Source organism: Streptomyces sp. NPDC046335 (assembly GCF_055587985.1).
The window spans coordinates 112,356-167,599 of the sequence record NZ_JBVJFF010000016.1 but is presented as its reverse complement, the minus strand read 5'-3'; the positions used below and the strand labels follow the sequence as shown (position 1 = coordinate 167,599).

Below are 55,244 nucleotides of genomic sequence, written 5' to 3'. Positions count from 1 at the left end.
GTGGCACGCATGGCGTCATTGGGTTCCACAGCGGTGACCGAGCGGAATCCCGCGGACGCCAGCATGCGCGTCCAGATGCCGGTGCCCGCGCCCACGTCCGCGGCGTCGCACTCAGCGGGCGGGCAGCGGAGCAAGCCCGTGAAGGCGTCCAGCACCGCAGGGGCGTACCCCTCGCGATAGCGCGAGTAGTCGTGGGCCAGATCCGTGAAGTCCCCGTGCTTCAGAGGTGCGGTGGTCGGCATCAGATCTCCCTGGATCGAAAGTGACTGGTTCGGGTGGGCACCAGGTCTGCGACTCGTTCTGGCCGGTGGTTCACGCCGGCGAGGAAGGTGGAGGCGGCGGCGAGGACCGCGAAGGCCGAGTGGGAAGTTTGCACGGCGAGGCGCCTGTGAGGTCACTTCTCTTCGCTTGCATATCCCTGCTCCCCTCCGAGAACGGGGCGACTCCACAGCAACCGGTCGAGTGCGTCGAGTTGCGGTCGGCCGACTTCGAGGTCGTGGCGGGAGTCGAATTCGTGCCAGGGGCCGGGAACGGCGACTGCTCGGACGGAGATTGCACCTTGCCGGACGATCTGGCGGAGCATTCCCGTCATGTCGCGCCGGGTGCGCGCAGTCTGTGCCGTAGCGAGGCAGGCACTGACGGCAGACCAGCCGGTGGGGGTGAACTTCAGCAGTCCCATGTACTGCCCTTGCACCTCGCCGATGGAGGTCGGGACCCCGCCGATGTCCGTCACCCTGGAGCCGGCTCCCACCCGGAAGGTCTCGGCATCGCTGAGCGGGTCGGTGAAGCGCCTGGACCACTGCTGCTCCCAGTGCGGGTCATAGGCCACGGCGATCTCGCCCGGGGCCGCTGCCACCGCTCGGGCGGCTTCGGGCGTGAAGACGATGTCGCCGTAGCTGATCACGCACGGGCCCTGGCTCAGCCATGTCTCCGCACAAGCCAGCGAGTCCACCATGGAGGAGTGCTCCCAGCGGTCGTTGTAGAACTGGGGTAGCCCGGGGGTCAGTTCTTCGAACCGTTCGGCCTGCCAGCCCGTCACTACGGCTGTTTCTGTCACTCCGGCCTGTCGCAGGGCAGCCAACTGCCGATCCAGCAGCCGTGCGCCTTTGTGTTCGAGAAGACACTTCGGGCGGTCATCGGTGAGGCTGCCCATGCGCGAACCACGTCCGGCGGCGAGGACAACGCCCCTCATGCCGCACCTCCCTCGCCTTGGAACAGGCGCGTGAAGAGGTCGATGTCGTAGGGGTCTGGCGGCTCGGTGCGCTCGGGGTGCCACATGATTCCCACGAGTGGCAGACGGCAGTGGCGCACGGCTTCGACGACCTCACCACTGTATGCGGTCGGCTCCAGGCCGGCAGCCACATCGAGTGCGGCCCAGCGGTGATAACTGTTGACTCGCCGACTCCCCTCCTGGCCTTCGATGGGGTGCTCGGTGGCCACGTGGCCCTCGACGGATACGAGTCGGGTGCCGAAGGGACCTGGGCCGCACACCCAATATTTCAGCGGGGTTCCAGTCCGGCATGACACCCAGTACGGTCTGGGCGCCAAGCGCCGGAGGCCGCTCCCGGTTCAGTGCGCGAAACCGCTCCTGACATGCCGCCACGGCGTTCTGATGCCGCTGCGAGGACACCGAGCGGCGTTTGGCCGCCAAGGCCCGCATCTGAAACAGGACAAGAGATCCGTCATGGGTCACGCCGAACTTGAACTCGAATGGCTGGCCCTCTCCGGGCGCTTCGTTCCCGAGTATGGATTCGAGTTCCTCGACCACAGCGGGCAAACCTCGAAGGGAAGGAGAGGGCGCGTGGCCGTGCCGGTAGGGCAGAAAGTACCAGGACTTGACACCGGCCTGGCCGGAGGTGACCACTGCGGTGTCAGGACCTTCTGACCAGTTGACCAGCCGGTAGGGCGCCTCGGTGCCAGGGTCGCAGGAAGACGCGACCCCGCTGGCCACAGCACCGGATAACAGCGGCTGAACCAACACCTGATCCTCGGGGTCAGCGGCACCGAAGGAATCGATCACCGCGTCCACGGCTCCTCGCAGCTCCGTCTCGCCGTTCACATCGAGCTGCGAATCGAACCGACCTGCCTGGGACTCTCCGTCCCGGTCCTCGCTCAAGACGCTGCTGCGGACGACCAGCGGGCCCCTCGCCCAGGGCTTGCCACGGACACGGGCCAACACACGCTGGGGCGCCTCGCGCCATAGTCCGACTGTGAAGAACTCCAAGGGCAGCACCTTGGCCGACCTCAATAGAGGCGACAGACGCGCCAGCGTCTCTGCCTTCGTGCCGAAGCGGAACTCCTGACTTCGAGACACCAACACGTGCCTCACCCCTCACATCCGTCGATCCCCGATCGACTGTCCTGGGTACCGAAGCAACCATGAGGAAAACTCCCAGGGGTGCCTGAGTGAACGATCTGGCTCAAATGACGCGGGTCAAGAAGCGGGAACCGTCAGCGCGATCCCGGACGGACGGCAGTCGGCGGTGCCAGCCTCCTCGTTCGAGCATGTACGTCACCGAGTTCTTCGCGGAGCTCAACGTGGATCGGAAGCACGACGGGTCGACGCGGCACCGCTGGGTCGCGGAGTGCTGGAACAGTTGTTGGCGGAGCCGCACGAAGTGCCTGCTCACCCGGCGGATGTCCGACCGTGTCCTACGTGGTGAGGGGACGGGTAGCGCTCGGGACGGGCCGTGGGAGGACTCCGGCAAGCCTGCGCCAGAGGTCCCCTTCTCCCGCTCCCGGAAGGCTGTCGATCACCCCGTGCCGCTTCTTCTCCGCCTCCCTCCGGCATGAGGCGGTGGTGTTCAGGCACCGGTTCGTCAGACGGCGGTGTCGTCGTGGCCGAGGGGGCCGACCACGACGTCGTCGCCCCACACCACCGGCACCAAACGCCTCCACCACCCACTGGTCGGCGACCTCACCCTCGACTACCTGGTCCTGGCCGTGGAAGGCGACCCCCGGACATTCCGCCACTCGGCTAGCGTTGGGGGCGATTCCGGAACAGCAGGGGCATGGAGGCAGCACGGTGCACGGTGAGTACAAGGTTCCCGGCGGCAAGCTCGTCGTGGTGGACCTGGACGTGGAGGACGGCGTGCTGCGGCACGTGCGCGTGGCCGGCGATTTCTTCCTGGAACCGGACGAGGCGCTCGACGCGATCAACGGCGCGCTCGACGGTGCCCCCGCCGACACGGACGCCGCGGGTCTCGCGGCCCGCGTCGAGGCGGCACTGCCGGAGGGCACCGTGATGTACGGCCTCACCTCCGAGGGCCTCGGCGTCGCGGTGCGCCGCGCGCTGGCCCAGGCGACGAACTGGACCGACTACGACTGGCAGCTCGTCCACGACGGGCCGCAGGCGCCCGCCCTGCACATGGCCCTGGACGAGGTCCTCACCCAGGAGGTCGCGGCGGGCCGGCGTCCGCCGACGCTGCGGGTGTGGGAGTGGGCGTCCCCCTCGGTGATCATCGGCAGTTTCCAGTCGCTGTCCAACGAGGTGGACGCGGAGGGCGCGGCCCGGCACGGCATCGACGTCGTGCGCCGCGTCTCCGGTGGCGGGGCGATGTTCGTGGAGCCGGGCAACACCATCACGTACTCCCTCTCCGTCCCGGACGCCCTCGTGCAGGGACTCTCCTTCCAGGACAGCTACGCCTACCTCGACGACTGGGTGCTCGGCGCCCTCGCGGACATGGGCGTCAAGGCGTGGTACCAGCCGCTCAACGACATCGCGACGGACGCGGGGAAGATCGCGGGGGCGGCGCAGAAGCGGGTGGTGGCTCCCGAGGGGGGCACGGGCGCGGTCCTGCACCACGTGACGATGTCCTACGACATCGACGCCGACAAGATGCTGGAAGTGCTCCGCATCGGCAAGGAGAAGATGTCCGACAAGGGCACGAAGAGCGCCAAGAAGCGCGTCGACCCCCTGCGCCGCCAGACGGGCCTGCCCCGCGAAACGGTGATCGACCGAATGATCGACTCCTTCCGGACGCGCTACGGCCTGACCCCCGGCGGGGTGACGGAGGCGGAGCGCGCGCGGGCGGAGGAGCTGGTGCGCACGAAGTTCACGACACCGGAGTGGACGGCGCGGGTCCCGTAGCGGGCCCGAGGGCTCAGCCCACGCCCCCGGCGGCGGACGACGACGGCGGCGGCCCCGTGGGCCGGGTCCCGCCCGGCTCCGTGTCCTGGGGGCTCCGCTGCCACGCCGTCGTGCCCAGCATGCCGGTCTCGCCGATGTCGAGGCCGCCCTCGGGCTCAATGGTCTGGCGCGCCTCGCCCTTGTCCGGACCGATGTCCACGTAGACGCCGCTTCCCTCGCGGGTGGCGGCGTTCACGGCCGAGTACCGCCAGACGAGCGAGGTGTACGCGGACTGTCCCGGCCGCAGGCGCACGCGGCTCGGCCCCGGGTCGTCCATGGTGGTCACGGGCTCCGTCCCCTTGAGCACCGTCACGGCGAACATCTGCCGGTCCAGGCCGCGGACGCGGATGTCGGGGTAGCCGTTCACCTCGCGCACGCCCTTGCCGCAGTTGGTCAGTGTCACGGACATCGCGCGCAGCCCCATGGCGGCGGTCACCATGCCGGGCGACATCCGCCAGCCGGACTCGGGGCAGACGGGGGCGGTGGAGGCGGGGGGCGTGGTGGGCCCGAGCGCGAGGCCGGAGGGTTCGGCGGACCCGGACGGGTCGGCCGCGGGCGTCGTCGCCTCCCGCGCCGGATCCAACTCCCGGTCCAGCTCCGCGGAGAGCCCGCAGCCGGCGAGCAGCAGCGGGGCCACGGCGAGGAACATGGCGCGCCTGAGCGGTCTCGACGTGACGGTCACGCGGAGATCATGCCATGGCCACGGCTGGGCCCTCCGTACTCCAGCCGAGCCCCCGTACTCCAGCCGGTCTCAGGAGAGCCGCGGGATGACCGTTGACCCGTACGCGTCGATGGCCTCCTCCCGGGCGTCGTGCATCGCGTACACCGCGAACTGGTCGACGCCAAGCTCCCGTAGCTCCTGGAGGCGTTCCACGTGGGACTCGACGGGGCCCAGGAGGCAGAAGCGGTCGACGATCTCGTCGGGGACGAAGGCGGTGTCGGGGTTCCCGGCCCGCCCGTGGTGGCTGTAGTCGTAGCCCTTGCGTGCGCTGATGTACGCGGTGAGGGCCTCCGGCACCGCCGACGAGTGCTCGCCGTACCTGGCGACCAGGTCGGCGACGTGGTTGCCGACCATGCCGCCGAACCACCGGCACTGCTCGCGGGCGTGCGCCAGGTCGTCGCCCACGTAGGCGGGCGCGGCCACGCAGATCTTCACGTCCGCCGGGTCGCGCCCCGCCTCGGCCGCCGCGTCCCGCACGGCCTTGACCATGTACTCGGTGAGGAAGGGGTCGGCGAGCTGGAGGATGAAGCCGTCGGCCCGCTGTCCGGCGAGCGCGAGCGCCTTCGGGCCGTACGCGGCCATCCACACCGGCAGCTTCCCGTCCCGCACCCACGGCAGGCGCAGCGTCTGCCCGCCGACGTCCGCCTCGCGCCCCTCGGCGAGGTCACGGATGACGTCGATCGCCTCGCCGAGCCGGGCCAGCGTGTTGGGCCTGCGGCCCGCCACCCGCATCGCGGAGTCGCCGCGCCCGATGCCGCAGACGGTGCGATTGCCGTACATGTCGTTGAGCGTGGCGAAGGTCGAGGCGGTGACCTCCCAGGTCCTGGTGCCGGGGTTGGTGACCATGGGGCCGACGGTCAGCCGCGTGGTGTGCTCCAGGATGCGGCTGTAGATGACGAACGGCTCCTGCCACAGGACCGCGGAGTCGAAGGTCCAGCCGTAGCGGAAGCCGTTGCGCTCCGCGCGCCGCATGAGTCCCACGACCGCCGAGGCGGGCGGGTCGGTCTGCAGTACGAGTCCAAAATCCACGGTGGCCTCCTAGTTCACGTACTGCGACAGGCCGCGTGGCACGAACGCGCCGTGTCCCGCGCGGCCCCGGAACTCCCGCTGCTCGATGACCGGTTCACCGCGTGAGAGCACCGTCTCCACCTGGCCGCGCACGCGCTTGCCCTCGTACGCCGAGTAGTCGACGTTCATGTGGTGCGTCGCCGCCGACATGGTCTGCTCGGCGGCCGGGTCGTAGATGACGACGTCCGCGTCGGCGCCCGGCGCGATCGTGCCCTTCTTGCCGTAGAAGCCGAACATCCGCGCAGGCGCGGCGCACGCGATCTCGATCCAGCGGCGGCGCGTGATGCGCCCCTCCACCACCGCCTGGTGCAGGAGGTCCATGCGGTTCTCCACCCCGGGGAGCCCGTTGGGGATCTTGGAGAAGTCGCCGCGGCCCAGCTCTTTCTGGCCCGTGAAGCAGAACGGGCAGTGGTCGGTGGAGACCACCTGGAGGTCGTCGGTGCGCAGGCCCCGCCAGAGCGCCGCCTGGTGTTCGCGGGGCCGCAGCGGCGTCGAGCACACGTACTTGGCGCCCTCGAAGTCCGGCTCCGCGAGGTTGTCCGTGGACAGGAACAGGTACTGCGGGCAGGTCTCGCCGAAGACCGGGAGCCCCTTGTCCCGCGCCGCCGCCAGCTCCGCCACCGCCTCCTCGGCCGAGACGTGCACGACGTACAGCGGCGCCTCGGCGACCCGGGCGAGCTGGATGACGCGGTGCGTGGCCTCCGCCTCCAGGAGCGCCCTGCGCACCTCGCCGTGGTGGCGGGGGTCGGTCTCGCCACGGGCCAGGGCCTGCTGGACCAGGACGTCGATGGCGATGCCGTTCTCCGCGTGCATCATGATCAGCGCGCCGTTCGTGGCGGCCTTCTGCATCGCGCGCAGGATCTGGCCGTCATCGCTGTAGAACACCCCGGGGTAGGCGGTGAACAGCTTGAACGAGGTCACTCCCTCGCCGACGAGGCCGTCCATCTCCTTGAGCGACGACTCGTTGACGTCGGAGACGATCATGTGGAAGGCGTAGTCGATCGCGCACTGCCCGTCCGCCTTCGCGTAATAGGCGTCCAGGCCGCCGCGGAGCGAGTGCCCGACGGACTGGACCGCGAAGTCGACGATGGTGGTCGTGCCGCCCCAGGCCGCCGCCCGGGTACCGGTCTCGAAGGTGTCCGACGAGGCGGTCCCGCCGAACGGGAACTCCATGTGCGTGTGGGCGTCGACCCCGCCCGGGATGACGTACTTGTTCGTGGCGTCGATGACGCGCTCGGCGGACCACGCGCCCGCCGCGGCGCTGCCGCTCGCGGCGAGGGCGGCGATCCTGCCGTCCTCGATCAGCACGTCGGCGTGGGTCTCCTCGGCGGCGGTGATGACGAGACCGCCGCGGATCAGGGTGCGGTTGCTCATGTGATGCGCTCCCTTCGGGTGGGCGGCACGGCTAGGCGCTGCGCAGGGCCTCTTCCAGGATGGCGGCGCCCTCTTCGGCCTCCGCGACGGTCAGGGAGAGCGGCGGGGCGACGCGCAGGACGCTGGTGTCGTGGCCGCCGCCCTTGCCGAGCAGCAGGCCGCCCTCGCGGGCCGCTTCGAGTACGGCGGCCGCCGCCCGCGGGTGGGGCCCGCCGGTGCCGGGGTCGGCCAGCTCGATGCCGATCATCAGGCCGCGCCCGCGCACCTCCCGTACGGCGGGCACCTGGGCGCAGACGGCCCGGATCCGCTCGATGAGGAGCCCTCCGACGCGCCGGGCATTGCCCTGGAGGTCGTGTTCCAGGAGGTACGTGAGGTTGGCGAGGCCTGCCGCCATGGTGACCGGGGAGCCGCCGAAGGTGGAGATGGAGTTGGCGTCGAGGCAGTTCATGACCTCGGCGCGGGCCACCACACCGCCGATCGACATGCCGTTGCCGATGCCCTTGGCGAAGGTCAGGATGTCCGGCGGCCCGCTCCGCGCGTGTGCCTGCCAGCCCCAGAAGTGCTCGCCCGTGCGGCCCCAGCCTGTCTGCACCTCGTCGGCGATCCAGAGGATGCCGTACTCGTCCAGGACCTCCTTGAAGGCCGCGTAGAGCCCGTCGGGCGGCGAGGTGAAGCCGCCGACCCCCTGGATCGGCTCGGCGATCAGCGCCGCCACTCCCCCGCGTCCCTGCCCCAGCATGTCCCGCAGGTCGGCGACGCAGGCCGCGGTGAACTCGGCGTCGCTCAGCCCGGCGTACGGTCCCCGGCTGCGGACGCCCCCGTGCACGTACAGCGTCTGGAGCGGCGAGAGGCTGGTCGGCGACCAGGAGGTGTTGCCGGTGATGCCCACGGCCGTGAAGCTGCGGCCGTGGTAGCTGTTGCGCATCGCCAGGATCTGGTTGGAGCGGCGGTGTGCGGTGGCCAGGAGCAGCGCCGCGTCGTTGGCCTCGGTGCCGGAGGTGGTGAAGAAGACGCGGGCGTCGGGGATGCCGGAGAGTGCGGCGACGCGCTCGGCCAGGTCGACCATCGGCCGGTTGAGGTAGAGCGTCGAGGAGTGGATGATCCGCCCGGCCTGCTCGGCCACGGCCTTGGTGACCTCGGGCAGGGCGTGCGCGGTCATGGTGGTGAGGATGCCGCCGAAGAAGTCGAGGTACTTCCGGCCGTCGGCGTCCCAGACGTGCCGGCCCTCGCCATGGGTGATTTCGAGGGGCCGCCGGTAGTAGAGGGCGAGCCACTCGGGCAGCACTGCCTTGTGGCGGTCGTACAGGTCCGTCACGGCTGCACCAGCCCTTCGTAGGCGTCGGGACGCCGGTCGCGGTAGAAAGCCCACTGTTGTCGCACTTCCTCGATGAGGGCGAAGTCGAGGTCCCTGACGACGAGTTCCTCGGCCTTGTCGCTTGCGGGCTCGCCGACGAACCGGCCGCGCGGGTCGACGAAGTACGACGTGCCGTAGAAGTCGTTGTCGCCGTACTCCTCCTGGCCGACGCGGTTGATCGCGGCGATGAAGTACTCGTTGGCGACGGCCGCGGCGGGCTGTTCGAGCTGCCAGAGGTGCGAGGAGAGGCCTCGGTGGGTGGCGGAGGGGTTGTAGACGATCTGGGCGCCGTTGAGGCCGAGTTGGCGCCAGCCCTCCGGGAAGTGGCGGTCGTAGCAGATGTAGACGCCGACCTTGCCGACGGCGGTGTCGAAGACGGGCCAGCCGAGGTTCCCCGGCTTGAAGTAGTACTTCTCCCAGAAGCCCTTGACCTGGGGGATGTGGTGCTTGCGGTACTTGCCGAGGTACGTGCCGTCGGCGTCGATCACGGCCGCGGTGTTGAAGTAGAACCCGGACTGCTCGATCTCGAAGACGGGGGCGACGATGACCATGCCGGTCTCGCGGGCGAGTTCCTTCATGCGCGTGACGGTGGGTCCGTCCGGCACGGGTTCCGCCCAGCGGTAGTGCTCGGGCTCCTGGACCTGGCAGAAGTAGGGGGCGTTGAACACCTCCTGGAACCCGATGATCTTCGCGCCCTGCCGGGCGGCCTCCCGGGCGTGTTCCTCATGCTTGGCGATCATGGATTCGCTGTCGCCTGTCCAGGTCGCCTGGACCAGTGCGGCGCGTACGACGTTGACCATGAGCTGCTCCTTCACCTGCCCTTGGAGGGACTGTCCTCGAGAGGACGTCAGAGAGCCTCTACGCACGTAGACCGGGTACGTAGAGAGGAAAACGTAAGCCTCCCCGGCGAGCTGAGCAAGACCATCGTCAGCAGGCGCCGGAGTCGATCATGATTCGCACCCGAGCGGGCGAGAACGGGCGCGAAGCATCGGGAGACGGATGCGAAAGCGTCGGGGGATGGGCGCGGGAGGAGCGGGGTCAGGCGCTGAACCCGGCGACGCGCAAGGCGTGCACCAGGTCCCAGTGGTGCTCCTCGGAGACCGCACGGGCCGTCTCCAGGAGCAGGGGGATGAGCCGGTAGGGGTCGGTGTGCGCGCAGCTCGCCGCGTCCTCGGCGGTGCGCACCCGGTGGTACGAGTCGAGCAGGGCGCGCGCCTCCCGCTCCCGGCCCGCGTCGAGCAGCGCGAGGATCGCCTCGGCGATCTCCGGGGCGGGGCGCGCGACGCCCTGCCGCAGCAGCTTCCGGCAGTCCTCGGCGCGGCCCGTCCCCGCGAGCGCGTCCGCGAGGGCGACCAGGCGGTCGGGCGGCAGGGACGCGGCTTCCCACAGCAGGGTCGCCCAGTCCGCGCCGAGCCCCGCGTGGTGCAGCTCCGCGGCGAGCTCGGGCAGCCGGTCCGCGGGCCACCCGGCGACCTCCACCAGGACGCCGTGCGCCTCCCCGCTGCGGCCCTCCTTGCGGAGCCTGGCGAGGAGTTCGACGGTGGCTCGGGGGTCGTCGTGGGGTGTGTGCCGCGGGTGGTCGTGTTCGTGTTGAGCGTGTGGATCGAGCACGCCGTCGAACCCGGACGGTGCGTCCACACCGTCAACGCCGTCTATACCGTCCATACCGTCAACGCCCTGCATGCCGTCCGCGGCGTCCACGCGATGCATACGGTCAATGCCGTCCATGCCATCCATGCCGTCCGGGTCGAGCAGGGCCGGCTCGAACCAGGCGCCGGGTGATGCCTCCTCCGTCGCGGGTACGTCGGCCAGGGCGCCGTAGGGGCGGGCGGGGGGCGGGACGAACGGGCCGTGCGGCTCGGGCAACCCGGGGTCATGGGCCGCCTCACGGCCATGCGCCGCCGCGGCCGGGCCGAACTCCACCCACGAGGGGCGCTTCGCCGCGTCGAGGCGGTCCATGCGCTCCCGGAGCTCCACGCACCGCGCGGAGGCCCGCTCGTGGTCGTCGCGCACCCACGCCAGGTCGAGGTTGAGGCGGTCGGCCTCGTCGGGGCCGTTCGCGGCGGCGAGCTGCCGCGCGAACTCCGCTTCCCGCTCCACGGCGATCCGCTGCTCCCTGAGCATCATGTCGAGCCGGTCGCTCAGGCGTTCGCGGGCCCCGGGCCGCGCGTCGTACGCCGTGAGCGAGGCGCGGTGCAGGGTGCGTGCCCGCTCCGTCTCCCGCTCGGCCTCCGGAATGCCGCGGTCCGCCGCGAGGTCGTGCAGCAGCGCCTGCACCACGTCCCAGGGCGGGATCTCTACGCCGTCCAGGCAGGCCCGCATGCCGTCGGGGTCGCGCTGCCAGAACACCCCGCACCAGCCGGCGGCCTGATCGAGCCGTCCCAGCAGATCACGCAGGTACTTCGCGAACTCCCCGACCTGATCCGGGAGTTGTCCGACAGTCATGCGACCAGCTCCGCCCGTGCAGACAGGAGTATTCCGGTCCGGAAGATAACATCAGATGTGTTACGGGACGACTACACGCAGTCTGACGCGAGCACGACGCCTCACCGGCGGGGCTCCGCCAGGGCTCCCGCATCGCGGAGCCCTGGCGGGTTACCGCCGGTTCAGGTCGGCGGCCCCCGGCGGGATCTCACCGCCTCGCTACTTCTCCGGCCTCACCACCATGGCCGAGCCGCCGCCCCTGCGGTCCTTCTCGGCCGCCGCGAGCCACTTGCCGCCCGGGAGGCGCTGGACGCCGGTTGCCGCGCCGATCTCTGAAGTGCGCTTGAAGGAGTGTCCGATCGCCTCCAGCGAGGCGCGCCGCGGGCTGTCCCACAGGCCCGGTTCCAGCTCGGTCTGCGCGGCGTTGCGCTGGCTCGCGCGGGGCGCCGCGATCGCTTCGACCAGCGGCAGGCCGCGGTCGACGAAGCCGGTCAGGGTCTGGAGCACGGTGGTGATGATGGTCGCGCCGCCCGGTGAGCCGAGCGCCACCACGGGCTTGCCGTCGTTCAGCACGATCGTCGGCGCCATCGAGGAGCGCGGGCGCTTGCCCGGCCCCGGCAGGTTCGGGTCGTGGACCTTCGGGTTCGCGGGCGCGAAGGAGAAGTCCGTCAGCTCGTTGTTGAGCAGGAAGCCGCGGCCGGGCACGGTGATGCCGCTGCCGCCGGTCTGCTCGATGGTGAGGGTGTAGGCGACGACGTTGCCCCACTTGTCGGCCGCCGTGAGGTGCGTGGTGCTCTCACCCTCGTACGTCGTCGGCGCCGCCTTGTCCCCCGAGGCGCAGGCCTTGGGCCGGCGCGGGTCGCCGGGCGCGAGTGGGCTCTTGAGGACGGCGTCGTCCTTGATGAGGCACGCGCGCGTGTCCGCGTACCGCTGGGAGAGCAGTTCCTTGGCCGGGACGTCCTCGAAGGCGGGGTCGCCCACCCAGCGGCCCCGGTCGGCGAAGGCGATGCGGCTGGCCTCGATGTAGCGGTGCAGGTACTTGGTCTTCGAGGCCTTGGAGAGGTCGGTGCGCTCCAGGATGTTGAGCGCCTCACCGACCGTGGTGCCGCCCGAGGAGGAGGGCGCCATGGAGTACACGTCGAGCCCGCGGTAGGAGGTCTTCGTGGGCTTCTGGCCCTTCACCGCGTACCTGTCGAGGTCCTTGAGGGAGAGGTCACCGGGGCGCACCTGGCGGCCGGAGTCCGGGTCGACGGGCGGTTTGTTGACGGTGCGCACGATGTCCTTGGCGAGCTTGCCGTGGTACAGCGCGCCGACGCCCTTGCGGCCCAGCTCCTCGTACGTACGGGCCAGGTCGGGGTTCTTGAACGTCGAGCCGACCACCGGCAGCTTCCCGCCCGGCAGGAACAGCTTCGCCGAGGCGGGGAAGTCGGCGAACCGCTTCTGGTTCGACTCGGTCTGCGAGCGGAACGTCGGATCGACGGTGAAGCCGTCACGGGCCAGGTGTTCGGCGGGCTTCAGGAGCGTGCTGAGCCGTTTGCTGCCCCACTTGTCCAGCGCGGACCGCCAGGTGGCGGGCGTGCCGGGGGTGCCCACGCTCAGCCCGCTGGTGACCGCGTCGGCGAAGGGGATCGGCTTGCCGTTCTCCAGGAAGAGCCCGGAGTCCGCGGTGCGGGGAGCCGTCTCGCGGCCGTCGATGGTGCTGACCCGGTGGGTCTTGGCGTCGTAGTGGACGAAGTAGCCGCCCCCGCCCACGCCCGCCGAGTACGGCTCGGTGACGCCGAGCGCGGCGGCGGTGGCGACCGCGGCGTCCACGGCGTTGCCGCCCTTCCTCAGGACCTCGATGCCGGCGGCCGAGGCGTCGGGGTCGACGCTGGCGACCGCTCCGCCGTGGCCGACGGCGACCGGCACCTTCTCGGCGGCCGCCCCGGCCGCCCCTTCTCTGGCCGCTCCGGCCGGTTCCGCTGAGCGCGTAGGCGAAGGGGGCGCGGCGGCACCGACCGACACCAATACCCCTCCGACCGCCAATAGCGTCAGATTGCGTACGACAGCGTGGCGCATTCGTACCTCCAGTCAACAGCCGTCCGCGCAGCGTAACTTCGCGCCCCTCCCCGCGTAAGGACCGACCCGAACCCAGTTTTGGCGTGCCGCTACCATGCGCCCCCATGACTGGAGACGTGCGCATCATCGTCCTCGGCCTGATCGCGGTCGGCATCAGTGCCGTACTCGGCTGGCTTGCCCGGAGCTCTCTGTGGAAGCGCAGGCTCCGCCGCAAGCAGGCCTTCTTCGGGCTGCCCGAGAACGCGGAGTCGCTGCTCGTCGTCAACCGTGACGCGAACGGCCCCGAGTTGAGCGTGGTCCGCCATGACGTGTCCGCGCTCCTGGAGCTCGCCGGGGTGATCAAGGAGTGCGGGGCGAACGCGCAGATCGTCGCGCACGACGCGGCCCAGCAGAGCTTCGGCGAGCGCACGGAATTCTGCGTCGGCAGCCCGGTGGCCAACCGCCGCATGGCGGCGCACATGCATTCCCTGCTGCCGGGCGTCCGGGTGAACACCGAGCCCGAGCCGATACCCGACCGCGGCGCCTTCCAGGTCGGCGCGGAGCGCTACCGCCTGGAGTCGGGCCTGACCGAGCACGTGCTCCTCGCGCGGCTCACCGCCGGCCAGGGGCAGGAGGCGAGACCGGTGTTCCTCTTCTGCGGCCAGCGCGCGGTCGCCAGCCAGGCCGCCGCCCGCTATCTCGCCCGCCACCACGAGAAGCTCGCCCGCAAGCACGGCGGCAGCGCCTTCGTGCTGCTCCTGAAGGTCGTCAACTCACAGGCGTACGGTCCCGACGTCGTGGAACTCGTCGCGGACGTGACACGGGCCGCCCAGACGCCGCTCCCCACGCCGTCGGCCCGCAGCTCCCATCGCGCCAAGTGACGGCGCGCCCACCGCGAGTCGTGATCATCCGGGTCCTACTGTGATCTAGCGGTCATTTTCGGGACATCGGGCAACCCGTCGGCGTCTGCCGCGCTCTCTCCGTGGAGTCCCCATTCGCACGGAGGTAGTTTTCTTGACCCCGCAGAGCTCTTCGAGCCGCCGCCACCCGCTTCGCACCCGCCACGTGGCGGGTGCGGGCCTCGCGGTCCTCGCCGCCGCCCTGACCGCCTGCTCGGGCGGCGGCGACGCCTCGGCCGCCACCGAGAAGCCGCAGATCTCGGTGAACCTCACGGGCCGCGAGGCCAAGGCGGGCGGCCCGGTCACGGTCGAGCTGGCCGAGGGCAGGCTGAAGCAGGTGACCGTCACCGACGGCAAGGGGGCCGAGCTGCCCGGCAGGGTCGCGGCGGACGGCGGCTCCTGGACCTCGGGGCGCAAGGCGGCGCCCGGCACCGCGTACAGGGTGCGGGCGGTCACGGACGAGGGCGGCAGTGCCAGGAGGTCGTTCGCGACGGCCGCGCCCGACGAGGTCAACAAGGTGACGCTGGCGCCGGGCAAGAACAGCACCGTCGGCGTGGCCCAGCCACTGTCGATCACCTTCGACCACCCGGTGGAGAACAAGGCGGAGGTCGAGAAGCAGCTCAAGGTGACGACCTCGAACCACACGACCGGATCCTGGGGCTGGATCAAGAACCACGACGGCAAGGACCGCGTCGACTGGCGCCCGAAGGAGTACTGGAAGTCCGGCACGAAGGCGAAACTGGACGCTCGGCTCAATGGCGTCGACTCGGGTGACGGGGGCTGGTTCGTGCGCGACTACACCACCGGCTTCACGGTCGGCAGGAGCCAGTCCGTGAAGGTGGACCTGGACAGCAGCACGGCGACGCTGGTGCGGAACGGCGCGAAGGTCAGGACGGTCCCGATGTCCGCGGGTACCCCCGGCGGCGAGAAGGCGTCCTGGGGCGGCACGTCCGTCCTGATGTCGAAGGAGGGCACGATCAACATGCGCTCCGAGACGGTCGGCCTCTCCGGCAGCGACAGCTACGACAAGATGGTCGACTACTCGATGCGTCTGACCTGGTCGGGCATGTACGCGCACGCCGCCCCGTGGAACGCCGCGTATTTCGGCAACACCAACCACAGCTCCGGCTGTATCGGCATGAGCGACGGCGACGCCGGCTGGCTCTACGGCCAGGTCCGTCCCGGCGACCCCTTCGAGGTCACCGGCAGCGGCTCGAAGGGCGCCCCCGACCCGGGCAACGGCTACGGCGAATGGAACGTGTCCTGGTCGGACTGGCAGGCCAGGAGCGCCCTGCGCTGAGGTCCACTCGTCAACAATCGTTACCGGTGCGTAACTTACCGACGGGTTACCCTCAGTAAGTCCCCCGGTTACCGTCGGGTCACTTTGCACGTCCGAGTGAGGAGTGACCCGTGGGACTGTCGCACCAGGCCTTGCGCACCACCACCGTGGGAACCGTTTCGGCGACCCTCGTCGCGGGCGCCGCCTTCGGCCTCGCGCCCGTGGCGCAGGCGGCTCCGGCCGCCGCGCCACCGGCCGCGGGTTCCGCTGACGCGGCTTCCGCCACCGCGAGATTCGTCGACATACCCGGCGACGGCGGCACGATCCTGAAGGCCAACGTCTTCACGCCGAAGGACGCGAGACAGGGCGCGAAGTACCCCTCGATCGTGCTGCCCACCAGTTGGGCCATGCCGCAGATCGAGTACGTCGCCCAGGCCCAGAAGCTCGCCGACGCCGGCTATGTCGTGGTCAGCTACAACTCCCGCGGCTTCTGGCAGTCCGGCGGCGAGATCGAGACCGCGGGCCCCGAGGACATCGCCGACGCCTCCAAGGTCATCGACTGGACGCTGGAGAACACACCCGCCGACCCCTCGAAGGTGGGCATGGCCGGCGTCTCGTACGGCGCGGGCATCAGTCTGCTCGCCGCCGGGCACGACAAGCGCGTCAAGGCCGTGGCCGCGCTCAGCGGCTGGGGCGACCTGATCGACTCGATCTACAGCGGCCGCACCCAGCACGCCCAGGCCGCCGCGCTCCTCGGTGGCCTGGGCACCCTCACCGGCCGGCCGAGCGCCGAGCTCCAGCAGACGCTGAAGGACTTCCTCGCGTCCGACCTGGACAAGGAGGACGAGATGATCGCCTGGGGCGCCAAGCGCTCCCCCGCGACCTACCTCGACGAGATCAACGACAACGGCGCGGCCATCATGCTCGGCAACGCCTGGGGCGACACCCTCTTCCCGCCCAACCAGTACGCCGAGTTCTACGAGCGCCTGACGGGACCCAAGCGCCTGGAGTTCCGCCCCGGGGACCACGCGACCGCCGAGGCCACCGGCCTGCTCGGCCTGCCCAACGACACCTGGACCTCCACCCGGCGGTGGTTCGACCACCACCTCAAGGGCGAGGCCAACGGCATCGACAAGGAGCAGCCGGTCCAGCTCAAGTCCCGGTCCACGGGCGGCTACGAGGGCTACCCGGACTGGAAGTCGGTCGGCCCCACCCGCAAGAAGATCGCCATGGCGGGCTCCACCACGATCCGCACCAACGTCGACTCCGGCGCCAACGGCGGCATCGCGATCCTCTCCAACGCCCTCGACCAGTTCCTCAAGATCCCGCCGATGGCCTCGGTGCCGCTGCTCCCGCGCCGCTACACCGGCGTCTGGCAGTCCGAGCGGTACACCACCACGCAGCGGGTGCGCGGCACGGCGAAGCTGCACACCACGCTCACCGGCACCAAGGAGAGCGGCACCCTCGTCGCATACCTCTACGACGTGGGCCCGCTCGGCCTCGGCAAGCTGGTCAGCAACGCGCCGTACACCTTCCACGGCAAGACACCCGGCAAGCCGTTCGGCGTGGACCTGGAGTTGTTCTCCACGGCCTACGACGTACCGGCAGGCCACAAGCTCGCCCTGGTCGTCGACACGGTCGACCCGCTCTACATCGAGCACAACCCGTCCGGCGCGCAGCTGACCTTCTCCTCACCGGCGGCGGACCCGTCATACGTGTCCGTCCCCCTGCGCGAGCAGTGATCTCCGGCTGCTGCCGGTCGGGCATGGCCCTACTGGCTACTGCTCCCCCGGGATCTCAGCGATCCGGGGGTACCCCCTTCGGCAGCAGCGTTCCTGGTTCGGCCGGTGCTACTTCCGCGGCCTCGGTCTTGGGATTGCGCCGCTGACGCCTGGACACCCACTGGGCGAACCACGAGAGCAACATGCACATCCCGATGTAGATCGGTGAGATCACCATGACCACGGGGATGAAGGGCAAATCGTAGTCGAGATTCGACGCGATCAGCTTCCCGGCGTGGAGGAACTCCTCGTAGGTGATCAGAAAACCGAGTGAGGTGTCCTTGAGGGCGACCACCAACTGGCTGATGATTGCGGGCAGCATGGCGCGCACGGCCTGGGGCACGAGCACATGGCTCATGACCTGGGACTTGCGCATGCCCAGCGCGTAGGCGGCCTCCTTCTGTCCGTGCTCCACGGAGTTGACGCCGGAGCGGAAGACCTCGGCGAGCACCGAGCCGTTGTAGAGCGTGAGTCCGGCCACGAGCGCGGGCAGCGGCTGCACCTTCAGCGCCACGAAGACGAAGAAGATCATCACCAGGACCGGCATCGCGCGGAAGAACTCAACGATGAGCGTGGCCACCCAGCGCACCGGACGGTGGTCCGAGAGCCGCCCCATGGCGAGCAGTCCGCCGAGGGCGAGCGCGAGGACGGCGGAGATGGCGAACGCCTTGAGCGTGTTGCCGAGGCCCCGCAGGAGCAGCTCCTGGATGCCCTCGTACTCGAAGGGCGTCCACTTGGTGGAGGTGAACTGGTCGGTGTCGAAGAGGAGGTAGAGCACCCAGGCGAGGAGAGCGAGCAGGAGGAGGGTGGAGATCACCCCGTAGAGCCGGTGCCTGCGCACGGTCTTCGGGCCCGGGAAGTCGTACAGGGCGGTGGAATCGTGGGAGATGGCTTTCATCGTGCGACTCCCCAGCGATTTTCCAGGAGGTTGAAGACCGCGCTGATGGCCAGGGTGACGATGAGGTAGCCGAGGGCGATCCAGACGAAGGTCCAGACGATGTCGTAGCCCAGCTCGTTGAGCGTCTTGTACGTGCCGAGCAGCTCGGTGACGCTGAACGCGCCGGCGATCGCGGAGTTCTTGGCCAGCGCGATCAGGTTGGAGCCGACCGGCGCGATGACCGCGCGGAAGGCCTGCGGGAGCACCACCGTCGACAGGGTCTGCCCGAAGGTCATGCCGAGGCTGCGGGCCGCCTCGCCCTGTCCCTTGGGCACGGTGTTGATGCCGGACCTGAGGGCCTCGCAGATGAAGGCGGAGGTGTAGCAGCCGAGGGCGAGCACCGCGAACACCTTGAACGGCAGCACGAGTCCGAAGCGCGGCAGGCCGAGCAGCACGGCGAAGAAGAGCAGCGTGAGCGGGGTGTTGCGCAGGACGGTCACCCAGGCCGTGCCGAAGGCCCGGAAGGACCCGACGGGCGCGACCCGGAAGGAGGCCATGAGGAAGCCGAGCACGAGCGCCAGGACCGAGGCGAAGACGGTGAGCTCGACCGTGCCGAGGAACCCCTCACCGAACGTGGAGAAATTGTCCGTCAGTACGTCCACGACGCCTCCTCAGCTCGCCGGGTAGCGGTCGATGGCGGGCGGCTTCGGCGCGGGCACTCCGGACAGGCCGAGCGTGGCTTCATAGGCCTTCTTCCAGTCGCCGTTCTTCTCGCCGGCGGCGAGGGCGTCGTCGATGGCCAGGCGCAGCGCGTTGTCGTTCCTGGGCACCCCGATCCCGTACGGCTCCCGCGAGAACGGCTTGCCGACGACCTTCAGCTCGTCGGGCACCTTGGCCGCGTAGCCGATCAGGATCGCGTCATCGGTGGTGACCGCGTCGACCTGGTAGGTCAGCAGGTTGTCGACGCAGATCGAGTAGGTGTCGTACGCGACAAGGTCGGCCTTCGGGTAGTCCTTCTGGATGCGCTGGTACGGGGTGGATCCGGCCGCCGAGCAGACGCGTTTGCCCGCCAGGTCTTGCGGGCCCTTGATGCTCTTCTCGTCGGAGCGGACGAGCAGGCCCTGGCCCGCCATGTAGTAGGGGCCCGCGAAGCCGACGAGCTTCTTGCGGTTGTCGTTGATGGTGTAGGTGCCCACGTAGTAGTCGATCTGCCCGTTCTGCAGGGCGGTCTCGCGGTTGGCCGACGCGATGGTCTTGAACTCGATGCCCTTGGGATCGATGCCGAGCGACGCCGAGACCATCTTGGCGATCTCGATGTCGAAGCCGGAGTAGGTGCCCGACGCCGGGTCCTTCTCGCCGAGGTAGGGCTGGTCCTCCTTGGCCCCCACGACGAAGCGGCCCCTGCTTTTGGCCTTCTTCCAGGTCCCCGACTGCGGGAGCCGGAAGTCCTTCGCCACGGCGTACTCGGGGAGCTTGTCGCGTGCCGGGCCCTTGGTGGGCGGGCTGCCCTCCTTGCCGCAGGCGGCGCAGGCGAGCGCGGACAGGACGAGCACCGCGAGCAGCCGGGTCGTACGCATGGTGTGTCGCTTCGGAAGCACGTCGCCCCCCGTCAGTGCTTGAGGATCTTGGAGAGGAAGTCCCTGGCGCGCTCGCTCTCCGGGTGGGTGAAGAACTCCTCGGGCGCCCGGTCCTCGACGATGCGGCCGTCGGCCATGAAGACCACGCGGTTGGCGGCGGAGCGGGCGAAGCCCATCTCGTGGGTGACGACGACCATCGTCATGCCCTCGCGGGCGAGCTGCCGCATGACTTCCAGAACCTCGTTGATCATCTCCGGGTCGAGGGCCGAGGTCGGCTCGTCGAAGAGCAGCGCCTTGGGGTCCATGGCCAGGGCGCGGGCGATGGCCACGCGCTGCTGCTGCCCGCCGGAGAGCTGGGCCGGGTACTTCCCGGCGTGCGTGGCGAGGCCCACCCGCTCCAGGAGCTCGCGGGAGCGCTCGTCCGCCTCTTCCTTCTTGCGGCCGCGCACCTTGATCTGCGCCAAGGACACGTTCTGGAGCACCGTCTTGTGGGCGAAGAGGTTGAAGGACTGGAAGACCATGCCCACTTCGGTCCTGAGCCTGGCGAGCGCCTTGCCCTCCGCCGGCAGCGGCTGCCCGTCCAGTCTGATCTCACCGGACTGCACGGTCTCCAGCCGGTTGATCGTCCTGCACAGCGTCGATTTGCCCGACCCCGAAGGGCCGATGACCACGACCACCTCCCCCTTGCCGACGGTGAGGTCGATGTCCTGGAGGACATGCAGCTCGCCGTAGTACTTGTTCACATCACGCAGCTCGATCAACGGATCGACGGCCATGGAAAGACCTGCCCACTTTCTGCTGTGTACGTCCGGGCAAACTATCCGCGTGAAAACGGGACTTACTGGACGACACGCATGTAGGGGCATTAACCGTATTTGAGGCAATTAGGGCATGACCGTGTCCATGGCCTGCGGCCCGGGGTCAGGCTTCGGAGGCCTCGGCGTAGACCTGGGACAGCTCGGGCGCCCCGTGGACCGCCCAGTCGAGCCCCGCCTCGACGACCGCGATCTCCCGCCCGGAGGCGAGCCGCACGACGGGGCTTCCGCCGGGCCACACGTGCCAGGTGGCGCCCTCGACCGTTCGCACCACGACTGAGCCGAGGTACAGGCCGGCGTCGTTGCCGAGCCAGGGCAGCAGCTCCGGGTCGTCGCGCCAGCGCGGCAGGAGCTGGTCGAGGGCCGCCAGCGACGCGGGGGTGTCGTCGAGCTCAAGGCCGGCCACCGCGGCCTGGGAACGCAGCAGTTCACACTCGGACAGGAGCGCGGCCACGCCTTCGGGGTTGGCCTCGAACGCACCGGCGAGCCCCTCGCCCGCCGGCTCCGCCCCGGTGTGCCGCCTGCGCCACTTGTCGAGGAACGGGATGTTCATGGTCGGCCTCTCCGTCGATGACACCCGCCGGGTGCGCGGCCGAGCGCGCACCACCGCCTGTCCGCCAGCCCGTCCGTCGTCCGTCCGCCAATCCGAATGTCCGTCTGTCCGCCTGTCCGTCTTCTCGCCAGTCCGGCCATGCGTATGTCCAAGAATGTACCTGGCATCAGTCGATCACGGAATCGGGCGGATCACCTGCCCTGGTGGGCGACCCGGGGGCCCTGGGGGGGGTGGGTCCTGGACGTCACAGGTCGCGGCGGTCCACGGTCCACACGGTCAGGACCGCCGCGGCGAGCGACCAGAGGGCCAGGGCCGTCCACGCCCCCGCGGCCGTCCAGGGATAGCGGGCGGTCACCTCACCGGCCTCGGCCAGCCGCAGCCAGGCCTGGTACGGCGTGGCGTGGCCGACGACGGCCGTCCAGCGGCGGTCGTCGCCGAGCGCCCCCGGCAGCAGGAGCAGCAGCACGAAGACGGCGGCCATGGTGGTGCCCACGTGCCGCAGGAGGGCACCGAGCGCCATGCCGGTCAGCGCCGAGACCGGCGCGAGCAGCGCGGAGGCGACGACGAGCCGCCACGCACCCGGGTGGCCGATCGGGACGCCGACGCCCCGCCCGTCCAGGATCGCCTGGGTCAGCCAGAAGGAGAGGCCCGCGGCGACCGCGCCGAGGAGGGTCGTGGCCGCGGTGACCACCAGGACTTTCGCGGACAGCAGCGCACGCCGGGCCGGTATGGCCGCGAACGTCGTACGGATCAGCCCGGTCCGGTACTCCCCCGCCACCGCGAGGGCGCCGAGGGCCCCGGCCGCGAGCATCATGACCAGCATCGCGTTGGCGTTGAAGGCCTCCTGGAGCGGAATCCCGTCCCGGACGAAACGGGCACGGTCGCCCGCGTCGTTCTCCCTCCAGTAGCGGTACGTGTCGTACGCGGTCCCCGCGTTGAAGGCGAGGACGGCGAGCACGGTGGCCACCAGCGCCCAGGCGGTCGAACGCAGCGACCGGAACTTCAGCCACTCGGCGGCGACCAGGTCGGTGAACCGGGGGCCCCGGACCGGGCCCGGCTCTTCCGCCGCGGGTGCCTTACGGGGCGGACGGCCGGTGTCGGCCGCGACGGGGGTCACCGGGCCTCTCCTGCCGCGTACTCGACGTCGTCGGCGGTCAGTTCCATGAAGGCCTCTTCCAGAGAGGGCGTACGGGTGGTCAGCTCGTGCAGCAACACACCATGGCGCAGGGCCAGTTCGCCGACGTGAGCCGCGTCGAGGCCGCTGACCAGCAGTCTTCCGTCGTCGTCCGGCACGACCGAGGCGCCCTGCGCGGTCAGCGGCGGCGTCAGGACGGCCGCGTCCGGTGTCCGCACGGCCACGACGCCGCGGCCCGCGCGGGCGGCGAACGCGGCGAGGCTCTCGGCGGCGATCAGCTCGCCCCGGCCGATCACCACCAGCTCGTCGGCGGTGTGCTCCATCTCCGACATGAGGTGGCTGGAGACGAACACGGTCCGGCCCTCGGCCGCGAGGCGCCCGAAGAGACCGCGGACCCAGCGCACGCCCTCCGGGTCGAGGCCGTTCAGCGGCTCGTCGAAAAGGAGCACAGGCGGGTCGCCGAGCAGGGCCGCGGCGATGCCCAGGCGCTGGCGCATGCCGAGCGAGAAGCCGCCGATACGCCGGCGGGCCGCCTCCGCGAGGCCGACCTCCGCGAGGACCTCCTCGACCCTCGCGCGCGGTATGCCGTTGCCACGGGCGAGGACGCGCAGGTGGGTCCTCGCCGTATGGCCGCCGTGCACGTCACCCGCGTCGAGCAGCGCGCCGACGTGGCGCAGGCCGCGCGGCCGGGCACGGAACGGCCGCCCATCGACGGTGACCCGCCCACTGGTGGGCGCGTGCAGGCCGAGGATCAGGCGCAGGGTGGTGGACTTCCCGGCGCCGTTAGGCCCCAGAAAGCCCGTCACCAGGCCCGGGCGCACCCGGAAACCGAGGCTCCGCACCGCGGTCGTGGCGCCGTAACACTTCGTCAGTTCATGGACTTCGATCACGGTTATCACTCTGCCGCGCGCCGCCCCGCGGGTCGTCGGACCTGCGCTGACACTTGGCGGCGACGGGTGTCGACCGTGGTTGTACACCCCAGGCCCGATGCCTCTCGGTGTCTCCATGGCTACGATCACCGCATGTCCGCCTCGTCGCCGAACACCCTGGTCAAGTACGCGTCGCCGGGCGCGTGGGCCGCCGTGTCCTGGTGCATGGGCATGGCCGTCGCCGCGCGTGCGTATTACGGCCTCCCGCTCATGCCGACCAGCTCTTTCCCCGGGCCCACCCCCTGGGACTGGCTGCTCATCGCCGCCGCCCTGGGCACGGTCCTCTGCGCGGGCCGCATAATGCGCCGCAGACCGCTGACGGCCCTCACGCTGCTGATCGTCTGCTCGTACGCGGCGACGCTGGCGATCGGCGAGGTCGTCATCACCTTCCCGCAGTACGCGGCCGTGGACATAGCTCTGGGCTTCATCGTGGCCACCCGGGGCGCACGGGCGCGCGCCGCCGCCTTCACCCTCGCGCTCTGCGCCCTGCCCGGCTTCGCTCTGCTGCGGCAGGCGCTCGGGCTGCCCTTCCGGCTCCCCCACTCCATCGAGAGCAGCTGGTCGGGCTGGCAGACGTACAGCCTGCTCGTCGCCGTGGCCTGGCTGCTCGGGGACTCGGTGCGGCGGACCCACGCGTACACCGAGCGGCTGCGCGCCCAGGCCACGGCGCAGGCCATCACCGCCGAGCGGCTGCGGATCGCCCGCGAGATGCACGACACGGTCGCGCACAGCATCGGCATCATCGCCCTCCAGGCGGGTGCGGCGGCCCGGGTCGCGGAGACCCAGCCGGCCAGGGCGCGCGAGGCGATGGTCGCGGTGGAGACCGCGGGCCGGGAGACCCTGGCGGGGCTGCGGCGGCTTCTCGGGGCGCTGCGGGAGAGTGACGCGGGTGGGACGACGCGGGACGGCACGGCGGCGGGCGGTGCGGCACAGGGTGGTGCGGCACGGTGCGGTGCGGCAGGGGGCGGTGTGCCGCTGAGCCGCCGCCCCGGTGACGGGCATGAGGCCGTGCCGCTCGAACCGGCGGCCGGGCTCGCGGACGTCGACCGGCTCGCCGCGGTGACGACGGCCGCCGGGGTCCGCGTGGACGTGCGGTGGCGGGGCGAACGCCGGGCGCTGCCCGCGGACATAGACCTGTCGGCGTTCCGTATCGTCCAGGAGTCCGTCACCAACGTGGTGCGGCACGCGGGCACCGGCTCCTGCACCGTGACCGTGGAGTACCGGGACGAGGAGATCATCATCGGCATCGAGGACGAGGGCCGTGGCACGGCCGTTCCGCCGCACGACTCCGGGTACGGCCTGGTCGGCATGGGTGAGCGCGTGGCGCTCCTGCACGGCGATCTCACGGCCGCGCCGCGCCCCGAGGGCGGCTTCCGCGTGACGGCCCGGCTGCCGCTGCCGGCCCCGGCGGGTGCGCGATGACGGTCCGTGTACTGCTCGTCGACGACCAGCCGCTGGTCCGTACGGCCCTGGGCATGGTCATCACCGACGCCCCCGACATCGAGGTCGTGGGGGAGGCGTCATCGGGTGACGAGGCGGTCCGCCGCTGCGGGGAACTGCGCCCGGACGTCGTCGTGATGGACATCCGCATGCCCGGCATGGACGGCATCGAGGCCACCCGGCTCATCACGACGGGCCCGTCGCCCGCGCATGTCGTCGTCCTGACCACGTTCGACGACGATGACTACGTATACGGGGCGCTGCGCGCCGGCGCCGCCGGGTTCCTCGTCAAGGACATGGCCCTGGACGACATCCTCGCGGCGGTCCGCGTCGTCGCCTCCGGGGACGGCCTGATCGCCCCGAGCGTCACCCGCAGGCTGATCAAGGAGTTCGCGGGCCGCCCCGATGCCGAGCCGCCGCGCGAGGTCACGATCGAGGGCATCACCGGCCGTGAGCGCGAGGTGCTGACCCTGGTGGGCCGCGGCCTCTCCAACACCGAGATAGCCGAGGAGCTCTGCCTCAGCGTCGCCACCGCGAAGACCTACCTGACCCGCCTCCTGGCAAAGCTGAACGCCAGGGACCGCGTCCAACTGGTGATCCTCGCGTACGAGACGGGGCTGGTGTCGGCGGAGCGGTGAGACCGCCGTGGCTCGGGGCGGCGGGTTCCGCGGGGCGGGGCTCTCCTCGGGGCGGGGCTCTCCTCGGGGCGGGGCTCTCCTTGGGGCGTGGGGCTCGGTTCACTGCCCCGGATACCCGGCCACTTCCCTGAATACCCGGCCCGTACAGGTGAGTTCGCGTCGTGTTCACGCGCCACTCATTGACGCGCCTCTGACGCCTCTTTAGCTTCATGGCGCATCTGTCATCACCGGCTCCTGCCACCCGGCAGGAACCACCCGACATGGGAGGGGTCCGTCGTGCGCCGACGTATCTGGGGAGCGGCCGTCGTGGCCGCCCTCCTCTCCGGCATCGTCCCCGTGGCCTCCGCCGAGGCCACGGCCCCGCACAGACCCCGGCCGCTCCCCCTGGAGCGGCTCTTCGACAACCGAGCGGTCAGCGACGACGCCCGTCCCGGCGAAGCGGACTTCGACGGGGCGGGCGGCTCGCTGTCCGCGCGGGACCTGGCGGCGGCGGGCTGGACCCCGGGGCGCTCCCTCGGCGTCGACGGGGCACGTCTGGACTTCCCCCGCAGCGGCCCCGGCGAGCGGGACAACGTGGTCGCCGACGGCCAGTCGGTACGGGTGCACGGCCGTGGGGACGCCCTGGCCTTCCTGGTCGCCGGGACCGGCGGCGAGGCGAGCGGCACCGGGACGATCCGCTACCGGGACGGCTCGCGCGGCAGCTACCGGCTCACCGCGCCGGACTGGCGCTCCGGCCCGCTCGCCACGAAGTCCGTGGCCCTGCCGCACATCAACACGCCCGACGGGCAGCTCGCCGAGAAGGCCAAGCTGTATGTGGTCACCGTGCCGCTGGCCCATGGGCGCGAGGTCGCCTCGGTGGTCCTGCCGCGTGACCGGAGCGCCACGGACCTGCATGTCTTCGCCCTGTCGGTACGGTCACCGGCCAAGGGGTGGACGGGAAGCTGGGCCGCTTCGACTGCCGGGTACACGACGGTCGGGGACTGGAGCGACCGGACGGTACGTCTCGTCGTACACACCAGCACGGGCGGGCCCCGGGTGCGCGTCCGCCTCGACAACACCTTCGCGGCGGCCCCGGTCAGGATCGGCAGCGCCACCGTGGCGGTGCAGGAGGCCGGGGCCGAGGCCCGGGGTGAGCCGCGGCGGCTGACCTTCCGGGGCGGCCGGACGGGCACCGAGATCCCGGCGGGCGCCCAGGCGTACAGCGACCCGCTCGACTTCGACGTCCCCGCCGACAGCAATCTGCTGGTCAGCTTCCACCTGCCGGGCCAGGTGACGACGGCGCCCGTGCACAGCCAGGCCATACAGCGCTCGTACGTCAGCTCCCCCGGCGACCACGCGGCTGACGGCTCCCCGGCGGCGTACTCCTCGACGATCACGACGTGGCCGCTGCTCACCGGCGTCGACGTGAGCGGCGGCCCCGGATCGGTGGTGCTGCTCGGCGACTCGATCACCGACGGCGTCCGCTCGACGCGGGACGCCAACCACCGCTGGCCCAACGTCCTCGCGACCCGCATCCTGAACCAGTCCGACGTGCCGCGCTACGGCGTCCTCAACCACGGCATCTCGGCCAACCGCGTCGTCGCCGACCGCTACCCCGGCGACGGAGTCTCCGCCGACACCGGCGGTGTGAGCGCCCTGCACCGCCTGGACCGCGACGTCTTCGCGCAGACCTCGGCGCGCACGGTCGTCGTCTTCGAGGGCGTCAACGACGTGCGCTGGGGCGCCTCGGCGGACGAGGTGATCGCGGGCCTGCGGAAGATCGCCGACCGCGCCCACGCCCGTGACCTCCACGTCGTGGCGGCCACGATCGCGCCCTGCGAGGGAGAGTCCCTGTGCACGGCCGCGGCGGACACCCAGCGGGAGGCGGTCAACACGTACATCCGCGAGAGCGGGGACTTCGACGCCGTGCTCGACTTCGACGCGGTGCTCCGCGACCCCGCGCACCCCGAGCGCATCCTGCCCGCCTACGACAGCGGGGACCATCTGCACCCCGGGGACGCGGGGCTCGCAGCGCTCGCGAACTCCGTCGACCTGCGGAAACTGGAGCCCTGAGCCACCGGCTCACCTGACGCACCCGAGGCCGCCGGGGGCCCCGAGGTCCCAAGGCCCCGAGGCCCCCGGCGGCTCAGACGTCCAGATCCACCACGACCGGCGCGTGGTCGGACGCGCCCTTGCCCTTGCGCTCCTCGCGGTCCACATAGGAGTCGGTGACGGCCTTGGCGAAGGGCTCGTTTCCGTAGACGAGGTCGATGCGCATGCCTCTGTTCTTCGGGAAGCCGAGCTGGCGGTAGTCCCAGTACGTGAACGGCTGGTCGTACTTCAGGGGGCGCGGCACGATGTCCGTCAGGCCCGTCCCGCGCAGCTCAGCGAGGGCGGCGCGCTCGGCCGGGGTGACGTGCGTGGAGTCCACGAAGAGCGAGGGGTCCCACACGTCGTCGTCGGTCGGCGCGACGTTGTAGTCACCGAGGACGGCGAAGGGGCGGGAACCTCCCGCGTCCCCGGCGACGGCGGCCTTCAGGGCCTCGAACCACTGCAGTTTGTACGCGAAGTGCGCGTGGTCGACCTCGCGGCCGTTCGGCACATACACCGACCAGAGGCGGACCGGGCCGCAGGTCGCGGAGATCGCGCGGGGCTCCTGCACCCCGTCGTACCCGGGGTCGGCCGGCAGGCCCTTGACGACGTCCTCCAGGCCGACCTTGGAGACCAGCGCCACGCCGTTCCACCGGCCTGTCGCGTTCACCGCCGACTCGTATCCCAGCTCGCGGAGCTCGTCGGCGGGGAACTGCTCGGCCGTCGTCTTGGTCTCCTGTATGCACACGACATCCGTGCCGGTGGCCTCCAGCCAGGCGAGGAGTCTCGGCAGCCGAGCGGTGATCGAGTTCACGTTCCAGGTCGCAATGCGCATGCCCCACAACCTACCCGGCACCACTGACAGCCAGGGGTCGGCGGTCCGCTCCGGCGGTCAGAGGTCGGCGGTCTCCCCCGGGGCCAGCCGCACGTGTTCGGCGCCGCCGAGCGACCCGATCTGACCGTCGTAGATCGGCCGGGCGAGGTCGGTGAGGAGCGCGTCGTGGATGTCGTAGGCGCGCCGCGGCTTGACCTCCCGTACGTACTCGATGACCTCGGAGATCTTGTTCCAGGGCGCCATGACGGGCAGCATCAGCGTCTCCACCGGCTGCTCGGGGACGGTCAGGGCGTCGCCGGGGTGGAAGACCGAGCCGTCGACGAGGTACCCCACGTTGGTGATGCGCGGGATGTCCGGGTGGATCACGGCGTGCAGCTCGCCGTGGACCTGGATGTCGAACCCGGCCGCCGTGAAGGTGTCACCGTGTCCGACGGTGTGGACGCGCCCGGGGAAGGCGGCCGAGATCTGGTCGGCGACCGACCTCAGGGTCCAGATCTCGGCGGCGGGGTTCGCCTCCAGGCCGGCGCGCAGCCGGCCCTCGTCGAAGTGGTCGGGGTGCTCGTGGGTGACGAGGACGGCGTCGGCGCCGAGCGCCGCGTCCTCCTCGCTGAAGCCGCCCGGGTCGATGACCAGGGTGCGTCCGTCCTTTTCGAGACGCACGCACGCGTGGGACTTCTTCGTGAGGGTGATGCGCTCGCCGCGCGCGGGCAGGTGCTGCGGGTCCGAGGGAGTAGCGATGCCGTTCATCCCTCCATCCTGCTACTCCTGTGGCGTGGTTTCCTCGCGGATCACGGCCTGGGCGACCTTGAAGGCGGAGTTCGCCGCGGGGACGCCGCAGTAGATGGCGGCCTGGAGCAGCACTTCCTTGATCTCGGCCGGGGTGAGGCCGTTGCGCAGGGCGGCCCGGGTGTGGAAGGCCAGCTCCTCCAGATGCCCGCCGGCGACGAGCGCGGTGAGGGTGACGCAGCTCCGGGAACGGCGGTCGAGGCCGGGGCGGTTCCAGACCTCGCCCCAGGCGTAGCGCGTGATGAGCTCCTGGAAGTCGCCGGAGAAGTCGTCGGCGGCGGCCAGGGCGTGGTCCACGTGGGCGTCGCCGAGCACCTCGCGGCGGACCTTGATGCCCGCCTCGTGCGGGTCGGGCCTGCCGGCGCCGGGCACGGCCTCGGGCTGTTCGGCGGGGGCGATCGCGGCCATGGGGGCGGCTGCCTGCGGGGCGATGACGGGCTTGACGGGGGGCGCGATGATCGCCGTCTGGGTGTCCTGCCAGGCGGTGGAGAAGTGGCGTACGAGGAGGTCGGTGACGGCGGCGGGCTGCTCGACGGGGGCCAGGTGCGAGGCGCCGGGCACGACGGCGAGCCGGGCGTCGGGGACGCCGGCGACGAGCGTGCGCGCCTCACCCTGCCCGGTGACCTGGTCCTCGGAGCCCACGAGCACGAGGGTGGGCACGCCGATGCTGCCCAGCTCGGCCCGGATGTCGAAGGCGGCGAGGGCCTCGCAGGCGGCGATGTAGCACCCCGGGTCGGTGGTGCGCACCATCTGCACGGCCCAGTCTGTGATCGCGGGCTGCGCGGCGACGAAGCCGGGCGTGAACCAGCGCTCGGGGGCGGAGCGGGCTATGGGGTCGAGGCCGTTGCTGCGCACGATCACCCCGCGCTGGCGGAACTCGTCGGCGGTGCCGAACCGCGGCGACGCGGCGATCAGCGCCAGCGAGGCGACGCGCTCCGGGTGCCGCAGCGCGAGCTCGGCACCGATGGCGCCGCCGAAGGCGCACCCCGCGTATCCGAACCGCCGCACACCCAGCTCGTCCAGCGTGGCGAGCAGCCGCTCGGCGAGCTCGCCGACGGACGGACAGGGGTGCGCGGGCGCCCCGCCGTGCCCGGGCATGTCGAAGCGGAACACCCGCCACTGCCGGGTCAGCTCGGGGACCTGGCGGTCCCACATGTGCCATGTGGTACCGAGTGAGGCACCCAAGATCAGGACCGGAGCGTCTTCTGGCCCGTCAAAGCGGTATTGCAGGGTGTTCTTCGGTGTCTCACTCACGCCCAAGACCCTCTCACGTCTCACAAAATCTCACACAGCCGGGGGAAGTCGACCGAGTCTGAGCCTGCTTCTGCGCATCCGCCCCGGATACGACATGCATCGCACCATGGGTGCCGCGCAGCACCAGGGTGGTCACGGTGTGCCGCCCCTCCTTGATGACGCGGTGCTCACGGTAGAACCGTTCGAGACCGGCATGGCCGACGAGGCGCTCGTATCCCGGCCTCCGATAGACCGCGTCCTCGTCGAACAGGTTCACCGGGCCGGGCACGTCCCCCGCGTCCACGAGTCCGTAGTACCGCCGTATCCGGCTCTCCCGCATCCGGCAGGACGGTCCCAACGGCGGCGCGCACCGTGTCCGTGTCCACGCGGCCGGTCACGTAGCCGGCCAGGCGGGCCTGGCCCAGATGGTCCTCTACCGCCACCGCGTCCGCCACGCCTTCGGCCCCGCGCAGGGCCGACTCGACCTCGCCCGGTTCGGTGCGCTGCCCGCGGATCTTGACCTGGTGGTCACGGCGGCCCAGGAACTCGATCTGCCCGTCCGGGAGGTAACGGACCACGTCCGTCGGACCATACGCATTCACCAACGAAATCCGCGGATAACGAGCCAACCACCGCTCACACAGATCCGGGGCGGACATCGACCTCAGAACCCATCTGCGGACGCCCGCGAACTCCGGCGCCGCGGCGTCCGCCGACCGCAGCGAGCGGCTGTACTGGCGGCTGCCGAGCGGCACCGTCCTGTCCATTCCCGCACCCAACCGCCCCACCAGCGAGCACAAGAAGATGTTCGGCTGTCTGGCCACGAGGTGCGGCAGGAGTCGGTGGCGGCCTACGAGCACCAGGACATCCCCTGTGCCGAGGTCGTCGCGCGAGCGCTGGGAGAGCCCGTCGGGGCCCCCACGGCCTCGGTCCCTCGGTCCCTCGGTCCATGAGAGCGTTGCCGTCATGCGATCGGGCCGACTGCCGCTCATCACCGAAGAGCCGGTGCCGTCCCTCCCCCGTGCCCGGCCCTCATGGGGAGTGGGGTGACCACCATGTCCGGTGAAGTCGAACTGCGTCCTGTCACACCGGACAACTACAAGGAGTGCCTCGCGCTCCAGGTCCATCCGGAGCAGACGGAGTTCGTCGCCTCCAACAGCGACTCGCTGGTCCTCGCCTACGTCTATCCCCAGGCCGAGGCCAAGGCCGTCTACCGCGGCGACGACCTCGTCGGGTTCGTCCTCTTCCATCCGATCGACGAGGAAGCGCCCGACAAGGGACACTGCATCGTCCGCTTCATGATCGACCGTGCTTTTCAGGGACAGGGCATCGGACGGCGGGCACTGGCCGCCGCGCTCGACTGGATCGTGCGGGAACGCCACGTCGACACCGTGCAGTTGAGCGTCGAGCCGGAGAACGTGAAGGCCCTCAAATTCTACCGCGCGAGCGATTTCGAGGAGACCGGGGAGATGGACGAGGGCGAGATCGTGCTGCGGCGCAAGGTGCCGTGAGCGGCTAGGACCGGCGGGGCCGAAGCTCTGCCGGTCCCAGCCCCGCGGGCCGGGGTCTGCCCGTCCGTCCCAGCCCCGCGGGCCGGGGTCTGCCGGCCTTGAGCTACCAGCGGACCGGAAGCGCGCGCACTCCGCGCAGCAACGTGCCGGGCAGCCAGCCCAGGGCGTCCTTTTCCACGTCGAGGGCCAGGCCCGGGACGCGTTCCAGCAGACCGCGGATGGCGATGGTGCCTTCCATACGGGCCAGCGGGGCACCGAGGCAGTAGTGGATCCCGTGGCCGGCGCAACACCCAGGGCCCTCGTAGCGGCGCATCTCCTCCACCGCGCCTTCGAGCAGCGCGAAGTCCTTGGAAAACCGGGGCACGACCTTAACGCAGGTGGACAACCGTCAGGTCTGGCTCCCGGGACTTCAGGCAGTACTTCTCACATCCGCAGGGTGCAGCCGGGGGAAGACGGCGGCAATGCAGTTGCCTTGAAGCCGCCGGCCCCGATCGCCGGCGACAGTCACTGGTCAAGCAAGCGGCGCTCCCATGACACTGGCCCTGTGGAGCTACTGACGACGGCACTTCCTGTGGGCGCTACGGTGTTTGTCGCGATCGTTGGTTATGTCCAATGGAGGCGCGGGGAGCGGCGACAAGCCGCAAACGAGCTGGCGCGCCTGGAAATGGAGCAATCCGAGCAGCGTCGTACGGCACGAGCACCGTACTCCCAGCGGCGGCTGGAAGCCTTGCAGGAACTGATCAGCAGTCTCCGTGAACTCGAGATCCAGTCACGGCGGAGTACGGGAAGCCAGGACCTGCGCGCCGAGGTGCCGAGGATCAACACTTTCCTGATCCAGCATGGTGAGGTACTGGAGGACGAGGAGCGTCTTCTGGCACAGCAGTTCCTTGAGGGGCTGATGGAGATCGACCGCGTCCTGGCCGAAGGTCGCCGCGGGGCGGAGGAGGAACGCCAGGAGCTTGCCGGGCGTGGCATCGATATGGGGTCTCTCGAGACGTCCTGGACGCAGACGGGCAAGTTGCCTCTCGTTCCTGAAATCATGCAAGGCGCGCAGAAATGGCAAGCAGCGCAGTCGGCCCTGGAAGAACGGCTTCGCCGGGCCCTTCAGGGGATCTGAGAAGGCCCGCACGCCGTTGACTCAGGAGGGGCCTCCGCACTGGCCAAGACGGTCCGTCTGGAGGCGACGGCGGTGCGTACGACGATCGCGGACCTCGCCGACCGCCTCACGCCCGATCGGGCAGCGCAGCCGGTCTGCTCCGGAGTCGCCCGCCACCCGTACCTTCCGCGAGGTCTCCTACGACGACGATGCCCGGCGGACCGAACCTCACTCGTCTGCGCGACTCGGGCAGCGAGGTGAGCCACCGGGAGGCATCACCGGCACCCTCCACGGCGCAAGGTCGACGGATTCCTCGGACGCGCGGGGCTGCGCGGCGAAGGCCACCACGCCACAGTCGGTGTGGTCCGGCACCGGCATGGGCAGCGACCCGGCGTGCTCGATGTGCTGACCCGGGAAAACGCATGACCGTGCCGGGCGGGGAGGTTGCGCCGTCGACGCGGGCTGTCGCGGGCCGTCCCCCGTGCGAGCTACAGCGATTGTCCACTGCGGGGGGACGTTGCGAGGGGCTGCGGCTCGTAGCGTTCCGTTCGATGCAGGGGCGGCCGGGCCGCCGGTCAACAGTGGAGGAAACACCATGTCGCTCCGGAGCACGCGGGCAGCGCAATGGGTGAGGCGGCAGTTCTCGCAGGCCCCGTTCGAACCGACCCGCCGGGTGTGGCCGGCCGGGGTACGGCTGGCGGCGATGGCGGTGCTCTTCCTCCTGGTGACAGCGCTCTCCGCGGGGACGAGGAGCCTGGCGGGCGACAATCCGGTGCTGTCCCTGCTGTTCGGCGCGGTGTCCGTCCTGATCGGCCTGAGCGTCTACGCGGCCGCGGTACGCGTCCTCGAACAGCGCCCCGCGTTCGAACTCGAAACCGCCGGGGCCAAGTCCGGCCTGCGCACCGGCATCTGTACCGGCCTCGGACTCTTCGCCGCGACGTTCGTCCTGATCGTCCTGTGCGGCGGCTACAGCACGAAGGGCGGGGTCTCCGTCAGCGGCCTGGTGACGGTTCTCGGGATGACCGCGGGGGTCGCGGTCATCGAGGAACTCCTCTTCCGCGGCATCGTCTTCCGCCTCCTGGAGGAACTCACCGGCACCAGGGGCGCGCTGGCCCTCTCGGGGCTGCTGTTCGGGACCCTGCACCTGTTCAACTCCGGTGCCACCGTATGGGGCGCGCTGGCCATCGCCATCGAGGCGGGCCTCATGCTCGGTGCCGCCTACGCGGCGACCCGCACCCTGTGGCTCCCGATCGGCCTGCACTTCGGCTGGAACTTCGCCCTCGGCGGCATCTTCGGCGTCACGGTCTCCGGCAACGAGGACTCGCCGGACGGTCTGCTCCGCGGCGTGCTCTCCGGTCCCACCGCCATCACCGGAGGCGACTTCGGCCCGGAAGCCAGCGTCTTCGCCATCCTCGTCTGCGCCGTACCCACCGTCGTGTTCCTGCGCATCGCCCGGCGCCGGGGCCGCCTCTACACCCGCCACCAGCTCCGCTCCACGCGCGTCCCCGCATCGTCCTGACCCTCGGCCGCCACCGGGCGGTTCCTATGTGATCACTCATGAATAATCATGAGTGATGATGGAAGACCGAACAGTTCGTGAACCACCGGGTTCCGCGCCGCGGGCCCGGCAGAACTCCGCGAGCCTGCCGGCCGCCGCGACCGCCCGGCTGCGTCTGCTGTCGCGGTGGTGGGAAGGGCGCCCCGCGGCCGCCAAGGACCGCGAGCTCGCGCTCGTGTTCACGGTGCTGTCGTTCACCTCGCCGATGTCACTGATCGGGGCGCAATTCGGCGACCTGCCCGTTCACGGCGCCTCCGCCGCGAGCGTGCTGCTGACCCTGGGGCAGACCCTGCCGATCGCGGTGCGGACCCGGTGGCCGGCCGCCTGCCTCGCGGTGGCGGGCACGTCGTTCGCGGTCCACCAGTGCCTCGCCTGCCCCCCGACCTTCGGCAGTCTGGGGCTGTACGTCGCGCTGTACTCCGTGGGTGCCCACCTGGTCCGCCACCGGCGGGCCGTACCACTGGCGGCGACGGGCGGATACGTACTCTTCTGCGTCGCCCTGCACCAGCTGGACTCCCCCGCCGGTCTGATCGACTGCCTGCTCTACTACATGGTTCTGGTCGTGACGTGGGGCCTCGGCGCCCTGGTCCGCAGGCAGCGGCGGCAGGAGGCAGCGCGCCGGCACCTGTCCGCGCAGGTCGCCATCGCCGCGGAACGCAGCCGCATGGCGCGGGAACTGCACGACGTGGTGACCCACCACGTGACGGCGATGGTGGTGCAGGCGGGCGCGGCCCAGTACCTCACCGACTCACCGGACCGGCTGGGCGAGGCCCTCGGCGCCATCAACGGCACCGGCCGCCGCGCACTGGCCGAACTCCGTTTCCTGCTCGGCGTGCTGGAGGCGACCGGCGAAGCGGGGCCCCAGGGGCGGACCCCGATGCCGGGCCAGGTGCCTGAGCTGGTGGAGCAGACACGAGCCGGCGGGCAGCCCATCGAGCTGATCGAGGAAGGGCAGCAGCCGACCACGGCCGTCGGCGCCCGGCTCGCGGCCTACCGCATCGTGCAGGAATCCCTCACGAACGCCGTGAAGTACGCCGCGGGCCACCAGACACTGGTTCGGCTCGCGCACACCTCCGACTGGACGGAGGTCGAGGTGACCACCGCGGGGACCGCGGACGACACCACCGGGTCCACCGCCCTCCGCGACAACGGCCCGCACGTCTCGGGAGGCCGGGGCCTGACCGGGCTGAGGGAACGGGTGGAGATGCTGGGCGGCGAGTTCGCGGCGGGTTTCCGCCCGGAGGGCGGCTTCCGTGTACACGCGCGCATCCCCACAGGAGGTACGGCATGAGTGTTCCGCCCGCTGCGATCAGGGTGCTGATCTGCGAGGACCAGGCCCTCGTACGCGCCGGCTTCGTCACGATCCTCTCCGCCCAGCCCGACATGGAGGTCGTGGGGGAGGCCGCGGACGGCCGGGCGGCGGTTCGCAGTGCGGAGGAGCTGAAGCCGGACGTCGTCGTCATGGACATCCGCATGCCCCTGCTCGACGGGATCGAGGCCACGCGCCACCTGGCAGGACCCGCTTCACGCAGCCCCGCGAAGATCCTGGTGGTCACCACCTTCAACGTCGGCGAGTACGTGTACGAGGCCCTGCGGGCCGGCGCCAGCGGCTTCCTGCTGAAGGACGCCGCACCGCCCGAGCTGATCAACGCGGTGCGCACCGTCGCCCGCGGTGAGTCGCTGCTGGCCCCCGCCGTCACCCGCGCCCTGATCGGCCGTCACGCCGCGCATCTGCGCCCCGCCACCGCTCCCGCGTCCCCCGAGCGTGAACGCCTCAAAGCCCTCACCGGCCGCGAGCACGAGGTCCTCCTCCTGATCAGCGAGGGCCTGTCGAACGCGGAGATAGCCGCCGAGCTGGTCATAAGCCCCGAGACGGTGAAGACCTACGTCTCCCGCATCCTCACCAAACTGGACCTCCGTGACCGCGTCCAGGCGGTGGTCCTGGCGTACCGGGCCGGCTTGGCGGGTGACGGCGGCCGGGCCTGAGTGTTCCGGGCCCGAGTGTCCGGAAACCGGCCGTTCACGGTCCCGATGTCGTGGGGCTCGTGCGGAACGCTTTCGCTCAGCGGGGTCTCTCACTAGCTGTACGGCTGTACCCCTATGAGAGGAGCTTTCTGCATGATGCGTCGCGTTCACGTACTGCTGCTGACCGCCCTGGCGCTGGTCGCGGGCTCGGTGATCACGTCCACTCCGGCCTCGGCCGTCATCGGCGGGTCGAAGAGCACCTACGCCCCGTGGGCGGTACGTATGCTCGTCGACGGCAAACCGGCGTGCACCGGCACAGCGGTCGGCCGCCAGTGGATCCTCACCGCATCGCACTGCTTCTACGAGCAGGCGCAGCCGGTCGCCGACAGGCGGATCTCCTTCCGGGTCGGCAAGCTCGACATGCGCAGGGGCACCACGGTCCGCCCGCTGCGCGGCAAGCGCGTGGGCAGCGCGCACGCCGACATGATGCTCGTCAAGGTCCCGCCGATGAACGTCCGCACGGCGCGCCTGTCCACGGTCGGCGTCAAGACCGGCCAGACCGTGCGGCAGTACGGGTGGGGCGCCACCTGCACCACGGACGAGAGCGCCTGCCAGTCTCCCGTGCTCAAGCAGTCGAAGCTGAAGGTCGTACGGCAGAACGACCCGCTGTGCGCGGGCCACACCGCGCCGGGCGGCCCCGACTTCTGCATGAAGAAGGTGTCCGGGATTCCCGCCGGGGGCGACTCCGGAGGCCCGGTGATGACCGTCGGCCCGCGTGGCACCGAAACCCTCGTCGGCGTCTTCAACGGCTCCGACCGGGAGAAGAGCGCCCAGGCCGGGGAGGTCTCCCAGCAGCTCTCCTGGATCCGCTCGGTCATCCGCCGATAGCGCCGGCGTGCCCGGTACGGCACAGGGCCCGGACCGCATGTCGCGGTCCGGGCCCTGCCTCGTGCGGTGCCGCCTCACGGCGGCGGTGCGTCAGCTCTGTGCGGTGTCGTCGTCGCCGGCCTGCCCGGCGTCGTCGGCCGCGCCCACCTTCTCGCGCATCTTGCGCACCAGCTCCGCCTTCTGGTCGGCGGCACTCTTGCGGTCGAGGTTGCGGTGCGGGCCGTTGTTCTGGCGCTCGGCGCGGGACAGCTTCTTGCGCTTGCCGCCGCCCATGCCCACGGGGTTGTTGATGTTCTTGCTCACGGGTTCTCCCGGAATGATGTGAAGTGGAGCGATCTACGGATTCATCGGTGGGGGACGGGCACGGCGACGTCGAGGGACGTCAGCAGGGGCCCATCACGCTCTCACTCGTAAATCTGCGTCTGGAAGAACATGACCAAGACAGTACCCGGTTTCCGGCGGTCCCCCCTACCAATTTTCCGCCACCCCGGCATGGATCATGCTCCCTCACATCACCGGGCCGGTCAGTGGCCGGCCACGACGCCGGACAGTTCGTTGGTGCTCTTCGGGAGGGTCACGGACGTGATCTTCTTGCCCGAGTCCAGGTCGAAGGCGTGCAGTCGGCGCTTGCCGGGCTCGGAGACGTACGCCGTGTGGTCACGGACGAAGAGGGTGGGCCTGGGCTGCTGCCAGTCCAGCGGCTCCTGCCAGTCGTCCACCGCGTCGATCTTCCTCACCACCTTGCCGGACTTCGGGTCGATGACGTGGAGGGTGCCGTTGGTGCCGAGGACGAGCGCCTCACCGTGCGGACCGCGGGCGAGCGAGCGGAAGGAGTAGCTGGTGCCGAGGTCGACCAGGCGCAGCTTCGCCTTCCGGGTGTCGATCAGGGATATGCGGGTGGGCCGCTCCAGTTCCGCGTCCGGGTCGGTCTTGTAGTCGCCAAGGAGGATCGGGGAGGCGTCGCTGCCTGCCTGGTTGCCGATGCGTCCGTAGTCGTCGGGGGCGTCGATCTTGGTGAACTCGCCGTCCTTGTAGACCAGTACGCCGTCCTCACAGCCGACGGCGATCGCCTCGTCCTTCGCGGCGGCCTCGCCGTGCACGCCGGGGCAGTTCTCGGCGCGTTCGATCTCCTTGTCGTTCTTGCCGAGGACCAGGGCGCCGGTGCGCTTCTCCTCGGTGCCCAGGGTGGTGAGGAGTTCACCGTTGGCCAGCTCGATGGCGACACCGTGGTGGGCCTCGGCGGAGGTGTACTTACGGGTCCGCGGGTCGGTGCCGTCGCCGAGTGCGGCGGGGTCGAGGACGTTCACCTCACCCGTGCCGTCGGTGAACAGGACCGTCTTGCCGGCGTGCCGCACGACGTGCCCGGGCTTGGCTCCCTTGTACTCGGTGTCCGTGAAGGCGCCTCGGGCGGCGTCGAACACCCGGAAGCCGCTGTCGGTGGAGACGACGACGTGCTCCTTGTCGCCCGCGGGGTTGACGCGGTTGAAACCGGGCAGCTCGATCGTCTTCTTCAGCGTCAGCTTCTCGCCGTCGAGGACGTACATCCCACCGTCGAAGGTGGCGACCAACGGGTCCTTGACGGCGGCGGTTTCGCTGCCCGCTGTCTGCTTCGGCTTGGCTTCGGACGAGGCGTCGTCCTTGCCGCCGCAGGCGGTCAGTGCCATGGATGCCGCCAGGGCGAGAGCCGTGCCCGTGAGTGTTCTGGCGCGTGTCGACTTGTCCATCGTGTGTTTCCTCTCCGGCCCTGTCAGGGCGGTGTTCGGGGCGGGGCGGGTGGCGCTCGGTCCACCGGACCGCGGGGGAAGGATCGTTCAGTCGCGGCTGAGGCCCTCGGCCATGGCCGAGGTGTTGGCGCGCATCATTTCCAGGTAGGTGCCGGCGCCCTTGCCCTTCTCGGTCAGCGACTCGGAGTACAGCGCGACGACGTCCACGTCGCCGCCCATCTCCTGGCGGAGCACCTCGGCCAGCCGGGTGGGCTGGGAGGAGTCGGCGAAGACGGTGCGCACCCCGGCGTCCTCCATGGCCTCGGTGAGGGAGCGCAAGTCGGAGGAGCTGGGCGAGGCGAGTGTCGTACCGCTGGGGATGACAGCGCCGATCACCCGGAAGCCGAAGCGGTCGGCGAGGTAACCGAAGACGTGGTGGTTGGTCACCAGGGCACGGCGGTCCTCGGGGATGGCCGCGAAGGACTTCTCCATCGAGGCGGTGAGGTCGGTGAGTTGCCCGTCGTAGCGTTCGGCGTTGTCTCGGACGGCCTTCTCGCTGACACCTCCGACGTGCTCGACGACCTGGTCGGCGATGAGACCGGCGGCCTTGCGCACCCGGTCGGGGTCGGTCCAGAAGTGCGGGTCGGGCTCTCCGGCCTCCTCGGCGGGGCCGCCGTCCTCCCCGGTGTGGAAGGTGAGCGGGTCCACCGCCTCGCCGGCCGCGAAGGTGGCCACGTCGGACTCGCGTGCGGCGGCGACGTGCCGCAGTACGTTCTCCTCAAGCCCCAGCCCGTTGTAGACGACCAGGTCGGCGTTCTCCAGCTCGGCGGCCTGCACGGCCGAGAGTCCGAAGGAGTGCGGGTCGGCGTTGGGCTTCATCAGGACACTGACGTCCGCCTCGTCCCCGACGATCTGGCGGGTGATGTCACCGAGGATGTTGGTCGTCACCACCACCTGGGGCCGGTCGTCACCGCTCGTACAGCCGGTCACCGTACCGGCGACGACGAAGAGGCTGACGAGGGTCAGCAGCAGGGCGCGGACCCGCGCCGTGCGTGTGCGCACGCTCATCGTCCCGTCTCCACCATCAGGGACGGCCGGACGTCCAGGCCGAAGGTGCGGGCGACGCGGAGGCCGTCGTTGTAGTCGATCTCGTACACGCGCTTGCCCGCGGAATCGTTGAGGTAGGCCCGGCTGCGGTCGACCTCGATCACCGGTGCCGCGCTCCCGCCGGCCGCGGCCTTGGGCAGGTCCTTCAACAGGGGTTTGGTGACCGCGGTCTCCTTGCCGCTGGATATGTCGTAGCCGTGGAGGGCCCCGTCGGTCTCGAGGACGACCAGGGGGGAGCCCTCGCCCGCGGTGTTGGCGGCGACGACGGGGCCGGTCTTCACCCGCGTCCAGGCGCGCTCGGTGACGTCCAGGACCCAGATGCCCTTCTTCCCCGCGGGTGCGGTGAGCGTGGTGCTGCCCGCGCGGTGCCGGAACTCCGTGGCCCGCTCCGCCTTCGGCACGTCCTCGCCGTACGGGATCTTCTCGGCGGTGAAGGTTCCTTCGTCCTCGCGGACGAGCAGGGCGCCGTCGGCGCAGCCGATGACGATTCCGCGCCGGGTGACGGCATCGCTCCGTGGGTCCTCGCATCCGGCCTCGGGTGAGGCGACGCGCTTGCCCGCGCGGTCGAGCACGACGACCTTCGCGGGGCCGTCCCCGTCCTCCGTGAGTGCGATCAGGTGCTCCGCGTACGGCACCACGGCTCCGGCGTAGGTGCCGGGAAGCGCGGCGGGGCTGCCGATCCTGCCCTTCTCCAGCTCGGCGCGGCGGTGGACACCCGCCTTTCCGTCCGCTTCGGTCACCACGGTCACGCCGGCGTCACTGCGGATCCTGGTACCGGCGCCTCCCGGAAGGCTGCCGACGTCCTTGATCTTCGCGCTGTAGTAGTGGACATGGTCTCCGTGGTCGACCATCCACGCACCACTGTCGAGGACGCGTGTGGCGTCCTTGCCGTGGAAGTAGCCGAAGCGGCCGTCCGTGGTGAGTCCGGTGACACCCGTTCTGCGCGGGGTGTCGTGGACCTTGCCGGTGATCAGGTCCAGTACTCGGGTGTCTCCGGTGGAGGGGTCGCCGAGCAGAAGCCGGGACTGCTGCTCGGCGGCCTCGGAGGCTCCTTCGACGTAGCCGTGGGGGGTGGCGGAGCGAGAGGGGCTCCCGGAGGTTTTCCGGGTGTCGTCCTGGCCCGCGCAGCCCGCGGTCAGCAGGACCACGGCCACAAGCGCCGGCACCAGGGAAGTGGCGTTTCTTCGGACGAGCAAGGAGATCGCCTCAGGTTTCGTTCGGTCGGGACGTGGGGGCGTGCACGGTGATCGCGGCGGCGCGGGCGGGGAGATCCGCGCGGCGCGCTCGGCGTCGGTGCCGGACTCCGGACGCCAGGTGGGACAGGAAGAAGAGGCTGACCGCGACGGCCGAGACGGTCGCGCCGGCCGCGGTGCTCAGATGCCACGAGAGCAGCAGCCCGCAGAAGGTGGCGGTCGCGCCGAGGACCGCCGCGAGGAGCATGACGCCGCGCACGCCACGCGCCCAGGGCAGGGCCGCCGCCGGCGGGGCGATCAGCAGGCCGAGGACGAGCAGCGTCCCCACGATGTGGAAGGAGGCGACGATGGCCAGGGCCAGCAGTCCGAGCAGTACGGCGTGCGCAAGTCGGGGTCGCAGGCCCAGCGTTCGGGCCTTGCGCGCGTCGAACGCCAGGGCAAGGAAGGCGCGGTGACAGAGCGCCGAGACGACCAGGGCCAGCAGCAGCGCGGCCCCGAGCAGCGCCAGGTCACTCTCGCGTACGGCGAGGACGTCACCGAAGAGGAACCCGGTGAGGTCCACCGCGAACGACTGCGAACGCGACACGATGATGACGCCGACCGACAGCATGCCGACGAACAGCAGGCCGATACCGGTGTCCTGGGACAGCCTCGGCGTGCGGCCGAGGGCGGTGACACCGGCCGTCATGACGGCCGCGCTCACCACCGCCCCCACCAGCAAGTTGCTCCCCAGCAGGGCGGCGACCGCGACGCCGGGCAACAGACCGTGGGACATGGCGTCGCCGAGAAAGGCCATCCCCCTGAGCACCACCCAAGTACCCGCAAGGGCGCATATCGCCGACACCAGAATCCCGGCCCATAGGGCCCGTTGCACAAAGGCCACCTCGAAAGGGGCCGTCAACCACTCCATACGAAGACACTACAATGACAATCATGTTCAACACACGCCGCCCCGATCCCGTCGACTCCGAGGTGCGGAGTCAGCACATCCGTTTCACTGATCTGTGCGCGGGCTACCCGGGCAGGCCCGTGCTCCACCAACTCAGCGCGGACATACCCGCGTTGGCCATGACGGCGCTCGTCGGACCGAACGGCAGCGGGAAGTCCACCCTGCTCGGCGTTCTCGCCGGAGTGATCAACGCCACATCGGGGCGTCTGCGCTACTCCGAGGGGCATCCGCCGGCGTTCGTCCCGCAACGCGGCGCCGTCGGCGACGCGCTGCCGCTCACGGTGCGGCAGACCGTGGAGATGGGGCGCTGGGGCGAGCGCGGGCTGTGGCGGCGGCTGACACGGGACGACCGGACAGTGGTCGATTCCGTCATGGAGCGGCTGGGCGTCGCCGACCTGGGGGCCCGCCAGCTCGGGGAGTTGTCGGGTGGGCAGCGCCAGCGGGTCCTGATCGCCCAGGGCTTGGCCCAGCAGTCCGATCTGCTGCTGCTGGACGAGCCCACCACCGGGCTCGACCCCGAAGCCCGGGGGCGGATCGCCGCGCTCCTGACGGACCTGGTCACCGACGGCACGACCGTCGTCCAGGCCACGCACGATCTGGAGGCCGCCCGCTCGGCGGACGCCTGTCTGCTCCTCAGCGACGGACGGCTGGTCGGGCAGGGCACCCCCGACCAGGTGCTCACCCCGACGGCCCTGGCAAGGATCTGGCAGCCGGCGTGAGCCAGGCGTACGAGGGCGTCAGGGCGTCGTCGACGACACCACGTAGACCATCGGGTGCTTGGGGTTCGCGCGGTCCACGACCACGTCCTGGGTGGGCTTCGGGTTCTTCTGTCGGTGCGTCAGGCCGGACCAGGGGCCCTTGCCCGTGAACTCCCAGCCGACGACCTTGCGGTCACGCCTGCTGATGGTGATGTCGTTCGGCTCGAGATCGCCGCCGGTCGCGCCGATCCGCTTCAGGAACTTGTCCAGGCCCTTGTTGCTGGTGAGGAACTGGACGTAGAGACGGCTGGTGCGCCAGTTGTTCGTCTCGTAGTACGCCACCTCCTTCGAGTACGCCGGGATCGGTACGTCGTAGAGGCGGCGCTGCACCTTGGACGGCCAGCCCTCGGTGAGGCCCGTGGCGGAGTACTTGTCCTCCTTGTCGCGGCCGCTGTTGCGGCTCTGGTTCGCGGAGATCACCAGGTACCCGGCGGGGATGCCGATCAGGAGCACGATGATCGTGGCCGTCAGCCAGCGGCGGCGGATCATGTGGCGGCGGTCCTCGGGCTTGCCCTTGCCGCGGTCCGACGGCTCGGGGGTGCCGGGCGTGTCCGGGGACGAGGGCTGTCTGGGCACGGTCATCTACGGGGTTCCCTGGGAGGTGCGGTCGTCGGAGCGGCGGGCCTCGGCGTAGCGCTCGTACCGTTCGTAGCGCTCGACGCGGCGGCGGTTGGCGCGGCGGAAGCGGCGGGCGACAAGGCGGGACAGGTCCGCGGCGCCGACCATGCCGGCCTCGGGGCCGAGCTGGGCGCGGGCGATACGGGCCTCGGGGCGGTAGCCGCGGCCGGTGAGGTGGCGCCGGAAGGCGTCGCGGGCGGGGCCGATCAGCAGGTCGTCGGCGGCCGAGACGCCGCCGCCGATCACGAAGCAGGACGGGTCGAGGGCCGCGGCGAGGTTGGCGATGCCGACGCCGAGCCACTGGCCGATGTCCTGGAGCAGTTCGACGCACATCGCGTCGCCCTCGCGGGCCAGCTCGGTGATGAGCGGTCCCGTGATGTCGGGGACGTTGCCCTTGACGCGGTCGATGATCTCGTACGCCACCGGGGAGTCGGCGGCGGCCAGCTCGCGGGCCTCGCGGACCAGCGCGTTGCCCGAGCTGTACTGCTCCCAGCAGCCGCGGTTGCCGCACGGGCAGCGGTGGCCGCCGGGGACGACCTGCATGTGGCCGAACTCGCCCGCCACGCCGAACTTGCCGCGCTTGACCTGGCCGCCCTCCAGGATCGCGCCGCCGATGCCGGTGCCGAGGGTGATCATGACCAGGTGGTCCTCGCCGCGGCCCGCGCCGAAGCGCCACTCCGCCCAGGCGGCGGTGTTCGCGTCGTTGTCCACCATCACGGGGACCGCGAGGCGGCCGGAGATGCGGTCGCGGAGCGGCTCGTTGCGCCAGGACAGGTGGGGGGCGAACAGGACGCGGTTGCGGTCCGCGTCCACCCAGCCCGCCGCGCCGATGCCGACCGCGTGCACGTCGTGGCGGTCGGAGAGGTCGAGGACCAGCTCGATGATGGTGTCCTCGACGACGCGGGGGCTCTTGGACTTGTCCGGGGTCTCCGTGCGGAGCGTCTCCAGGATGTTGCCGTCGGGGTCGACGACGCCCGCCATCACCTTCGTACCGCCGATGTCGATGCCGACGGTGTTGACGCGGGGCGCCGTCAGATGGGAGCGGCGTTCACGCGTGCCTACGGTCCGCAGGACGGTGGCTCGTGCGGAGCCGCGGTGCGCTAGGTCGCGGTAGGTGCTCATTGCGGCGATTCTGCCTCACGCTCGCGGGGGCGCGCACAACGGGCACCCCGGGGTGCCCCGTAGGGGCGCGCCCCTGACGGGGCGCACCAGGTACGCCGGGCGGCAAGGGCGCCGCACGGCTACGGGGTGCGGGATTCCAGTTCGTGACGCAAGTCGTCCAGCTCCGAGCCGCCCGCCATCTGGCGGGTCAGCTCGTCGAGGGTCACCTCGTCGCGCGCGTAGCTGCCGGACATCGCGCCCCGCTTGAGGAGGACGAACCGGTTGCCGACCAGGTACGCGTGGTGCGGGTTGTGCGTGATCAGGACCACACCAAGGCCCGCGTCCCGCGCCGCGGCCACGTACTTCAGGACCACGCCCGACTGCTTCACGCCGAGCGCCGCGGTCGGCTCGTCGAGGACGAGGACCTTCGCGCCGAAGTAGACGGCGCGGGCGATCGCCACGCACTGGCGTTCGCCGCCCGAGAGCGTGCCGATCGGCTGGTCGACGTCCCGCAGGTCGATGCCCATGCGCAGGAGCTCCGCGCGGGTCGTCTCGCGCATGAGGTCCACGTCCATGCGCTTGAAGGGCCCGGCCCCCTTCGTCGGCTCGGAGCCGAGGAAGAAGTTCCGCCAGACCGGCATCAGCGGGACCACCGCGAGGTCCTGGTAGACCGTGGCGATGCCCAGGTCGAGCGCCTCGCGCGGCGAGCCGAGCCGCGTGTCCTCGCCGTCGATCCGCAGCGCGCCCGCGTCATGCTGGTGCAGCCCTGCGATGATCTTGATGAGGGTGGACTTGCCCGCGCCGTTGTCGCCGAGCACGCAGGAGATCTCCCCCGCGTGGACTTCGAGGGAGACCCCTTCGAGGGCGCGGATGTTGCCGTAGTACTTGCTGACGTCGTCCAGCTCGACGAGCGGCGTACGTTCCGGCTCGGCGGCCGGGTCACTCACTTCACTCACGTCGGTCATTTCGTCGCCTCCGCCCGCTTGCGGACCCAGTGGTTGAGCAGGGTGGCCAGGAGCAGCATCACGCCCAGGAAGAACTTGAACCAGTCGGAGTTCCACTCGGCGAACACGATGCCCTTGCTGACCATGCCGAAGATCAGCGCGCCCACGGCCGCGCCGACCGCGGAGCCGTAGCCGCCGGTGATCAGGCAGCCGCCGATGACCGCCGCGACGATGTAGATCAGCTCGTTGCCGACGCCCTCGCCGGACTGGACGGTGTCGTACGAGAGGAGCAGGTGCTGGCCGGAGATCCAGGCGCCGAAGGCGACGCCCATGTACAGGCCGATCTTGGTCGCCGCCACCGGGACGCCGACCGCGCGGGCCGCGTCCTCGCCGCCGCCTACCGCGAAGATCCAGTTGCCGACGCGGGTGCGCAGCAGGATCCAGGTGGCGACGGCGATCAGGGCGAGCCACCACACGATGGTGATCTTGTAGTCGACGCCGCCGATGGTGATGGTGGAGGCGAAGACGGACCTGGCGGAGTCGAAGCCCTCCATGTCGGCGATCGACTTGGTGGAGACCGTGCCGCTGATCAGCTTGGTGAAGCCGAGGTTCATGCCGGTCAGCATCAGGAACGTGCCGAGCGTGATGATGAAGCTCGGCGGGTCCGTGCGGGTCAGCATCACGCCGTTGAAGACGCCGATGGCGAGGGTGACGAGCAGCGAGACGCCGACGCCCCCCCAGACGTTCGCCGTCATCTGGTAGCTGAACATCGACGAGACGAGCGCCGAGGTCGTCACCAGGACACCGGCCGACAGGTCGAACTCGCCGCCGATCATGAGCAGCGCCACCGGCACCGCCATGATGCCGAGCGTGGAGGCCGCGTACAGGACCGTGGCGAGGCTGGTGGCCTGGAGGAAGCTGTCCGCGATGATCGAGAAGAAGATGAAGACGGCGATGGCGCCGACGACCGAGCCGAGCTCGGGGCGGCCCATCAGCCTCTTCAGCGGAGAGGTCTTCAGGAGGCGCTCGTCGCCCTTGGCTTCCGGGGCCGGCGCCGGTGCTGTCGCGGTCATCGGGTCCCTCGCTTCGCGTAGTCCTCGAGCTCGCCGGCCTGCTCCTTGGTGACGATCTGCGGGCCGGTCAGGACCGGCTTGCCGCCGCCGAGCACGTCGGCGTTGTACTTGTACAGCCAGAGCAGGTCGACGGCCTCGTAGCCCTGGAGGAAGGGCTGCTGGTCGACGGCGAAGCCGAGGTCACCGTTCTTGAGACCGGCGGCGACCTTCTCGTTCAGGTCGAACGTGTCGACCTCCGTGTCGGTCCCCGCGCCGTCCGCGGCCTTGACCGCGGCGTCGGCGAAGGGCGCGCCGAGCGTGACGACCGCGTCGATCGACTTGTCGGTCTGGAGGCGGGCCTCGATGGAGGACTGCACGTCGGGCATGTTGGTGCCGGTCACGTACAGGTTCTGCATCTTGCCGTCGAAGGTCTTCTTGGCGCCGTCGCAGCGCTGCTCATGGCCGACGTTGCCCTGCTCGTGGAGGATGCACAGCGCCTTCTTCTTGCCGCGCTTGTTCAGCTCCGTGCCGACGGCCTCGCCCGCGATCGTCTCGTCCTGGCCGATGTGGGTGAGGGCCCCGAACTCCTTGGACTCGGCGGAGCCGGAGTTCACGGTGACCACCGGGATGCCGGCCTTCTTCGCGCGGGCCAGGGCGCCCTTCATCGCGTCCGGCTTGGCCAGCGTGACGATGATCGCGTCGACCTTCTTGTCGATGTACGAGTCCACGAGCTGGGCCTGCTGCTGGGCCTCGTCGTCGTGGGCGTACAAGAAGTTGATGTTGTCCTTGCGGGCCGCCTCCTCGGCGCCCTCCTGGACGATGTCCCAGAACGTGTCGCCGTCACCCGAGTGCGTCACCATGCCGAAGGTCCAGCGCGGCGTGGACACCGCCGCCTTCCCCCGGGCCGTGGACGCCTTGCGGGCGTCCTCCGCGCGCTTGCCGCCCGTGCTGCTGCATCCCACGAGGGACACTCCGAGCGCCGCCACCAGCACGGCGCCCACCGCGCGTACCCCTGTCTGAACCCTTGCCACGACGCCGTGCCCTTCTTGTTCTGCTCCTCGGTGCGGCCGGTCCTGATCCTCGGCCCCGGCCGCCCAAGTATCGACCACGCGGATCACGCGTGTGTTCATCGGGTACCGCGGGCCGTGTACTTCTCCAGCTTCGGCACGTCCATCTCGGTGACGATGGCGGGTCCCGTGAGGACGGGTTCGCCGCCCCCGAGGACGTTGGCGTTGGTCTTGTGGAGCCAGAGTCCGTCGACGGCGAGGTAGCCCTGGAGGTAGGGCTGCTGGTCGACGGCGAAGCCGACCTCCTTGGCCTTGAGGCGCTTGACGACCTCGGCGTTCAGGTCGAACGTGTCGACCTCCGCCTCGCTCCCCGCGTCCTCCTTGGCCTTCACCGAGACGGCGGCGATCGGCGCGCCGAGCGTGACGACGGCGTCGATGTCCTTGCCGGCCTGGAGCTTCGCGCTGATGGAGGACTGCGCGCCTGGCGCGTTGGTGCCCTCGACGTTCAGGTTCTCGATCGACCCGTCGAACGTCTTCTTGACGCCGGCGCAGCGCTGTTCCAGCGAGACGTTGCCCTGCTCGTGGATGACGCAGATCGCCTTCTTCTTCCCACGTCTGTTGAGCTCGTCGCCGACGGCCTCGCCCGCCACGGACTCGTCCTGGCCGATGTGGCTCAGCGCGCCGAGATCCACGGAGAACTCGGCCCCGGAGTTGATGGTGATCACCGGTATCCCCGCGGCCTGCGCATTGCCGAGCACGGACTTCATCGCCTCGGGCTTGGCCAGGGTCACGATGATCCCGTCGACCTTCTTGTCCACGAAGGACTGGACGAGCTCGGCCTGCCCCTTGGCCTCCTTGTCGTTCGCGTAGAGGAAGTCGACGTTGTCCTTGCGGGCGGCCTGCTTGGCGCCGCTGCGGACGATGTCCCAGAAGGTGTCGCCCTCACCGGAGTGCGTGATCATCGCGATCTTGAGGCGGGGCGTGCTCACGCCCTTGCCGCCGCCCCCGCCGTCCCCCGAGCCGTCCTCGTCGTCCTTGCCGCCGGAGCCGCTGCACCCCGCGAGCGCGATCACCGCGACGAGGGCCGCGGCCGTACGGGCTGTACGCATGGGACCACCTCTTCTCCCGGCCGCCCGAATGCGGCTGGGGGAGTTCTAGCGGCGTGCCCGCGGCAGCGTCAATGGATTTGTCAGAACATTCTGACGACCGTGAGCGACTTGGGACCTACGGCCGTACACGCCGCGCCTACGGCCGTACGAGGAGCTGGAACTCGAAGGAGTACCGCGAGGCCCGGTAGACGTGCGCCCCGAACTCGACCGCCCGCCCCGTGTCGTCGAAGGTCGTGCGCCGCATCGTGAGCAGCGGGGCCCCGGCGGGCTCGGCGAGCCGTTCGGCCTCCTCGGCGCCGGCGGCACGGGCGCCGACGGACTGGCGGGCGCTGTGCAGGGTGAGCCCGGCGGCGCGCATCAGGCGGTAGAGCCCGGTGGCCTCCAGGCGGGCGCTCTCGAGGTCGAGCAGCCCGGCGGGGATGTGGTTGGTCAAGAAGGCCATGGGCTCCCCGTGGGCCAGGCGCAGCCGTTCGACGTGGTGCACGTCCTCCCCCTCGGCGACGCCGAGCGCGGCGGCGACCTCGGCGGACGCGGGTCCGACGGTGTTGTGCAGGACCCGGGTCTCGGGGCGCTGGCCCGCGGCCTCCAGGTCGTCGTAGAGGCTGCTGAGCTCCAGGGGCCGCTTGACCTGGCTGTGCACCACCTGCGTACCGACGCCTCTGCGCCGCACGAGCAGGCCCTTGTCGACGAGGGACTGGATGGCCTGGCGGACGGTGGGCCGGGACAGGCCGAGGCGCCCGGCGAGCTCGATCTCGTTGCCCAGGAGACTGCCGGGGGTCAGGGCGCCCCGCTCGATCGCCGCCTCCAGTTGCTGGGCGAGCTGGAAATAGAGCGGCACCGGGCTGCTGCGGTCGACGCCGAGGCCGAGGACCACGGCGGGGTCCTTGGCCTGCCGGTCCTGGCCGCCCTGCCCGTCCTGCCTGCCCTGCGCTGCTTTGGCGAGTGGTTTGGACACGGGGCGAGCGTAGCCCGAAGAGAAGATGACGGGAAGTTATGAGGTTCTGTTGTCAGGACAAATGATTGACACGGTGGGCGGGGCGCGGTGAGGGTGGGTGCATGCGCATCGGACTGATCGGAACAGGCCGTATCGGCACCTTCCACGCGGCGGCCCTGAGCCGTCACCCCGACGTGACGTCTCTCGTCGTCGCCGACGCCGACCCGGTGCGGGCGGCCGGCCTCGCGGCACGGACCGGGGCCGTGCCCGCGCCCTCGGTGGACGACGTCTTCACCGTCGGGGTGGACGCCGTGGTGATCACCGCGGCGACCGCCGCGCACGCCGGTCTCATCGGCGCCGCCGCCCGGGCCGGCCTCCCGGTGTTCTGCGAGAAGCCCATCGCCCTCGATCTGCCGGGCACGCTGGCCGCGCTCGGCGAGGTCGAGGCCGCGGGCACGGTGCTCCAGCTCGGCTTCCAGCGGCGCTTCGACGCGGGGTACTCGGCGGCGCGCGATGCGGTGCGGGCGGGCAGGCTCGGCCGCCTGCACACCGTACGGGCGATCACCTCGGACCCGGCGCCGCCCCCGCCCGCGTATCTGCCGCTCTCCGGCGGCCTCTACCGCGACTGCCTCGTGCACGACTTCGACATCCTGCGGTGGGTGACGGGCCGCGAGGTCACGGAGGTGTACGCGAGCGGCTCGGACGCGGGCCCCGCGATGTTCCGCGAGGCGGGTGACGTCGACACCGCCGCGGCGCTGCTCACCCTCGACGACGGCACGCTCGCCACGGCCACGGCGACCCGCTGCAATGGGGCCGGTTACGACGTACGCATGGAACTTGCGGGCGAGGACGACCAGTTGGCGGTCGGCCTGGACGACCGCACGCCCCTGACCTCGGCGGAACCGGCGGGCCCTGCCGCGCCGGCCAAGCCCTGGCCCGGCTTCCTCGAACGGTTCGCCCCCGCGTACGAGGCGGAGCTCGGCGCGTTCGTCGATCTCGTACGGGGCGCGCGGCCGAACCCCTGCGACGGCCGCGAGGCGCTGCACGCGCTGCGGATCGCGGAGGCGTGCGAACTGTCGCGGCGCGAGCGGCGGTTGGTGCACATGGAGGAGATCCCGGCAGGCTGAGCGCGCTCTCTCCCCCCTCCCCCTCCCCCGGGTCAGGAGGCGGAGAGCACGGTCCCCTGTGCGATGGCGCAGAGCGTCTCGGCCTCCTCGCCGCCCGCCTCGCCGACGGAGAACAGCTCGCAACGCACGGTGGCCTGGCGCCGCCCCGTATGGGCGACGACCGCGCGGGCCACGAGCTTTGTGCCGGTCGCCGGGCGGACGTACTGGATGGAGAACCCGGAGGTCAGCACGGCGGGCCCGAGCGTGGTGCCCGCGGCGAAGGTGATGGAGTTGTCGGCGGCGTAGGCGAGGACGCCGCCGTGCAGAAAGCCGTTCTGCTGCTGGAGTTCCTCGCGGACACCGATCTCCAGGGTGGCCGCGCCCTCCCCGAAGCGGGTGATGCGCGCCTGGACGAGCCGGCTGAACGGCTGCGCTTCCAGAACCTTCCGGGCCATGGCGAGATCAATGGAGTCGGCCTGCGGCGGCGAATCCGGCTGGTTCTCAGTCATGCACGACTATTACCACCGGGCGTTGGGACCCGTCCGGCGGACGTTGGAGCCCGTCCGGCGATTGAGGACGAACTCGGCGAAGCCGGTGATGGGCGGGGCCCGAAGCGGGGCCGAGGCTGGGCCCGAAGTAGGGCCGAAGCGGGGCCGAGGCGGAGCCCGGGGCGGGGCCGGGCCGCTCAGGGGTCCTGGTCCAGCAACCCCGCGTCATGCGCCAACAGCGCAATCTGCACGCGGTTGTTGAGGTCCAGCTTCGTCAGGACGCGGGAGACGTGCGCCTTCACCGTGGCCACGCTCAGGAAGAGCTGCGCCGCGATCTCCGCGTTCGAGCCGCCGCGGCCCACCGCCACGGCGACCTCCCGCTCCCGCTCGCCGAGGGCGTCGAGCCGGGCCAGCGCGCGCCGCCTGCGGTCGAGCCGCGGATCGGCGCCCGTCACCCGGCTGATGAGCTGCTGCGTCACCGTCGGCGAGAGCACGGGCTCCCCCGCGGCGACGGCACGTACGGCCGCGACGATCTCCGCCGGGGCGGTGTCCTTCAGGACGAACCCCGCCGCGCCCGCCCGCAGCGCCCGCAGGACCTGTTCGTCGGCGTGGAAGGTGGTGAGGACGATGACCTCGGGCGCGTCGGGGCGCTTGCGCAGGGCCTCCGTGGCGGCGAGGCCGTCCATCACGGGCATGCGGATGTCCATCAGGACGACGTCGGGGCGCAGTTCACCGACGCGCGACGCGACCTCCGTACCGTCCCCCGCCTCGCCGACGATCTCGATGTCGTCCGCCCCGCCGAGCATGAAGGAGAGCCCGGCGCGCACCAGCGGATCGTCGTCGACGAGCAGCAGCCTGATCGGTTTCATGGCGCCCACGGTAGCCATGCCTCCAGACGGAATCCGCCGTCGGGCCCAGGCCCGTGGGCAAGCCTGCCGCCCGCGAGCGTGGCCCGTTCGGTGAGACCGATCAGGCCCTGTCCCGAGCCGGGCACCTTCGGGACGTCGCCGGGCGGCGCGGGGTTGGTCACGGTCATGGTCAGGCCCTCGCCGGCAAGTCCGGAGACGGTGACGGTCACCTCGGCGCCGGGGGCGTGCTTGCGGGCGTTGGTCAGGGCCTCCTGCGCGATGCGGTACGCGGTGCGCCCGAGGGCGGCGGGCACGGCCTCCGGGTCGGTGACACGGCTGTCCAGGGCGATCTTCATGCCCGCCTCGCGGCACTCGGCGACCAGTGCGCCCAGCGCGGCGAGCGTGGGCTGGGGCCGGCCGGACGCGTCCGTGTCGCCGCCGCGCAGGACGCCGATCACCTGCCGCAGGTCCTGCAGTGCCTCGTGGGAGCTCTCCCGGATGACGCCCGCCGCGCGGACGATCTCCTCGCGGGGAGCGTCGGGGCGGAACTCCAGGGCGCCCGCGTGGACGCTGAGCAGCGTCAGGCGGTGGGCGAGCACGTCGTGCATCTCGCGGGCGATGGCCTCCCTGGCGAGGCGTTGGGCCTGTTGCGCGCGGAGGGCCGCCTCGTTCTCGGCGCGGACGGCGCGGTCACGCAGGCTGAGCAGCAGTTCGCGGCGGGAGCGCACGAACATGCCCCAGCCGATCACGGTCGCCGTCAGCATGACGCCGAAGGCGATGGCGACCAGGTAGGGCATCTCCGCGTCGGGGCGCAGCCAGTACGTCAAGGGGATCACCGCGAGCGAGGCGGTGCCGATCCAGGCCACGTACCGGAAGGGCCGGTGCACGGCGAGCGTGAAGAGGGCGATGGCCGCCGCGCCACCCGCCGTGTCGGAGACCGCCGTGACCGGCACCATCGCGATGGCGAGGCCGACGGGCCAGCGTCTGCGCAGCCAGACGGCGGCGCAGGCGAGCGCCCCGACGACCTGGTCGAGCTCGGCGACGCCCGGTGAGACATGCGGGTTGTCCGCGATCGCGTCGGCGCCCAGCATGCCGATGACGACGGCGACGAGGAAACAGGCGAAGTCGACGAGCCAGTCGCGCACGGTCCGGCGCCCCTTGCGTCCGGCACGGCTGGGATCGAACTCCCCGGCGAGCGCGGAGGGCAGCGTCCACGGGCTCCTGGCCAGGGGCAGGGGTTCGGCCACGGGCTCATGTCGCCGCGGGGGTTCGGTACCGCTCATGGTCGACAAATCTACGCAACGAAGCGCGGGCACGGCGCCCTTCGCCCATGACCGGCTACCAAAGTCACTCCGGCCCGCGACTTTCGGACCGGCCGCGAGACGGACCCTCGCCCCGCGGCCGATGTGTGCGGACCAGCGGCGGGGCGAAGATCACGGCATGAAGCGGGTTCTTGAATTCCTGGGTGTCGTACTGCTGCTCCAAGGCGTGGCCGGCCTGGCGCACGAGCTGACCGGCCGCCTCGACGGCTGGGGCATGGTGGCGCGCCTCGGCTTCCTCGACGGTTACGAGATCTACGCGAGCGTCACGCTGATCGTCCTCGCCTGCGCGCTGTTCGCCGTCGCGGAGAGCCACGGTCCACGCTGACGGGGCCCCGGCCGCCGCGGCTGGAAGGCCGGTTCTCAGCAGCCGTGGTCGATCAGGTCGAACGAGGCGTAGTGGTCGGCGGTGTAGTAGTCCTCCTGGCTCTTGTCGCCGGTGACGATGCGGCGGGCCCCGCGGTCGTCGGAGCCCGGCGTGATGACCGTGTACTCGTGGTAGTAGCCGGAGCTCTGCTGCGGCAGCTCGCTCTCGCGGTTCTGGAAGACGGTGCCGTCCTGCGGGAACGGGTAGGGGCCGCCCGCCTCGATCAGGTCGAGGGTGTCGTGGGCCTGCGAGGGCAGCGCGGAGAGACAGATGTCGCCGACCGCGGTGACGGAGGAGTACTGGGCCGGGGCCTCGTACGAGGCCGGGGCGGAGTACGCGACCGGGGCGGCGGGCGCCGCGCTCGCGGTGGCCGTGACGGGGCCGCCGATGAGCAGGGCGGCGGCGAGGGCGGATGCGCCGAGAATTCGTGGGGGGATTCGCATGGGACCAGTGTGACGCGCGTAGAGGTTGGCGTGTCAACGCCAAGTCGGCGAATTTTCCCGGCAGTTCACCCATCTTCACCACCCACTCACCCGCACAGCACCGACACCGATTCCGACACCGGTGCGGGTGCCGGTGCCGGCACCCGCACCCGAGGGCCCACCGCTTCTCATGGTACGAGTTGCACTCATCCGTGAGACCTGCCTACAGTCGAGTCACGGTTAACACGCAATCTATCCGTGAGGAACTCCTTTCATGTCTTCCCCCACCCCGCAGACCGCTCCGTTCCCCGTCCGGGTCTTCGGCGGCCCGACCGCCCTCTTCGACTACGGCGGCCTGCGCTTTCTCACCGACCCGACCTTCGACGGCCCCGGCGACCACCCGGCACCGGCCGTCACGCTGACCAAGACGGCGGCGGCTGACGGCAGCCCTGCCGATCTCGGCCGCGTCGACGTGGTCCTGCTCTCGCACGACGAGCACGCCGACAACCTCGACACCTCCGGCCGCGCCCTGCTCGCCGACGTCCCGCTGACGCTCACCACCCCCGGCGGCGGGGAGCGCCTCGGGGAGGCGGCCACGGGCCTCGCCGACTGGCAGTCGGTCGAGCTGGAACGCCGGGACGGCGGGCCCGGCACGGTCACCGTGACCGGCGTGCCCGCGATCCACGGCCCCGGCAAGCGCGAGGAGGTCGAGCCGATCTGCGGCGAGGTCGTCGGGTTCGTCCTGACCGGCGAGGGCCTGCCCACCGTCTACGTCAGCGGCGACAACGCCTCTCTCGACGCGGTCGCGGAGATCGCCGAGCGGTTCGCCCCGGTGGACACGGCCCTGCTCTTCGCCGGAGCACCCCGCTTCTCCGAGGTCTTCGGCGGCGGGCTGATCGTCCTGGACAGCGCCCAGACCGCGGAGGCCGCGAAGATCCTCGACGCCGGCCGCGTGGTCCCCGTCCACTACGACAGCTGGGCCCACTTCACCGAGGGCCGCGACGAGCTCGCCGCCGCCTTCGCCGCCGCCGGTCTCGCCGACCGCGTCGACTTCGGCGTCCGCGGCTGACCCACGTACGCCGGGCCCGTACATGGGACCCGTACGCCCCGTACGCCGGACACGACCGGGCGCCGGACACCGCCGGGGGGGGGGGGGGGGGGGGAAGGGCGGGGGTCGGTTTGCGGCAGGCCCCCTCCCGCCCCCGCCCCCCTCCCCACCACAAAAAACCAAACACACACCCGAACCC

General features: G+C 70.8%; 55 protein-coding genes and 1 pseudogene (1 of these 56 only partly in view). 18 read left to right on the top strand and 38 right to left on the bottom strand.

Annotation, left to right across the window (positions count from 1 at the left end; translation table 11 throughout):
- The 3 genes from ACZ6JY_RS34075 to ACZ6JY_RS34065 form a co-directional block, all read right to left on the bottom strand.
- Window positions 1-242: the start of a class I SAM-dependent methyltransferase gene (locus ACZ6JY_RS34075; protein WP_469202226.1), read on the bottom strand. The gene continues 550 nt to the left of window position 1, outside the view; the window shows 242 of its 792 coding nt (coding positions 1-242); its start codon is at window positions 240-242; the stop codon falls past the left edge of the window.
- A gap of 152 nt (window positions 243-394) precedes the next feature.
- A complete protein-coding gene (locus ACZ6JY_RS34070) occupies window positions 395-1,192 on the bottom strand; it encodes a phosphocholine cytidylyltransferase family protein (protein WP_469202224.1) in 798 nt (265 codons plus the stop codon).
- Complete coding sequence (locus tag ACZ6JY_RS34065; protein WP_469202222.1) at window positions 1,189-1,440, bottom strand: gamma-glutamyl-gamma-aminobutyrate hydrolase family protein; 252 nt, start codon at window positions 1,438-1,440, stop codon at window positions 1,189-1,191. The genes ACZ6JY_RS34070 and ACZ6JY_RS34065 overlap by 4 nt, the downstream gene beginning before the upstream one ends.
- 1,389 nt (window positions 1,441-2,829) lie before the next feature.
- On the opposite strand from ACZ6JY_RS34065, the gene ACZ6JY_RS34060 reads away from it, so the two are divergent.
- Both ACZ6JY_RS34060 and ACZ6JY_RS34055 read left to right on the top strand, forming a co-directional pair.
- Window positions 2,830-3,036: an MmyB family transcriptional regulator gene (locus ACZ6JY_RS34060; protein ID WP_469202220.1), complete on the top strand. Its 207-nt coding sequence runs from the start codon at window positions 2,830-2,832 to the stop codon at window positions 3,034-3,036.
- Window positions 3,026-4,090, top strand: coding sequence for a lipoate--protein ligase family protein (locus tag ACZ6JY_RS34055; protein ID WP_469202218.1), 1,065 nt, complete (start codon window positions 3,026-3,028; stop codon window positions 4,088-4,090). The genes ACZ6JY_RS34060 and ACZ6JY_RS34055 overlap by 11 nt, the downstream gene beginning before the upstream one ends.
- 13 nt (window positions 4,091-4,103) lie before the next feature.
- Here the strand turns inward: ACZ6JY_RS34055 and ACZ6JY_RS34050 are convergent, their stop codons facing one another.
- The 7 genes from ACZ6JY_RS34050 to ggt all read right to left on the bottom strand — a co-directional run bounded on the left by ACZ6JY_RS34050 (window position 4,104) and on the right by ggt (window position 13,128).
- Entirely contained in the window at window positions 4,104-4,811 is a 708-nt protein-coding gene (locus ACZ6JY_RS34050; protein ID WP_469202216.1) for a DUF4232 domain-containing protein, read from the bottom strand.
- Between the two features lie 69 nt (window positions 4,812-4,880).
- Window positions 4,881-5,879: a TIGR03842 family LLM class F420-dependent oxidoreductase gene (locus ACZ6JY_RS34045; RefSeq protein WP_469202214.1), complete on the bottom strand. Its 999-nt coding sequence runs from the start codon at window positions 5,877-5,879 to the stop codon at window positions 4,881-4,883.
- A gap of 9 nt (window positions 5,880-5,888) precedes the next feature.
- Window positions 5,889-7,292 carry a dihydropyrimidinase gene (hydA, locus tag ACZ6JY_RS34040; protein ID WP_469202212.1) on the bottom strand — a complete coding sequence of 468 codons (1,404 nt, stop codon included), beginning with the start codon at window positions 7,290-7,292 and terminating at the stop codon, window positions 5,889-5,891.
- Between the two features lie 31 nt (window positions 7,293-7,323).
- Window positions 7,324-8,607 (bottom strand): aspartate aminotransferase family protein, encoded by a 1,284-nt coding sequence (locus ACZ6JY_RS34035; protein ID WP_469202210.1) that lies wholly within the window; start codon window positions 8,605-8,607, stop codon window positions 7,324-7,326.
- Window positions 8,604-9,446 (bottom strand): nitrilase-related carbon-nitrogen hydrolase, encoded by an 843-nt coding sequence (locus ACZ6JY_RS34030; protein WP_469202208.1) that lies wholly within the window; start codon window positions 9,444-9,446, stop codon window positions 8,604-8,606. Before ACZ6JY_RS34030 ends, ACZ6JY_RS34035 begins: the two co-directional genes overlap by 4 nt.
- A gap of 238 nt (window positions 9,447-9,684) precedes the next feature.
- Window positions 9,685-11,091: a tetratricopeptide repeat protein gene (locus ACZ6JY_RS34025; protein ID WP_469202205.1), complete on the bottom strand. Its 1,407-nt coding sequence runs from the start codon at window positions 11,089-11,091 to the stop codon at window positions 9,685-9,687.
- Between the two features lie 198 nt (window positions 11,092-11,289).
- Complete coding sequence (ggt, locus tag ACZ6JY_RS34020; protein WP_469202203.1) at window positions 11,290-13,128, bottom strand: gamma-glutamyltransferase; 1,839 nt, start codon at window positions 13,126-13,128, stop codon at window positions 11,290-11,292.
- A 104-nt stretch (window positions 13,129-13,232) separates the two neighbouring features.
- On the opposite strand from ggt, the gene ACZ6JY_RS34015 reads away from it, so the two are divergent.
- The 3 genes from ACZ6JY_RS34015 (at window position 13,233) to ACZ6JY_RS34005 (ending at window position 17,027) form a co-directional block, all read left to right on the top strand.
- Window positions 13,233-13,988 (top strand): hypothetical protein, encoded by a 756-nt coding sequence (locus tag ACZ6JY_RS34015; RefSeq protein ID WP_469202201.1) that lies wholly within the window; start codon window positions 13,233-13,235, stop codon window positions 13,986-13,988.
- 133 nt (window positions 13,989-14,121) lie between these two features.
- Window positions 14,122-15,306, top strand: a complete 1,185-nt coding sequence (locus tag ACZ6JY_RS34010; RefSeq protein WP_469202199.1) for a L,D-transpeptidase — start codon at window positions 14,122-14,124, stop codon at window positions 15,304-15,306.
- Between the two features lie 110 nt (window positions 15,307-15,416).
- Entirely contained in the window at window positions 15,417-17,027 is a 1,611-nt protein-coding gene (locus tag ACZ6JY_RS34005; protein ID WP_469202197.1) for an alpha/beta fold hydrolase, read from the top strand.
- 55 nt (window positions 17,028-17,082) lie between these two features.
- Here ACZ6JY_RS34005 and ACZ6JY_RS34000 read toward each other — a convergent pair whose 3' ends face one another.
- The 7 genes from ACZ6JY_RS34000 to ACZ6JY_RS33970 all read right to left on the bottom strand — a co-directional run bounded on the left by ACZ6JY_RS34000 (window position 17,083) and on the right by ACZ6JY_RS33970 (window position 22,913).
- Complete coding sequence (locus ACZ6JY_RS34000) at window positions 17,083-17,964, bottom strand: amino acid ABC transporter permease (protein WP_469202195.1); 882 nt, start codon at window positions 17,962-17,964, stop codon at window positions 17,083-17,085.
- On the bottom strand, window positions 17,961-18,605 hold the full coding sequence (locus ACZ6JY_RS33995; RefSeq protein ID WP_469202193.1) for an amino acid ABC transporter permease: 645 nt from the start codon (window positions 18,603-18,605) through the stop codon (window positions 17,961-17,963). The genes ACZ6JY_RS34000 and ACZ6JY_RS33995 overlap by 4 nt, the downstream gene beginning before the upstream one ends.
- A 9-nt stretch (window positions 18,606-18,614) precedes the next feature.
- A complete protein-coding gene (locus ACZ6JY_RS33990) occupies window positions 18,615-19,520 on the bottom strand; it encodes a glutamate ABC transporter substrate-binding protein (protein ID WP_469202190.1) in 906 nt (301 codons plus the stop codon).
- Window positions 19,521-19,552: 32 nt separating this feature from the next.
- A complete protein-coding gene (locus tag ACZ6JY_RS33985; protein ID WP_469202188.1) occupies window positions 19,553-20,296 on the bottom strand; it encodes an amino acid ABC transporter ATP-binding protein in 744 nt (247 codons plus the stop codon).
- A gap of 145 nt (window positions 20,297-20,441) precedes the next feature.
- Window positions 20,442-20,888 carry a DUF6278 family protein gene (locus tag ACZ6JY_RS33980; protein WP_469202186.1) on the bottom strand — a complete coding sequence of 149 codons (447 nt, stop codon included), beginning with the start codon at window positions 20,886-20,888 and terminating at the stop codon, window positions 20,442-20,444.
- 244 nt (window positions 20,889-21,132) lie between these two features.
- Window positions 21,133-22,005 carry an ABC transporter permease gene (locus ACZ6JY_RS33975; RefSeq protein WP_469202184.1) on the bottom strand — a complete coding sequence of 291 codons (873 nt, stop codon included), beginning with the start codon at window positions 22,003-22,005 and terminating at the stop codon, window positions 21,133-21,135.
- Window positions 22,002-22,913: an ATP-binding cassette domain-containing protein gene (locus tag ACZ6JY_RS33970; protein ID WP_469202182.1), complete on the bottom strand. Its 912-nt coding sequence runs from the start codon at window positions 22,911-22,913 to the stop codon at window positions 22,002-22,004. Before ACZ6JY_RS33970 ends, ACZ6JY_RS33975 begins: the two co-directional genes overlap by 4 nt.
- A gap of 132 nt (window positions 22,914-23,045) precedes the next feature.
- On the opposite strand from ACZ6JY_RS33970, the gene ACZ6JY_RS33965 reads away from it, so the two are divergent.
- The 3 genes from ACZ6JY_RS33965 (at window position 23,046) to ACZ6JY_RS33955 (ending at window position 27,082) form a co-directional block, all read left to right on the top strand.
- Window positions 23,046-24,374: a sensor histidine kinase gene (locus ACZ6JY_RS33965; protein ID WP_469202180.1), complete on the top strand. Its 1,329-nt coding sequence runs from the start codon at window positions 23,046-23,048 to the stop codon at window positions 24,372-24,374.
- Window positions 24,371-25,030, top strand: a complete 660-nt coding sequence (locus tag ACZ6JY_RS33960) for a response regulator transcription factor (protein ID WP_469202178.1) — start codon at window positions 24,371-24,373, stop codon at window positions 25,028-25,030. The genes ACZ6JY_RS33965 and ACZ6JY_RS33960 overlap by 4 nt, the downstream gene beginning before the upstream one ends.
- A 276-nt stretch (window positions 25,031-25,306) precedes the next feature.
- Window positions 25,307-27,082, top strand: coding sequence for an SGNH/GDSL hydrolase family protein (locus tag ACZ6JY_RS33955; protein WP_469202176.1), 1,776 nt, complete (start codon window positions 25,307-25,309; stop codon window positions 27,080-27,082).
- Between the two features lie 73 nt (window positions 27,083-27,155).
- Here ACZ6JY_RS33955 and ACZ6JY_RS33950 read toward each other — a convergent pair whose 3' ends face one another.
- The 4 genes from ACZ6JY_RS33950 to ACZ6JY_RS33935 all read right to left on the bottom strand — a co-directional run bounded on the left by ACZ6JY_RS33950 (window position 27,156) and on the right by ACZ6JY_RS33935 (window position 30,294).
- Window positions 27,156-27,935, bottom strand: coding sequence for an exodeoxyribonuclease III (locus ACZ6JY_RS33950; RefSeq protein ID WP_469202174.1), 780 nt, complete (start codon window positions 27,933-27,935; stop codon window positions 27,156-27,158).
- A 57-nt stretch (window positions 27,936-27,992) separates the two neighbouring features.
- Complete coding sequence (locus ACZ6JY_RS33945; RefSeq protein ID WP_469202340.1) at window positions 27,993-28,625, bottom strand: MBL fold metallo-hydrolase; 633 nt, start codon at window positions 28,623-28,625, stop codon at window positions 27,993-27,995.
- 69 nt (window positions 28,626-28,694) lie between these two features.
- A complete protein-coding gene (gene pcaDC, locus ACZ6JY_RS33940; RefSeq protein WP_469202172.1) occupies window positions 28,695-29,975 on the bottom strand; it encodes a bifunctional 3-oxoadipate enol-lactonase/4-carboxymuconolactone decarboxylase PcaDC in 1,281 nt (426 codons plus the stop codon).
- Between the two features lie 13 nt (window positions 29,976-29,988).
- On the bottom strand, window positions 29,989-30,294 hold the full coding sequence (locus ACZ6JY_RS33935; protein WP_469202170.1) for a nuclear transport factor 2 family protein: 306 nt from the start codon (window positions 30,292-30,294) through the stop codon (window positions 29,989-29,991).
- 715 nt (window positions 30,295-31,009) lie between these two features.
- Here ACZ6JY_RS33935 and ACZ6JY_RS33930 point away from each other — a divergent pair.
- The gene (locus ACZ6JY_RS33930) at window positions 31,010-31,465 is read left to right on the top strand and encodes a GNAT family N-acetyltransferase (RefSeq protein ID WP_469202168.1); all 456 of its coding nucleotides are present in this window, start codon (window positions 31,010-31,012) and stop codon (window positions 31,463-31,465) included.
- A gap of 103 nt (window positions 31,466-31,568) precedes the next feature.
- On the opposite strand, the pseudogene ACZ6JY_RS33925 reads toward ACZ6JY_RS33930, so the two are convergent.
- Window positions 31,569-31,811, bottom strand: a pseudogene (locus ACZ6JY_RS33925) (cytochrome P450); the annotation flags it as partial.
- Between the two features lie 198 nt (window positions 31,812-32,009).
- Here ACZ6JY_RS33925 and ACZ6JY_RS33920 point away from each other — a divergent pair.
- The 5 genes from ACZ6JY_RS33920 (at window position 32,010) to ACZ6JY_RS33900 (ending at window position 36,972) form a co-directional block, all read left to right on the top strand.
- Window positions 32,010-32,582, top strand: coding sequence for a hypothetical protein (locus ACZ6JY_RS33920; RefSeq protein ID WP_469202166.1), 573 nt, complete (start codon window positions 32,010-32,012; stop codon window positions 32,580-32,582).
- Between the two features lie 574 nt (window positions 32,583-33,156).
- Window positions 33,157-34,080 (top strand): lysostaphin resistance A-like protein, encoded by a 924-nt coding sequence (locus ACZ6JY_RS33915; protein WP_469202164.1) that lies wholly within the window; start codon window positions 33,157-33,159, stop codon window positions 34,078-34,080.
- 58 nt (window positions 34,081-34,138) lie between these two features.
- On the top strand, window positions 34,139-35,410 hold the full coding sequence (locus tag ACZ6JY_RS33910; RefSeq protein ID WP_469202162.1) for a sensor histidine kinase: 1,272 nt from the start codon (window positions 34,139-34,141) through the stop codon (window positions 35,408-35,410).
- Entirely contained in the window at window positions 35,407-36,105 is a 699-nt protein-coding gene (locus tag ACZ6JY_RS33905) for a response regulator (RefSeq protein ID WP_469202160.1), read from the top strand. Before ACZ6JY_RS33910 ends, ACZ6JY_RS33905 begins: the two co-directional genes overlap by 4 nt.
- A gap of 132 nt (window positions 36,106-36,237) precedes the next feature.
- Window positions 36,238-36,972, top strand: a complete 735-nt coding sequence (locus ACZ6JY_RS33900) for a S1 family peptidase (protein ID WP_469202158.1) — start codon at window positions 36,238-36,240, stop codon at window positions 36,970-36,972.
- A gap of 90 nt (window positions 36,973-37,062) precedes the next feature.
- On the opposite strand, the gene ACZ6JY_RS33895 is transcribed toward ACZ6JY_RS33900, so the two are convergent.
- From ACZ6JY_RS33895 to aztB, 5 genes are all read right to left on the bottom strand, one after another.
- Window positions 37,063-37,275, bottom strand: coding sequence for a DUF6243 family protein (locus ACZ6JY_RS33895; protein ID WP_469202156.1), 213 nt, complete (start codon window positions 37,273-37,275; stop codon window positions 37,063-37,065).
- 221 nt (window positions 37,276-37,496) lie between these two features.
- Window positions 37,497-38,696, bottom strand: coding sequence for a zinc metallochaperone AztD (gene aztD, locus ACZ6JY_RS33890; RefSeq protein ID WP_469202154.1), 1,200 nt, complete (start codon window positions 38,694-38,696; stop codon window positions 37,497-37,499).
- Window positions 38,697-38,783: 87 nt separating this feature from the next.
- The gene (gene aztC / locus ACZ6JY_RS33885; protein WP_469202152.1) at window positions 38,784-39,743 is read right to left on the bottom strand and encodes a zinc ABC transporter substrate-binding protein AztC; all 960 of its coding nucleotides are present in this window, start codon (window positions 39,741-39,743) and stop codon (window positions 38,784-38,786) included.
- Complete coding sequence (locus ACZ6JY_RS33880) at window positions 39,740-40,978, bottom strand: hypothetical protein (RefSeq protein WP_469202150.1); 1,239 nt, start codon at window positions 40,976-40,978, stop codon at window positions 39,740-39,742. Before ACZ6JY_RS33880 ends, aztC begins: the two co-directional genes overlap by 4 nt.
- A 10-nt stretch (window positions 40,979-40,988) precedes the next feature.
- Window positions 40,989-41,885 (bottom strand): zinc ABC transporter permease AztB, encoded by an 897-nt coding sequence (aztB, locus tag ACZ6JY_RS33875; RefSeq protein ID WP_469202148.1) that lies wholly within the window; start codon window positions 41,883-41,885, stop codon window positions 40,989-40,991.
- 14 nt (window positions 41,886-41,899) lie between these two features.
- On the opposite strand from aztB, the gene aztA reads away from it, so the two are divergent.
- Complete coding sequence (gene aztA, locus ACZ6JY_RS33870) at window positions 41,900-42,643, top strand: zinc ABC transporter ATP-binding protein AztA (protein WP_469202146.1); 744 nt, start codon at window positions 41,900-41,902, stop codon at window positions 42,641-42,643.
- A gap of 18 nt (window positions 42,644-42,661) precedes the next feature.
- Here the strand turns inward: aztA and ACZ6JY_RS33865 are convergent, their stop codons facing one another.
- From ACZ6JY_RS33865 to ACZ6JY_RS33835, 7 genes are all read right to left on the bottom strand, one after another.
- Entirely contained in the window at window positions 42,662-43,264 is a 603-nt protein-coding gene (locus ACZ6JY_RS33865; RefSeq protein WP_469202144.1) for a sugar kinase, read from the bottom strand.
- Entirely contained in the window at window positions 43,265-44,422 is a 1,158-nt protein-coding gene (locus ACZ6JY_RS33860; protein ID WP_469202141.1) for an ROK family glucokinase, read from the bottom strand.
- Window positions 44,423-44,541: 119 nt separating this feature from the next.
- A complete protein-coding gene (locus ACZ6JY_RS33855; RefSeq protein WP_469202139.1) occupies window positions 44,542-45,366 on the bottom strand; it encodes an ATP-binding cassette domain-containing protein in 825 nt (274 codons plus the stop codon).
- Window positions 45,363-46,418 (bottom strand): ABC transporter permease, encoded by a 1,056-nt coding sequence (locus ACZ6JY_RS33850; protein WP_469202137.1) that lies wholly within the window; start codon window positions 46,416-46,418, stop codon window positions 45,363-45,365. The genes ACZ6JY_RS33855 and ACZ6JY_RS33850 overlap by 4 nt, the downstream gene beginning before the upstream one ends.
- Window positions 46,415-47,428: a sugar ABC transporter substrate-binding protein gene (locus ACZ6JY_RS33845; RefSeq protein ID WP_469202135.1), complete on the bottom strand. Its 1,014-nt coding sequence runs from the start codon at window positions 47,426-47,428 to the stop codon at window positions 46,415-46,417. Before ACZ6JY_RS33845 ends, ACZ6JY_RS33850 begins: the two co-directional genes overlap by 4 nt.
- A gap of 95 nt (window positions 47,429-47,523) precedes the next feature.
- Window positions 47,524-48,513, bottom strand: coding sequence for a sugar ABC transporter substrate-binding protein (locus tag ACZ6JY_RS33840; RefSeq protein ID WP_469202133.1), 990 nt, complete (start codon window positions 48,511-48,513; stop codon window positions 47,524-47,526).
- 136 nt (window positions 48,514-48,649) lie between these two features.
- On the bottom strand, window positions 48,650-49,387 hold the full coding sequence (locus ACZ6JY_RS33835; protein ID WP_469202339.1) for a GntR family transcriptional regulator: 738 nt from the start codon (window positions 49,385-49,387) through the stop codon (window positions 48,650-48,652).
- Window positions 49,388-49,569: 182 nt separating this feature from the next.
- Here ACZ6JY_RS33835 and ACZ6JY_RS33830 point away from each other — a divergent pair, with 182 nt between their 5' ends.
- A complete protein-coding gene (locus tag ACZ6JY_RS33830) occupies window positions 49,570-50,574 on the top strand; it encodes a Gfo/Idh/MocA family protein (protein ID WP_469202131.1) in 1,005 nt (334 codons plus the stop codon).
- A 32-nt stretch (window positions 50,575-50,606) separates the two neighbouring features.
- Here ACZ6JY_RS33830 and ACZ6JY_RS33825 read toward each other — a convergent pair whose 3' ends face one another.
- The 3 genes from ACZ6JY_RS33825 to ACZ6JY_RS33815 form a co-directional block, all read right to left on the bottom strand.
- Window positions 50,607-51,062: a PaaI family thioesterase gene (locus ACZ6JY_RS33825; RefSeq protein WP_469202129.1), complete on the bottom strand. Its 456-nt coding sequence runs from the start codon at window positions 51,060-51,062 to the stop codon at window positions 50,607-50,609.
- A 176-nt stretch (window positions 51,063-51,238) separates the two neighbouring features.
- Entirely contained in the window at window positions 51,239-51,910 is a 672-nt protein-coding gene (locus ACZ6JY_RS33820) for a response regulator transcription factor (protein WP_469202127.1), read from the bottom strand.
- Window positions 51,907-53,172 (bottom strand): sensor histidine kinase, encoded by a 1,266-nt coding sequence (locus tag ACZ6JY_RS33815; protein WP_469202125.1) that lies wholly within the window; start codon window positions 53,170-53,172, stop codon window positions 51,907-51,909. The genes ACZ6JY_RS33820 and ACZ6JY_RS33815 overlap by 4 nt, the downstream gene beginning before the upstream one ends.
- A gap of 157 nt (window positions 53,173-53,329) precedes the next feature.
- Here ACZ6JY_RS33815 and ACZ6JY_RS33810 point away from each other — a divergent pair, with 157 nt between their 5' ends.
- Window positions 53,330-53,536 carry a hypothetical protein gene (locus ACZ6JY_RS33810; protein WP_469202123.1) on the top strand — a complete coding sequence of 69 codons (207 nt, stop codon included), beginning with the start codon at window positions 53,330-53,332 and terminating at the stop codon, window positions 53,534-53,536.
- A 35-nt stretch (window positions 53,537-53,571) separates the two neighbouring features.
- Here the strand turns inward: ACZ6JY_RS33810 and ACZ6JY_RS33805 are convergent, their stop codons facing one another.
- Window positions 53,572-54,018, bottom strand: a complete 447-nt coding sequence (locus ACZ6JY_RS33805; protein ID WP_469202121.1) for a ribonuclease — start codon at window positions 54,016-54,018, stop codon at window positions 53,572-53,574.
- Window positions 54,019-54,271: 253 nt separating this feature from the next.
- On the opposite strand from ACZ6JY_RS33805, the gene ACZ6JY_RS33800 reads away from it, so the two are divergent.
- Window positions 54,272-55,066, top strand: a complete 795-nt coding sequence (locus ACZ6JY_RS33800; protein WP_469202119.1) for an MBL fold metallo-hydrolase — start codon at window positions 54,272-54,274, stop codon at window positions 55,064-55,066.
- The last annotated feature ends 178 nt before the right edge of the window (window positions 55,067-55,244 follow it).

Excerpts from the sequence above, each read along its gene's own strand:
- ACZ6JY_RS34070 (WP_469202224.1), bottom strand. The coding sequence starts at position 1,192 with ATGAGGGGCGTTGTCCTCGCCGCCGGACGTGGTTCGCGCATGGGCAGC.
- hydA (WP_469202212.1), bottom strand. The coding sequence starts at position 7,292 with ATGAGCAACCGCACCCTGATCCGCGGCGGTCTCGTCATCACCGCCGCC.
- ACZ6JY_RS34030 (WP_469202208.1), bottom strand. The coding sequence starts at position 9,446 with ATGGTCAACGTCGTACGCGCCGCACTGGTCCAGGCGACCTGGACAGGC.
- ACZ6JY_RS34025 (WP_469202205.1), bottom strand. The coding sequence starts at position 11,091 with ATGACTGTCGGACAACTCCCGGATCAGGTCGGGGAGTTCGCGAAGTAC.
- ggt (WP_469202203.1), bottom strand. The coding sequence starts at position 13,128 with ATGCGCCACGCTGTCGTACGCAATCTGACGCTATTGGCGGTCGGAGGG.
- ACZ6JY_RS34015 (WP_469202201.1), top strand. The coding sequence starts at position 13,233 with ATGACTGGAGACGTGCGCATCATCGTCCTCGGCCTGATCGCGGTCGGC.
- ACZ6JY_RS34000 (WP_469202195.1), bottom strand. The coding sequence starts at position 17,964 with ATGAAAGCCATCTCCCACGATTCCACCGCCCTGTACGACTTCCCGGGC.
- ACZ6JY_RS33990 (WP_469202190.1), bottom strand. The coding sequence starts at position 19,520 with ATGCGTACGACCCGGCTGCTCGCGGTGCTCGTCCTGTCCGCGCTCGCC.
- ACZ6JY_RS33985 (WP_469202188.1), bottom strand. The coding sequence starts at position 20,296 with ATGGCCGTCGATCCGTTGATCGAGCTGCGTGATGTGAACAAGTACTAC.
- ACZ6JY_RS33980 (WP_469202186.1), bottom strand. The coding sequence starts at position 20,888 with ATGAACATCCCGTTCCTCGACAAGTGGCGCAGGCGGCACACCGGGGCG.
- ACZ6JY_RS33965 (WP_469202180.1), top strand. The coding sequence starts at position 23,046 with ATGTCCGCCTCGTCGCCGAACACCCTGGTCAAGTACGCGTCGCCGGGC.
- ACZ6JY_RS33960 (WP_469202178.1), top strand. The coding sequence starts at position 24,371 with ATGACGGTCCGTGTACTGCTCGTCGACGACCAGCCGCTGGTCCGTACG.
- ACZ6JY_RS33950 (WP_469202174.1), bottom strand. The coding sequence starts at position 27,935 with ATGCGCATTGCGACCTGGAACGTGAACTCGATCACCGCTCGGCTGCCG.
- ACZ6JY_RS33935 (WP_469202170.1), bottom strand. The coding sequence starts at position 30,294 with ATGCGGGAGAGCCGGATACGGCGGTACTACGGACTCGTGGACGCGGGG.
- ACZ6JY_RS33930 (WP_469202168.1), top strand. The coding sequence starts at position 31,010 with ATGTCCGGTGAAGTCGAACTGCGTCCTGTCACACCGGACAACTACAAG.
- ACZ6JY_RS33915 (WP_469202164.1), top strand. The coding sequence starts at position 33,157 with ATGTCGCTCCGGAGCACGCGGGCAGCGCAATGGGTGAGGCGGCAGTTC.
- ACZ6JY_RS33910 (WP_469202162.1), top strand. The coding sequence starts at position 34,139 with ATGGAAGACCGAACAGTTCGTGAACCACCGGGTTCCGCGCCGCGGGCC.
- ACZ6JY_RS33905 (WP_469202160.1), top strand. The coding sequence starts at position 35,407 with ATGAGTGTTCCGCCCGCTGCGATCAGGGTGCTGATCTGCGAGGACCAG.
- ACZ6JY_RS33900 (WP_469202158.1), top strand. The coding sequence starts at position 36,238 with ATGATGCGTCGCGTTCACGTACTGCTGCTGACCGCCCTGGCGCTGGTC.
- aztD (WP_469202154.1), bottom strand. The coding sequence starts at position 38,696 with ATGGACAAGTCGACACGCGCCAGAACACTCACGGGCACGGCTCTCGCC.
- aztC (WP_469202152.1), bottom strand. The coding sequence starts at position 39,743 with ATGAGCGTGCGCACACGCACGGCGCGGGTCCGCGCCCTGCTGCTGACC.
- aztB (WP_469202148.1), bottom strand. The coding sequence starts at position 41,885 with ATGGAGTGGTTGACGGCCCCTTTCGAGGTGGCCTTTGTGCAACGGGCC.
- aztA (WP_469202146.1), top strand. The coding sequence starts at position 41,900 with ATGACAATCATGTTCAACACACGCCGCCCCGATCCCGTCGACTCCGAG.
- ACZ6JY_RS33865 (WP_469202144.1), bottom strand. The coding sequence starts at position 43,264 with ATGACCGTGCCCAGACAGCCCTCGTCCCCGGACACGCCCGGCACCCCC.
- ACZ6JY_RS33860 (WP_469202141.1), bottom strand. The coding sequence starts at position 44,422 with ATGAGCACCTACCGCGACCTAGCGCACCGCGGCTCCGCACGAGCCACC.
- ACZ6JY_RS33855 (WP_469202139.1), bottom strand. The coding sequence starts at position 45,366 with ATGACCGACGTGAGTGAAGTGAGTGACCCGGCCGCCGAGCCGGAACGT.
- ACZ6JY_RS33850 (WP_469202137.1), bottom strand. The coding sequence starts at position 46,418 with ATGACCGCGACAGCACCGGCGCCGGCCCCGGAAGCCAAGGGCGACGAG.
- ACZ6JY_RS33840 (WP_469202133.1), bottom strand. The coding sequence starts at position 48,513 with ATGCGTACAGCCCGTACGGCCGCGGCCCTCGTCGCGGTGATCGCGCTC.
- ACZ6JY_RS33830 (WP_469202131.1), top strand. The coding sequence starts at position 49,570 with ATGCGCATCGGACTGATCGGAACAGGCCGTATCGGCACCTTCCACGCG.
- ACZ6JY_RS33825 (WP_469202129.1), bottom strand. The coding sequence starts at position 51,062 with ATGACTGAGAACCAGCCGGATTCGCCGCCGCAGGCCGACTCCATTGAT.
- ACZ6JY_RS33820 (WP_469202127.1), bottom strand. The coding sequence starts at position 51,910 with ATGAAACCGATCAGGCTGCTGCTCGTCGACGACGATCCGCTGGTGCGC.
- ACZ6JY_RS33815 (WP_469202125.1), bottom strand. The coding sequence starts at position 53,172 with ATGAGCGGTACCGAACCCCCGCGGCGACATGAGCCCGTGGCCGAACCC.
- ACZ6JY_RS33810 (WP_469202123.1), top strand. The coding sequence starts at position 53,330 with ATGAAGCGGGTTCTTGAATTCCTGGGTGTCGTACTGCTGCTCCAAGGC.
- ACZ6JY_RS33805 (WP_469202121.1), bottom strand. The coding sequence starts at position 54,018 with ATGCGAATCCCCCCACGAATTCTCGGCGCATCCGCCCTCGCCGCCGCC.
- ACZ6JY_RS33800 (WP_469202119.1), top strand. The coding sequence starts at position 54,272 with ATGTCTTCCCCCACCCCGCAGACCGCTCCGTTCCCCGTCCGGGTCTTC.